The sequence below is a fragment of the Aequorivita sp. KMM 9714 genome, assembly GCF_011065475.1.
In the GTDB taxonomy this organism is placed as follows: Bacteria; Bacteroidota; Bacteroidia; order Flavobacteriales; family Flavobacteriaceae; genus Aequorivita; species Aequorivita sinensis.
The window spans coordinates 173,014-225,228 of record NZ_JAAGRO010000004.1; the positions used below are offsets into that span (position 1 = coordinate 173,014).

A 52,215-nucleotide genomic window follows, 5' to 3' on the forward strand; every position below is an offset into this window, starting at 1 on the left:
GCGAATTAGTAAACCAAGTTCAAACCAATAAAGTTGAACCTTTAAAGAGTCTTATAGATGAAGTTACCGGTAATTAGACATATTCAGCGAAACAATTCATCAGAACAGATAGAAAGCTGTATTGAAGTTTTAGAATCGTTTAGCGAATACAATAGAATTACAGATGAAGAATTGGACGTTATTGGAGAGCTTATCACTAACCTTTGTGGTGCAGTAGAAGTTCATAAAATGATTGAAGAAGGAATGCCTGAGCGCGATGCTGCTAATGCATTTGCACAAAAAGTAATAGGCTCTATAGACCGATAATTTTACATTTTATAATTACAATAAAGGCCGTCTAAAATTTAGACGGCCTTTTCTTTTGTCTAAAGTTTACTAAACACACGTATTTTAACAGTCGAGCAAAAAACTCTTTTCTTTAAGAACTTGTTGATAGATTAACAAAAAACGAATTCTTATCTTTATCCCTCATTTAAATGAAATACTATGGCACATATAAAATTAGGTGGAAAAGACATCGAAACAATTGGAAGTCTACCACAAGTTGGAGATTCAGCTCCAGATTTTGAATTAACTTCAGAAGATTTAGGCACTAAGAAGTTATCCGACTACAAAGGATCCCGAGTTGTAATGAACATCTTCCCGAGTATTGACACTAATGTTTGTGCTACTTCAGTAAGAAAGTTCAACGAAAAAGCTACTGGCTTAGACAACACAAAAGTGTTGTGCATTTCAAAAGACCTTCCTTTCGCTCATAAGCGTTTTGTAAGTGAAGAAGAATTGAGAAACGTAAATAACCTATCCGACTTTCGCACTGGAGAGTTTGGAAAAAAATATGGAGTTGAGATGACTACTGGTGCTTTAAAAGGTCTTCATTCAAGAGCAGTTGTTGTTTTAGATGAAGAAGGAAAAGTAATCCATAGTCAACTAGTTCCAGAGATTGGAGAAGAACCAGATTACCTTTCTGCACTAAAAACACTTTTATAATGTGGGAAACCTTTTTAGGTAAACGCCTTAAAGGGGCTGGCTATGCTATAAAAGGTGCTTATCTATTGCTTCGCACCGAGCCAAGCATTCAAGTTCAAGCTATAATAGGTGTATTAATGACTATTGCAGGTTTCTATTTTGAAATTTCCACTACGGAGTGGATGTTTCAGGTTTTTGCGATAGGGTTAGTTTTAGGTTTAGAGGGACTAAATTCGGCAATTGAAGGAATAGCAGATTTTATTCACCCTAATTTTCACACCAAAATTGGCTTTATAAAAGACATTGCTGCAGGTGCAGTATTCTTTGCTGCAATTACCGCTGTAATTATAGGATGCATTATTTATATCCCGAAATTTTAAAAATTCAGATTAATTTCCTTTATTTTAGAAGTTTATACTCGCAAAAAGTATAAACTTCTAACATTATAATATTTAAAAACGATTTAAAAATTTGAAGTTTACATTTTGAAAATTACAAGTTCTATATTTGTATTTTTGCAAAAAAGACAACTGTTCCATTAATGGCCAAGAAAAAGAAAAAAACCGCCAAGACACCGCGTAAAAAAATAAGTTTTAAGTTATCTAAACAACAGAAAATAATTTTAGGTAGCTTTTTATTTTTGTTAGGGGCTGCTCTTTTGATTTCATTTACCTCGTATTTTTTTACGTGGAAAATCGATCAAAGCGAAATTGGTATTTTTAACGAACGCGAACTTCAAACAGAAAACTTATTAAATAAGTTTGGAGCTAACATAGCTCACTTTTTTATATATGACGGTTTTGGAATAGCTGCCTATTTCCTAGCCATTCTCGTTGGTCTTACAGGAGTGTATTACTTCTTTGATTTTGCCAAAAAACAATTATTAAGATTCTGGTTCTGGGGATTATTATTAATGCTATGGTTCTCCATTTTCTTCGGTTTCTTCAATGAAAAAACAACACTCTTAAGCGGAATTATTGGTTACGAGGCCAATGATTATATGCAAGATTACTTAGGGTTAATCGGAACTATATTGGTGATGACATTTATCCTTATCATCTATCTAGTTGTTCGCCTTAAACTTACTCCTGAGACAGTAATCGGCGCGATTAAAAAATCTAAAAATGAAATAATTTCAGAATTCAAATCAACCGAAACTACGCCAAAAGCTAAGGTTTCTGAAGAAGGCATAAAGACAAACACTTCTAATACAGAACAAGTGTCAAAACCAACAGAAGAAGAAACTTTTGAGGTTGTGGAAAAGCCAACTCCTACTCCACCCTCACCTCCTAAAGAAAAACTTATTTTAAAATCTGAAACAGAAGGAGATGTTGAAATGGAGGTGGAACAAGCAGCTGAAGAAGAAGAAGTTGACACTTTAAGTGAAAAGCTTGTAAAAGACTATGGAGAATTCGACCCAAGATTGGAATTGAGTAAATACAGATTTCCAACGCTAGAGTTATTACGCGACCATACTATTGGCGGGGCAATTACCATTGACCAAGAAGAACTTGAAGAAAACAAGAATAGAATTGTAGAAACGCTAAACAATTATAAAATAGGTATTGCAAATATTAAAGCTACTGTTGGACCAACTGTAACGCTTTATGAAATTGTACCTGATGCAGGAGTTCGAATTTCTAAAATTAAAAACTTAGAGGACGATATTGCACTTTCACTTTCTGCCTTAGGAATTAGAATTATTGCTCCTATTCCAGGACGCGGTACCATAGGTATTGAAGTTCCTAATAAAAACCCTAAAATAGTTTCGATGCGTTCTGTAATAGGGTCGGCAAAATTTCAAAATGCTGAAATGGAACTGCCAATTGCTTTCGGAAAGACGATTAGCAACGAAACTTTTGTAGTTGATCTTGCAAAAATGCCTCACTTACTTATGGCAGGGGCTACAGGGCAAGGTAAATCGGTTGGACTTAACGCAATTCTTACTTCCCTCTTATACAAGAAGCATCCAGCTGAAGTAAAATTTGTTTTAGTAGACCCAAAAAAGGTTGAACTTACACTTTTCAACAAAATTGAACGTCACTTTTTAGCTAAGCTTCCAGATTCAGAAGAAGCTATTATTACCGATACAACTAAGGTTATCAATACATTAAACTCCCTTTGTATTGAAATGGATGCTCGTTACGATTTGCTAAAAGATGCAATGGTGCGTAACATTAAAGAGTACAATACCAAATTTAAAAACAGAAAGCTAAACCCTAATGATGGGCATAGATTTTTACCGTATATCGTATTAGTAATCGACGAGTTTGCAGACTTAATTATGACTGCAGGAAAAGAAGTTGAAACTCCTATCGCTCGACTTGCTCAATTAGCTCGTGCTATTGGAATTCACTTAATTGTAGCTACACAACGACCATCTGTAAATGTTATTACTGGTATTATTAAAGCAAACTTCCCTGCGAGAATTGCATTTAGAGTAACAAGTAAAATAGACTCCCGTACCATTCTAGATAATTCTGGAGCCGATCAGCTTATTGGTCGTGGGGATATGTTGTACACTCAAGGTAATGAGCTAACTCGTTTACAGTGTGCATTTGTTGATACACCAGAAGTTGATGATATTACAGATTTTATCGGTTCGCAAAAAGCATTTCCAGATGCTCACCTACTTCCTGAATACGTTGGAGAGGAAGGTGGCACAACTCTTGATAATGACATAGAGGAACGCGATAAACTGTTCCGTGAAGCAGCCGAAGTTCTTGTAATTGCACAGCAAGGTTCCGCCTCATTATTACAGCGAAAGCTAAAGTTGGGGTATAACAGAGCTGGTAGAATTATAGATCAATTAGAAGCGGCTGGAATTGTTGGCCCTTTTGAAGGCAGCAAAGCACGATCAGTTTTAGTTCCAACTATTGACGCATTAAATCAATTATTAGAAAACGAAACAAAAAATATCTAAAATGAAAAAATTAAGCATTATTTTAATAGCTCTTTTTATCACCACATTCACACAAGCACAAGATGCTAAATCTTTACTTAAAGAGGTTTCTGAAAAAGTGAAAAGCTATGATAACATAGCAATAGATTTCAAATACAACTTAAACAATTCAAAAGAGAACGTAAATCAAGATACTCGTGGTGACGTAACACTACAGGGAGACAAATACGTTTTGAATATGTTAGGGACAACCCGAATTTTCGACGGTAAAAAAATATATACTATCGTTCCTGAAGATGAAGAAGTAACTATTTCTTCTTACAACCCAAAAGACGACAAGGAAATTACTCCTTCAAAAATGTTGACTTTTTACGAAAACGGTTACAACTACAAAATGGACATTGTTCAAAATGTAAAAGGAAGAAAAATTCAATATGTAAAGTTGATGCCAATTGACTCTAACGCAGAAATTAAAAATATTCTGTTGGGGATTGATGTGCAGACAAAACACATCTACAAATTGATACAAACAGATAAGCAAGGAACAAAATACACTCTTACAGTAAATTCTTTTAAGACAAACCTACCTGTTTCAAAAACCTTATTTACTTTTGACGAGGCTAAGTACAAAAAAGACGGCTACTACATCAACAACCTATAAGCCCTTATAAGTGAAGATACTTGACAGGTACATACTAGTAACATTTTTGAAGACGTTTATAAGCGTCTTCATTATTTTAATGTTCATTTTTGTACTACAAACCATTTGGCTCTACATTTCCGAACTTGCAGGTAAAGACCTTGACTTTTGGATTGTAATGAAGTTCCTTTGGTTCGTATCTCCACGATTAATACCCTTAGTTCTTCCGCTAACTGTTTTGGTAACCTCTTTAATGGTTTTTGGAAGTTTTGCTGAAAAGTATGAGTTTGCTGCGATGAAATCTACTGGAATTTCTCTACAGCGAGCTATGGGAAGTGTGATAGGTTTTATAGGAATCCTTGCAATTACTGCATTTTTCTTCGCTAATAATGTTATTCCATATTCTGAATATAAATGGCAAAATCTAAGACGAAATATTTCTCAGTTTAAACCTTCTATGGTTATTGCTGAAGGACAATTTAGTCAGATTGGAGATTTATTTAACATAAAGGTGGAAAAGAAAACTGGTGACCGTGGCCAGTTTTTAGAAGATGTTGTAATTCATAAGAAAAATGAAGATAGACCTACGGGTAATTTTACTGTTATTATTGCAAATAAGGGTGAGTTAGCAAGTGAAGAAGGTAGTAACACACTTTCCTTAATACTGAAAGAAGGAAACTATTACGAAGAAATTCAATCAAAAAAACCTGCTACCAAAAAAAGAGAACCTTTTGCTAAAAGCTACTTTGAAGAATACTCAATAAATATTGACCTTACCGAGTTAAATGAAAAAGATATTGATAAGGACAATAATATCGACAACCAGAATATGTACAACAGTAGCGAATTAAGAGTTGAAATAGATTCGCTTTCTAAAAGTTATTCAAAAGATATTGAATCGTACACCAAAAATATGTACTACCGCAGTGGAATTGAAAAATTCAATGATATTAAGGTTGACGACTCTTCTGTACCTCCTGCCATTAATAGCATATTAGAAATTTACAATCCTACTCATCAACATCAAATTATAAAATTAGCATTAAACAATGCCAAAGGTACTGTTCAAGCTATAGATGCTAAGAAGGTTGAATTCAGAAACAAAACAAAGCGACTTAATAAAACTGAAATAGCCTTACACGAAAAATATGTGTTAGGATTCGCTTGCATCATTCTCTTTTTTGTAGGGGCTCCGCTTGGTGCTATTATCCGAAAAGGTGGAATGGGACTGCCGATGGTAGTAGCTATTCTACTGTTTTTAACCTATCATTTTATAGGTATTTTTGCTAAAAATAGTGCCGAAGATGGAACCATGCACCCATTTATTGCTACTTGGTTAAGTACCGCAATTATGTTCCCATTAAGCATTTGGCTAACCTATAGAGCCACTACCGATCAAGGGATATTCGACTTCGATTCATTCATCCAACGAATTGGACGTTTGTTCAATTTTATTAAGAAAAAGAAGTAGATTTTTTACAAATTCCATTAGGATTCACATCATTTTTAATCCTAATAAAGAATACCTCATTCTCATGTTTATTTATGGGCGTTTCCATTATCTTTGCACTCACAATTTTAAGCTATGATTTCTACAAATAAAGAAAATTCAATTCAACTCAACACTATAGAAGAAGCCATTGAGGATATCCGCAATGGTAAAATAATAATTGTTGTTGATGATGAGAACAGAGAAAATGAAGGTGATTTTATTGCCGCTGCCGAAATGGTATCGCCAGAAATGATAAATTTTATGGCCACTCACGGTAGAGGGCTTATTTGCGCATCTTTAACTGAAGAAAGATGTAACGAACTTGAATTGAATATGATGGTTGAAAACAACACTGTTTTACATCATACTCAATTTACAGTATCTGTAGATTTAATTGGCCACGGTTGTACTACAGGAATTTCTGTTCACGACAGAGCAAAAACTATCAAAGCTTTAGTAGATGAAAATACTAAGAGTCACGATTTGGGTAGACCAGGGCATATTTTCCCATTGCGCGCTAAAGAAGGTGGTGTATTAAGAAGAACAGGACACACTGAAGCTGCTATAGATTTGGCTAGACTTGCTGGCTTAAAACCTGCAGGGATTTTAGTTGAAATTTTAAATGAAGACGGTACAATGGCAAGACTTCCACAACTTATGGAAGTTGCTAAAAAGTTTGATTTAAAACTTATTTCTATTGAAGATTTAGTGAAGTACCGAATGGAGCACGATTCTTTAATTGAGAAAAAAGAAGATTTTAAAATCAACACTAGGTTTGGAGAATTTAGACTTAGAGCCTACAAACAAACAACAAACGATCAAATACATATTGCACTTACCAAAGGTAACTGGAAAGAAAACGAACCTGTTTTGGTTAGAGTAAATGCTACTTTAGTAAACAGTGATATTCTAGGAACATTAACCAACAATGCAGAGCAAAAATTGGATGACATGTTCAACGTGATTAATAAGGAAGGGAAAGGTGCTATTGTATTTATCAATCAGCAAAGCCAATCTTTAAACCTTTTAAGCCGTTTGAAAGATTTAAAAGAAAAGCAAAAACCAAATGAAGTTGCTAAAGCTCCAAGAATTGAAATGGACAATAAAGATTTCGGAATTGGCGCACAGATTCTTCATGATTTGGGCATTCATAAAATTCGTTTGATTTCAAATAGCGAACAAACTAAACGTGTAGGAATGATTGGTTACGGTTTAGAAATCAAAGAATACGTTTCATACTAAACCTTTCATTTACAAAAAACCAACAAATAGAGCTGTCAACCTATTTTAAAGTTCGATTTCATTAAATTAAATCACTTCAAAATAAAGTTTTCAGAGTAATCAAAACATTTTAAAGGCATTTTGTATTTTAGCCAAAACACCAATTAAAAAATGGATTTAGACTTCAATAAAAACGAAGACCACAATAAATTACTGGTTTCAGATTTAAAAAATAAACTTGCCAAAGTAAAGCTTGGTGGTGGTAAAAAAAGAATAGAAAAACAACACGCCCAAGGCAAGTTGACCGCCCGCGAACGTATTGACTACCTATTAGACCCAAACAGCCCAAGTATTGAAATTGGTGCATTCGTCGGTGATGAAATGTATGAAGAATACGGCGGTGCTCCAAGTGCAGGTGTGGTTGTAAAAATTGGTTATGTAAAGAAAAAACAATGTATAGTTGTTGCCAATGATGCTACTGTAAAGGCTGGAGCTTGGTTCCCTATTACAGCTAAGAAAAACTTACGCGCACAAGAAATTGCAATAGAAAACAGACTTCCTATAATTTATTTAGTGGATAGCGCAGGAGTATTCTTACCAATGCAAGATGAAATTTTCCCAGACAAAGAGCATTTCGGCCGTATATTTAGAAACAATGCAGTAATGAGCAGTATGGGTATTACTCAAATTTCTGCTGTTATGGGAAGTTGCGTTGCTGGTGGTGCTTATCTTCCAATTATGAGCGATGAAGCTTTAATCGTGGATAAAACAGGAAGTATCTTCTTAGCTGGAAGTTATCTTGTAAAGGCTGCAATAGGCGAAAGCATCGATAATGAAACTCTGGGAGGTGCTACTACTCACTGTGAGGTTAGTGGAGTTACAGACTACAAAATGAAGGATGACAAAGAAGCTTTAGACACTATTAAAAATATTATGTCTAAAATTGGTTCTTTTGAAAAAGCTGGTTTTAATCGTGAAAAAGCTGTAAAACCAAAAGAAAATCCTCAAGATATATACGGTATTTTACCTAAGTCTAGAAGTGAGCAATACGATATGCGTGAAATCATTAAACGTCTTGTAGACGATAGTGATTTTCAAGAATACAAAGAAGGCTACGGACAAACTATCTTAACCGGATACGCAAGAATTGACGGCTGGGCAGTAGGTATAGTTGCTAACCAACGAACCTTGGTAAAAACTACAAAAGCTAAAACTAAACCTAGCGAAATGCAGTTTGGTGGAGTTATATATAGTGATAGTGCAGATAAAGCAACTCGTTTTATCGCTAACTGCAACCAAAAGAAAATTCCATTAGTTTTCCTACAGGACGTAACAGGATTTATGGTTGGTAGTAAAAGTGAGCACGGCGGAATTATTAAAGATGGTGCCAAAATGGTTAATGCTGTAAGTAACAGTGTTGTTCCTAAGTTTACCATAGTAATAGGAAATAGTTACGGTGCAGGAAACTACGCTATGTGTGGAAAAGCTTACGACCCTCGATTAATTGTTGCTTGGCCAAGTGCTGAATTAGCAGTAATGAGTGGTAATAGTGCCGCAAAAGTACTTTTACAAATTGAAACCGCTTCACTAAAAAAACAAGGAAAAGAAATTACTGAAGAAGTAGAAAAAGAGCTTTACGATAAAATTAAAGCGCGTTACGACAAGCAAATTTCTCCTTATTACGCAGCTGCGAGATTGTGGACAGATGCTGTAATCGATCCATTAGATACTAGAAAATGGATTTCTATGGGAATTGAAGCAGCAGACCACTCACCTATTACAAAACCATTTAATCTTGGAGTACTTCAAGTGTAAGAATCTGGTTTAACTATAGCAATAAACATTATAAACATACTGGCTCCGATTCGTATAAAATTGAATCGGAGTCTTCTATTTAAATTAATAACAACAAAGTGAGCTTTTATCCTTTGATTTAAAGAATCTTAATAGATAAACTCACACCCAAAACATCCTTGCATTTTGTATATTTGCAACTTAAATTTTTTGAACCTATGAATATCAAGGCACTACAAGCTATTTCACCTATAGACGGTAGATATACCAATCAAACATCTAGTCTTATTCCTTATTTCTCTGAAGAGGCGCTAATTCGTTATCGCGTTCTTATTGAAATTGAATATTTTATCGCGTTAGTAGAATTAGATCTACCGCAACTTAAAGATTTTGATAAATCTCTATTTAATGAACTCCGTGCGCTTTATAAAGATTTTTCGGTTGAAGATGCCCTAAAAATTAAGGAGACAGAGAAGGTAACAAACCACGATGTAAAAGCTGTTGAATATTTTATAAAAGAAAAATTTGATAATCTAAACCTTCAAAAATATAAGGAGTTTATTCACTTTGGACTAACCTCTCAAGATATAAATAACACTGCTATTCCGCTTTCTATTAAAGATGCGATTGTAGAGGCCTATACTCCACTTTTAAATGAAGTGTTAGACAAACTCAAAGAACTTGCTAAAGAATGGGCAGATGTGCCTATGCTTGCCCGTACTCACGGACAACCAGCTTCGCCTACTCGCTTAGGAAAAGAACTAGATGTTTTTGTTGTTCGAATTGAAGAGCAGTTTGAAATACTAAAGAATATTAAAAACGCCGCTAAATTTGGTGGTGCTACAGGAAACTACAATGCTCATAAAGTAGCATACCCAAATACAGATTGGCTTTCTTTTGGAAAAAAATTAGTTCAAGATACTCTTGGCCTACACCATTCTTTCCCAACCACTCAAATTGAGCACTACGACCATATGGCTGGGCTATTTGATTGTTTAAAACGAATTAATACGATACTTATCGATTTGGATAGAGATATTTGGACATATGTATCTATGGATTACTTCAAACAAAAAATTAAAAAAGGTGAAGTAGGAAGTAGCGCAATGCCTCATAAAGTAAACCCAATCGATTTTGAAAATAGCGAAGGAAACTTAGGAATTGCAAACGCAATTTTTGAACACCTTTCAGCAAAATTACCTGTTAGTAGACTTCAGCGTGACTTAACCGATAGCACTGTGTTGCGCAATGTTGGTGTTCCTTTAGGACATACTTTTATCGCTTTTAAATCTACACTTAAGGGTCTGAATAAATTATTACTAAACGAACCTAAGTTTAAACAAGACTTAGAAAACAATTGGGCTGTAGTAGCTGAAGCGATTCAAACAATTTTAAGACGTGAAGGGTACCCAAATCCTTATGAAGCATTAAAAGGATTGACACGTACCAACGAACAAATAAATAAAGATTCTATGGCTAACTTTATAGAAACTTTAGATATTCCTGAAAGCGTTAAAGAAGAGATGAGACAAATTACTCCGAGTAACTATACTGGAATTTAATGTTATACTTATAAATGTAAAAAGGCTTCATCACTGTTGCGATGAAGCCTTTTTGTTTTATTAATCTATTGAAAATTAGTCTTTAAATATTTCACTTAAACCACTAAACTTCGAAAAGTCTAAATCATTTTTATCAGCCCCTTTTACAAGTTTAAAAATCTCATCTGGACGCATATCATCCCCTAGAATTCTCAAAACCGCAAATCCACGATTGTCATCGCTTGCAAAAACTATTAATTCATTAATAGCATCTTCTTCTCCCGTAAATTTTATAGTTGCATCCCACTGATCGTTATTAAATCTTGCAAGCTCTTTATATTGGTCTTGGCGAAGAATTTGTTTAACCTCAATACGCTCACTTTCATAATTTATAGAATCTCCACTAGATAAGGGATAAGCTACGATATTTACTTTCTTAATTGTACTTAAAGTCTTTTTCTCTTCATCGGTAAAAGTGTTCTCCTTCCCTTGTAATAAACTTGCTGCAAGATCCATTTTTACAAAATGCTCATCGTCTTGCTTTTCTACAAGGTATTTCTGAAGTGATTTTTCCGAACACGAAACGAGAGTTAAAGCAACTAAAACTATTGATAATGAATATTTAAGATATTTCATATTATTGTTTTTTAGCTTTATCAAGGTCTTTCAACAATTCACTTCCAGGAACTTTTAAATCCTGCGTAAGTTTTGAAATTCTTTTTAAATCGATATTTCCAGTTATACTCATTATTACAGTAGTAGGTTTTCCATCTACGATTCCGTCAAGATTCATAAGAAGTTCGCTAACATAGTTTTCATTTTTTCCTTCTTTGCTATAGAATTTCACATTTGTTCCTTCATCTTTTACACGCATAAGCTCACCTAAGTTTTTTGAGCTGCTTATGTACTTCGCAACAGTTTCATTCATCTTTTTTGCCGTTGCTGGATTTTCGGTAGTATAGATTTTAATATAATCTAAATCGTTAACCATTTTTAAATACGCCTGAGCTTCAGGATCGCTTGAGTCTAAATCCATTTTACTCAATAATTTGAACATATTTTTGGTTACAATTACGGATGTAACATTTTTCTCATCCTCTAAAAAGTCGAATGCGTTTTGAGCTCCCGAAATAAAAGGCGCTATAACTAGTGCTATTAATATTGCTATTTTTTTCATTGTTTATTTATTTAAGATTGTTGTTTCAAATTGTTTATCGTTTATTCAAATACTTTATCTTTTGCATTGCTAAATTGATTTACTAAAGTAAGTCGCTCTGCACCTTTATTAAGATTTTGTGACAGCAGTAACATTGCTTTTTTACTCTCTTCAAAAGCAGCTAAAGCTTCTTTTTCTTCAGGTGTTAACTTATTGGATTGAGAAAAATAAACTCCTCCAACCAAAAAGGATAAAACCAATATTGCTACAGCTATATATTTCCAGTTTGTAAATGCAGCTGTTTCAGGTTTTGGCAAATCAATCTCTTTCTGAAGGCGCTCCTTACGAGCTGCCTCTAAGCCTACAAAAATCGGTTTATATTGAAGCAAATGCGTTGGCACATTTTCATTGAGAAAATAATCTCTAAGAATTTTCTCATCTTCTAAATTTGTTTCACCTTCAAAATAGGCATCAAGTAGCTGTTCTATTTTAGCTAATTCCATAATTATATTTTTTAATCATCAAATTTCTAACCGTTTTTCGAGCTCGGGATAACGCTACCCTAATTGCTGTTTCGTTGCTGTCCAATATCTTCGCTATTTCTGAAAATTCAAGTTCCTCTACATCTCGTAACTGAATAACAATTCGCTGTTGTTCTGGTAGATCTTCAAGAATTTTCAAAACCATTTCTACACCTTCATTTGCTTCTAAATTACGCTCTATATTTCCACTTGTAGGAAAATTGGTGTGCACTAATTTCAAATTTGAAGCTTGTTTCGACTTCAACCTATCTAAACAAAAATTCTTTGTCATCGTCATTGCGAAAGCTTCAACATTGCCATAATTTTTAATGTTTGCCTTTGCTTTCCACAATTTTAAATACACTTCTTGTACAGCATCTTCAGCTTCATCATTAGAAATCAAGATTCTTTTAGCTAAGCGATAGAGCTTATCCTTAAAAGGGGAAACGATTTCTAAAAATTCTACCTGATTCATAATCTAAGCTTAATATTTTGGCGCTCTATTTAAAAGACGAGCCAATTGAATAATTGTTACTTTATTTTAATAATGTATTTTTAAAACACTATATATGCTTAATAAACATCAGTCTTAAATGTTTATTTTTATCGTTACAATATAATTCTTAATTTATTAGTTTTTATAGCACTACGCCTTTAAACCATTTTTATGAAAATAAAACATTTTGCAGCAGTCCTAATGAGTTCGTTTCTTTTAGCTTCCTGCTTTAAAGATATGGATGATACTTTACAAACGGCGACTACGCTAGATATTCAAAATTTTGTGTATCGTGGACTTAATTACTACTATCTCTACAAAGAGGATACACCAGAATTAGAGAATAACGCCTTTGCAAATGATGCTGAGAGAAATAATTTTTTAAAAACATACGACTCTCCTGAATCTTTATTTGCCTATTTAAAATCGTCACAAGATCGTTTCAGTAATCTTTTTGAAGACTACAATGTTATCGAAAATGCATTAAACGGAATTTCCTTAAGTAATGGAATGGAATACGGCTTAGTTTATTATCCCGATGGCAGCAACAATGTATTTGGATATGTACGTTATGTTCTTCCTAATACTGATGCCGAAGACAAGGAGTTAAAAAGAGGAGATATTTTCACAACAATTGATGGGCAACAATTAAACGATAACAACTACCAAGAATTATTATCAAGTGAAAGTTATGCCATTGGCTTAGCAACTTATAATGGAACCGAATTTTTACCAACCGGAGAAACTGTTCAATTAACAAAAAATCAATATACCGAAAACCCAGTATACAAAGCAACAACCTTAGATGTAAATGGTCGCAAAATTGGTTATTTAATGTATAATTCGTTTACAAGGAGTTATGATGTAGAACTTAATAATGCTTTTGGTGAATTTCAAGCAGAAGGAGTTACCGATTTAGTTTTAGACTTACGTTATAACGGCGGTGGTTCTGTAGAAACTGCAACAGATCTGGCTAGTATGATTACAGGTCAATTTAATGGTGAATTGTTTTATCAGGAGTTTTGGAATGAGGACAGACAAGAAGAAAATGCTGAAAATGGCTTATTCGACAACCAAATCAGTAATGGCTCTAGTACTAATAGTTTAAATCTAAATAAGGTGTATATCCTTACAACGAAACGTTCGGCTTCAGCAAGTGAATTGGTTTTAAACGGACTTGATCCATATATTAATACTGTACAAATAGGCGATACGACTACTGGGAAATTCCAAGCTTCGTTTTTACTTTACGACGCTCCGGCGCCAAGCTTTAGTAAACAACTTTCAGACCCTAGTCATACTTATTGCATGCTTCCACTAGTGTTTAAAACTGCAAATAAAAACGGTCATACAGACTTTATTGATGGATTGGCTCCAGATATTTATTTAAAAGAAAATTATTTCAATCTAGGGCAACTTGGTGATATGAACGAACCTTTATTAGCCCAAGCATTGCAAGATATAGCAGGAAGACCTGCGCCACTTAAAAAAAATGAGATTGAATTAAATGAATTTACCGATGGGAAAGTTAGCTCTCCTACTTATGGTAAGATGATTGGAAATTAAAACGATAGAAGTAGTAAAACAAAAAATCCCTCTAAAATATAGAGGGATTTATTTTTTATGTATTTAAATACATTAAACATTTATCTAGTTGGGGGTTCTGCTTGATAAGCGAATCAATCCACAATTTTAATTCCTCAATTTCATAAGGAAGTAAACGGGTTAACGCTTTTTTCAATTCTTTGCAGAACAAATTGACATCAAAACTGACTTTTGCAAGTACAGCTTTGGTATAATCAAACATTGCTCTTGCCATAGCTAATTAAAATTTTATAAATTAGATTAGGTAGAAGTTTAATCAATACGCGAAGGGTTTATTTTTAAATTCAACATAAATATAAGAATTATAAGTCATCTTTAAATATTTCATAGGAGATTAACACTGTTAAAGATTTGTTAAACGAAAATTCACAACGCTAACTCTTTAATGTTGGGGAGTTTAAATCATTTTACTTTTAGCGTCCACTCAAATTCAAATATAGAAACCGTATCTCCTTTCGAGTCTTTTCCTTCAGATTTCATCCAAATAGTTTGACCTTCACCTGTAGCAATCGTTTTTTTGATTGCGTCGTCTATTTTATCACCATCATTACAATGAAACATAATTCTACCCTTTGCTTTCTTGGTGAAAGTAGCTTTATTATTTAGCACTAACATAGAAATCCCTTTATTGCTTTTTTTAATTTTATCCATCACCATTGCACCAGTACTCAACTCGGCAGCTATACCTTGCACAGCCCAAAACATTGAATTAAAAGGATTTTGATTTATCCATCTGTGTTTTACAGAGGTAACACAAGTAGTATCTGTAATCGATTTTACTCGTACACCTGTGAAGTAAGCAGAAGGAAGCTTGAATAATAAAAATGAATTGATTTTACTTGGACTTAGTTTCATCAGAAGAATATTTTACACGAATATATTCATAATTATAGTTTTAAAGTTCAGTAATATTAAAAACAAGTGGTTGGCTTATTAAAAATATCAGGTAGATCTATTTATCGCTATTCATGAATTTAAACTCCTTACTTCAATTATTCTTTTTACGTTACTTCATCTCATCAATATTTGATGAACACCTATAAACACTAACTTCAAGTTAACTAGAGTACCCTCAACCCTCTATTATTCAATAGTCTAACAAGCCTATTTAAACATTTAAAAATCATATTTACCAATGTTAAAGAAATGTTAATTATAGTACTATGCGTAACATACTACTGTCTTTTAAACATATATTTGCATAAGACAATATCAAGCTATGGAAACTACAATAACAGAAAATCAAAAAAATACGAGTGTTTTTATACACTTATCAACATTCTTAAAATACTTTTTCCCTTTTGCGAACTTTATAGCTCCTTTATTAATATGGACTTTTAATAAGGAAAAAGCGTTTATAGATGATCATGGAAAGCAAGCCATCAATTTTCAGTTAAGCACCTTATTATATACTATACTAATTGGATTGTTATGTTTGCCTCTTATTATAATTTTTGCTTCAGATATTATTTCGTTAGCAGAAAGTATCAATCTTAATGACGGAATGTTTTCGATGAACAACATTCAAAATTTATCGGGCTACCTACTATTAATTAGTCTTGTATTAATATTATTTCTGGCATTGTTTGTTTTTGAAATTTACGCAGTAATCAATGCTTCTATTCACGCATCGCGCGGTCAATTATATAAATACCCACTTAATATTCCATTTATAAAAACTAACAGCCAAAAAATAAGTCAAGATGAGCACAATTGTTAATTTTCTTTTGGCTGCTACGATTCAATTTTTGGGAATAAGTACGCCAATACATAAGGAGTATGATAGTGCATTGACTAATCAACAATGCCAAGAACAAACTAGCGCACTCCCCTATTCAATAATCATCAATAACGAACATGAGTTACACAAAACAAATAATTAAGAAATGAAAATCGAAAACACAAAAGCGCAGATGCGAAAAGGGGTTTTGGAGTTTTGTATCCTATCCATCCTAAAGGACGGTGAGGCTTATACTTCAGATATTCTTGAAACCTTAAAAGACGCAAAAATGCTTGTCGTGGAAGGCACAATATATCCGCTGCTCACAAGGCTTAAAAATGCTGGATTACTTGCTTATCGCTGGGAAGAATCTACCGGCGGACCACCACGTAAGTATTATAGCCTTACCGAAAAAGGTAAATTATTTTTAACCGAATTGAACAACACCTGGAGCGAACTGCAACAGGCCGTAACCATAGTAACCAGCGAAAAAAACAAAAAATGAACAAGACAGTAAACATAAATTTGGCAGGCACTTCTTTTTATATAGATGAAGATGCCTTTGAGAAGCTTTCACGCTACCTAGACGCCATTAGAAAGTCGCTAAAAGGTGCTGATGGAAGAGAAGAAATAATGCAGGATATTGAGGCACGTATCGGAGAACTTTTCTTTGAAAAAATTAAAAGTCCAACTCAGGTTATAACTCAGCAAACGCTAGATGAAGTAATTGCCATTATGGGACAGCCAGAAGATTATGAGGTTGACGATGAGATTTTTGAAGATGCAAATTCCGATGCTTCCTATAGCAATACACGCAAACAACTATTCCGTGATATAGACAATAAGTATATATCGGGGGTTTCATCAGGAATAGGTCATTATATAGGAATAGACCCTATATGGATTAGACTGCTTTGGGTTCTCTTGGTGGGTATAGGATTAGGATCTCCAGTATTAGTATATATTTTATTGTGGATATTAGTTCCTGCTGCTGTTACAACTTCTGATAAACTGAAGATGAAAGGCGAGCCGGTAAACATTTCGAACATTGAAAGAAAGTTTAAAGAGGGTTTCGATAATGTTGCAGATCGCGTAAAAAACGTAGATTACGACAAATATGGAAATAAAATAAAAACGGGTACCACAGGTTTTTTCGATTCCTTGGGAAACGTATTCGTCGGTCTTTTTAAAGTATTCGTAAAGTTTATCGGAATTATGATAATCATAGTTTCATTATTCACACTTATCAGCTTAATAATTGGGTTTTTCACCTTCGGGTCTATCGATTATTGGGGGAATAATGAAATAGCCGAATACATTACAATGGTCGACACTACAAATGGATTAATGTGGCTGGTAGCACTATTATCACTACTAGCTATTGGGATACCGTTTTTTGCACTCTTTGTTTTGGGATTAAAGTTGTTGATAAGCAACTTAAAATCTATGAATTCAACAGTTAAAATATTACTTATTGTAGTTTGGGCATTGTCGATAATTGGATTGGCCGTAATCGGCATCAAGCAGGCAACCGAAAAAGCGTATGATGGTAATTTTATTCAAGAGCAAGCCATATTAATTAAAACAAACGATACCTTACAGATATCAATGCGAGCTAATAAAGCTTTCAGTTATGAAGTTAGGCAGGATAGCGATTGGGAATTAAAGTACGACGAGAATGAGAAGCAGATTATCTATTCGACTGATATTTCTTTAAACATTAAAACTTCAAAAGATACAATTGGTAAAATAGTAATCGAAAAGGCTGCAGAAGGCAGTAACCACCTGAATGCAAAAAAGCGAGCTGAAGCCATTTCATATAATTATACTATTGAAAACAACACTTTAATTCTTGATGGTTATTTTACTACAGATACGGCAAATAAATTTCGAGATCAAGAAATTGATATAACTATTTATCTACCTGAAGGAACTGTAATAAATCCAGATGAAACAATTCATTCGTACATAAAATACAATACAGAGTTAAACGAAATAAAAAAATGGAGTAATGATGAACATTATTTCAGAGTATTAAAAGATTCATTTCAATGCTTGGACTGTCATTTAGTTGAAGAATCTAAGAATGCCACCGACTCAACTAAAATCATAAATATTGAAAAAGATTCTGTTTCAGCACCTAAAAAAAGTTGGGAGGAAAAAGTAGAAGAAGATTTTAAAAACTTTTAATTGTTTGATTCAACTTCTATTTCAATTGTAAAAAAACTAAACTAATCAATTATGAAAATATTAAAAATAATTTACCTTTTTGGAATCGCACTGCTTTTAAGCGCTTGTAATTTTAATATTGACATAGGTGAAAAAGGAAATGGAAATATTGTAACAAAAGAACGCAGTGTTTCAGAAAATTTTGAAGAAGTTCGCGGCAGCGCTGGATTAGATGTATATCTTACTCAAGGAAGTGAAAACAAAGTTGTAGTAGAAGCCGATGAAAATCTTCATCAATATATTGAAACCGATATTAAAAATGGAAAACTCCACGTTACCACTTCAGAAAACATCAGAAGTTCTAAAGCTAAAAAAGTATACGTTACTTTTAAAGAATTAAATACTATTGAAGCTAGCAGCGGTGCAGATGTAGTTGGAAATTCTATTATAAAAAGTCAAAACCTCACCTTAAAAAGCAGTAGTGGCGCCGATTTAAAAGTAGAAGTATTTGCACAGGAGGTAAATGCTAAAACTAGTAGCGGATCGGATATGGAAATTTCAGGAAAAGCTTCATTCCTAAACGCCGATGCTTCTAGCGGCAGTGAATTAAACGCAAAAAAACTAGTAGTTATTAACTGTAAAGCTGAAGCATCAAGTGGCGCTGAAGTAATTATTAATGTTCGAGAAAATTTAAAAACGAATGTAAGTAGCGGAGGTGAAATTAACTACCACGGCGACCCAATTTCTATAGAAAGTAATAAAAGTCATTCAGGTAGTGTGAAAAAGATATAAGAATTGAAAAACAGCATATTATAATTAAAAACCTAACATTTTCATAAGAATTTGTTAGGTTTTTAAAATTTAATACAATTTTAAGCGTTCTTTATTCATAAAAACCGAAATTTGTAAAAAATCAATTATGAAAAAGCTCCTTTTAATATTAGCAGTAGTAACGTTATTTTCTTGCAATTCTGATGATGATGCAGGTAACGTAAAAACAGATGAATTTGAAAACATTAGAACCACGCTTCCGCAAGGTAAATGGAAAATAACCAAAATGGTTGATGGCACATCAGATCACACGTCCGATTTTCAAAGTTTTTCATTTACATTTAATGAAGATGGTACAGTAACCGCTAAAAACGATATTTTAACTGAGCCAGGAACTTGGGCTTATCAAAACTCATCTAACAGCGGCGAAGAACTAGTACTTCAATTCAGTGAAATGGAACCTTTTGACGAATTGAATGACGATTGGAATATAGTTTCGGTGAGTAATGTAAAAATAGAACTTTCAGACGTAAGTGGTGGGGATGGTGATACTGAACTCTTAACTTTTACTAAAATTTAAATAGTTCCCAACTTATTATAAATAAAAAATGCCGCAACAATTGCGGCATTTTTATGTTTATATAGTTTGTGAGTTACTCTGCAGTAACTTCAGATTCTGTTTCGATTGTTGCAAGGTAACGTTCTGCATCTAATGCAGCCATACAACCAGTTCCAGCAGCTGTTACTGCTTGGCGATAGTCTTTATCTTGTACATCTCCACTCGCAAAAACTCCAGGGATATTTGTCTTAGTAGTTTTTCCTTTAGTGATGATGTAACCTGTCTCATCCATATCAATTTGTCCTTTAAATATTTCAGTGTTAGGTTTATGTCCTATAGCAATAAACAAACCTGTAATTTCTATATCAGATTTCTCTCCTGTTTGATTATTTACTACTCTTAAGCCCTCAACCACAGAATCTCCTAGTACTTCGTCTACTTCAGTATTATAAAGAACTTCAAGGTTTTTAGTGTTGTTTACTCTGTGTTGCATCGCTTTTGAAGCACGCATATAGTCCTTACGAACAAGCATTGTAACTTTATTACAGATATTAGATAAGTAAGTAGCTTCTTCAGCAGCAGTATCACCAGCTCCTACAATAGCAACGTTTTGCCCCTTGTAGAAAAATCCATCACAAACCGCACAAGCAGATACTCCACCCCCTCGTAATTTTTGTTCACTTGGAAGACCTAAGTATTTAGCTGTAGCCCCAGTTGAAATAATAACTGTTTCTGCTTCTAATTGAATGCTATCATCTACAGTAATTTTATGAATTCCTCCAACTTTATCACTAAACTCTACGTTAGTAACCATTCCTATTCTAACTTCAGTTCCAAAACGCTCAGCTTGTTGTTGTAGCTGCACCATCATAGTAGGTCCATCAATACCTTCAGGATATCCTGGGAAGTTATCAACTTCTGTAGTTGTAGTTAGCTGTCCACCTGGTTCCATCCCAGTGTAAACGACAGGTTTCAAGTCTGCACGTGCAGCATAAATCGCTGCTGTATAACCTGCTGGCCCAGACCCAATGATAAGGCATTTAATTCTTTCAATAGTTTCGCTCATGATATTCTCTTCAATAATTTTCGAACGGTAAAAATAGCAACTTTTAAAGGAAAAGACGTTTAATTTTTATTAAGATTTGTTATCTGAGTATTTGAAACTATTATTGTGCTTATTATAAACTGATATTAAAACTCCTTTACAATTTAAAAAGTTTGAATAAGGTTGAGTGTTCTATGGAATTTAAACCTCACCTCTTGTAAAGATTTGGATTTTGGGTATTTTTGTGCTCTAATTATCGAGATGTAGCGCAGTCTGGTAGCGTACACGTCTGGGGGGCGTGGGGTCGCAGGTTCAAATCCTGTCATCTCGACAAGAAAAAACACCAAACAACACTAAAACCCTGTAAATCAAATGGTTTACAGGGTTTTTGCGTTTTCGAATTCATAGCAAAAAACCATTAAATTTGGTTCGAAATCATATAAAATGTACCCTAATCGGACACCCTTTTTAAAAAGGGATTATTTCGCGAAACCTCTGATTTGACCTTCGTTTTCAAAGATTTATTAATTAGAAAACGTAAAATATTATGAGGAAATCGGACACCTTTTCTGTAATGCTCCTACCAAGATTTGAAAAAGAATCTAAGGGAAAAACACCTCTATATGCAAGAATAACAGTCAATGGCAAGTTTAAGAGGTTTAGTATTCAAATAAAAGTTACTACAGATTTGTGGGAACCTTCTGTTTCTAGGCTCAAGGGAAACAGCGCGGAGGCCCGTCAAATCAACAATCACATAAATCAGGTTCTAATCGAAATCAATGAGGCATACAGAGAGCTTAAAAAAGAACGAAAATTAATTACCCCCCAAACCGTAATAGCAAGATATCGAGGAGAAGATCAAATTAGGAAAACACTCATCCAACTATCAGAATATCACAAATTTAATATGAAGTCTGTATTAAAGCCTGGAACCTTAAAAAACTATTACACAACAGAAACCTACATTAAGAGATTTCTAGAGATTCAAAGAAAAACCGATGACATATATTTAGAGCACCTCGATTATGCATTTATAATCGACTTCGAAAATTTTCTACGTCGAAATGTTGCACAAATACAAAAATCAAGACCCCTAACAAACAATGGCGTAATGAAACACCTGGAGCGATTAAAGAAGTTACTCAATCTAGCAGTAAAGTTAGAATGGGTGGAACGCGATCCATTCGCAAAATTCTCACTGAAATTTGTCAAAAACGAAAGACATTACCTTTCCCAAAAAGAACTAGACTTGTTAATCAACACCGAACTCATTCATACTTATCAAAACAGAACTAAAGATATTTTCATTTTCAGTTGTTATACCGGTCTGTCATACATAGACGTGAAAAACCTTATGAAAAACGACATCGTGAAAGGTATAGACGGTAAAGATTGGATCTTCACAAAAAGACAGAAAACAGACCATCCCATTAAAATCCCTCTACTAGATGTTGCTGAAAATATCATCCATAAATATAAAGATGAAATGAAAAATAGCGATAAGCTCTTGCCAGTCTACTCAAATCAAAAACTCAATAAATATTTAAAAGAAGTAGCTAAAGAACTAAAAATAAACAAGTATCTAACTTTTCATAGTGCAAGACACACCTTTGCTACAACTGTAACCTTAAGCAACGGAGTACCAATAGAAACCGTATCAAAACTACTCGGCCACACAAAGCTATCCACCACTCAAATCTATGCTAAGGTGTTAGAAAGTAGAATTAGTTCAGACATAAATAATTTAAGAATCGTATTGAACCATCAAAAAGAATTAATAAAAAATGCCAATTAAATAAAACCAAATTCACGTGCTCTCAGTAGAAGGTCACGGTTATCGCCCTGATCAACTCCAAACTGTAACTTGATTCGTTTCTTTCGCTTCTCAATTGTAGAAAGTGAAAAAGGCAAATACATGGTAAGCTCTTTTGTTTTAATGTTTTGTGAAAGTGCATATAGTAATAGACGGTCCCATTTATCAAGCGTAAAGTCACAATTTCTATATGAATTCAACCACTTTGATACACTTCTACTATAATAGATAGAATTATTTAATACCTCAATTATCGAAAATTTAAACACCGCCACATTAAGGTCGGATTCAACTAAAATACCCTCAGGATTAATACTCTTCATTACAGAATTGATTCTATAGTTATTCGGAAATCCTGTAGTAATTATAATTTTTCCTTTCGGGTGATTTTTACGAAATAGCTCCCCTATGTCCTCTCCAAATAATATCCCTTTAACAGCTAAACCGGGAATCATCAAGTCCAAAATCATCAAATCCACTCGTTTTCTTTCAGATTTAATTCGATTCAATAAATCAATTGCCTCAACATAGTTGTTTGCCACTTCAATCCTAAAGTGAAACCTTTTATAGGATTCACTTATTTCTATAAATAGCTCTCGATAATATTCAATAACTAATGGAAAGCTCTTAACGATAACGACGGTCAATTCTTCAAATCTCATTGCAAACAAACCTTTTACGAGTTAAAAACCCTTAATCCAACAATAAGAAAGTCAAAATATATTTAAATCTTAAAATAAAAAGTATGGTAAAACCATAATAAAATTACGGAATAACTTTAAAAATAATTTTTTAAACTTTAATAACTTGGTTAGTTCGTAATTCTCCTCAACATTTTCCAAAATCTCAACAATTGATCTACCATGAAAAGTTGCAGGAAAATTGTTGCCGACCTAGAGCAGAAAATTGTCACTTTAAATTCTGGGTCAATTTCGGTATTCGAGGAAGTCGAAACGGGAATGTATTTTTGTAGAAAAACCATCAACAAGTTAAGAAAAAGGTTCCTTTCTTTCGAACTATTATCTCCAGATCAAGAAAGTTGTTTCTTTAAAACTATCAAACCAATCCCCGCAGGATATATGATATATTTTATATCTCTGGCAGATTTTGAATTAAACAGACCACAAACTAGCAATAGAAAAGTAAAAAAGTATATTCTAGAAAAAATAGCTTCCTATCAAGAATACTTTGTCGAACATAGAACATTTTATAAATATCTAGAACGTCGAAGAACAGATCGCGATTCAGAATATTTCCTGCGCAGCAATGGCAGAGTAAAATTTCATCTCGATGCGGTACACTATTGTATAGACCAAAATTTCTCCACCTCCCACGATTATATTACTGCAAAAATATTTGCACACAAACTGCTTATCAGCCGATTGCGAAAGGAATTATTTAAATTAAAAAATACATCGCAACTAAACACATTTCTAACCACAACTTCTCATTTACAGTGGACCTCAAACAAGGTGGATTTAATTGAACTGATATACGCATTACACGCTGTAAAGTCAATCAACAATGGCCAGGTAGAAATAAAAGATATAGCTTCAATAGTTCAAGAAGTATTCAATATAGAGCTTGGCGACTACTATCGCACGTTCATCGAAATCCGTTCAAGAAAAATAAACCCAACAAAATTCCTAGATAATTTAAAGCAAAGTCTAACAAACAGAATACTCCAAGCCGACGAATAGACTCCATACTCAGCCTACGCCCTACAAAGCCTCCACAAAAGAGGAATAAAAATAAAGCAAAATCAATCAACCACTTTCTCCAGCAGAACTCCGTTTATTCACCCAAACATCTAGTCTCAGATCTCAAAAAAAACACCCACCTTGGGTACACCTTGTGAAATTTAATTCTTCATTCTTCAAACCTTTGTAGTACGAAGGTCAAATCGTGCTAAAAACTACCAATCTAAAAAACCTTAACTCTTTGGTAGTTTTTATAATCCCCGCCTCCCCACGGGGATTATTTTAACAATCTAAATTCTTTAATTATGGCAGTAGAAATTCTTACCACCGACGACCTCTACGAGTTTAAACTAGAACTTCTAGAGGAAATGAAAAAAGTAATCCAAAGTCTAAAACCGCAAGAACCAAAGAAGTATCTCAAATCTTCTGAAGTTATGGAATTGCTATCCATCAGTCCAGGAACACTACAAAATCTACGACTTAACGGAACCCTCCCCTATTCCAAGATAGGCGGAATCATCCTGTATGAAGAAAAAGAAATCGAACGCGTGCTTGAGGAAAATAAATACTCATTATGATAAAATCGCGCATAAGCTCCTATATTAATCTCATACTATGTCCAATGTCAATTATATAGCACATCTAAACGCATTTTTTATGACCATAGCAAAAGATACTAGGCTGAACCCAACCCATGTAAGCTTATACATGGCGCTGTTCAATTATTGGAATATTAACCGATTTCCAAAAGACTTCATTATCATTCGTGATGAGGTAATGAAACTCTCCAAAATTGGCTCCAAATCAACCTATCATCGTTGTCTAAAACAACTCGATAATTGGAAGTACATCCAATATATCCCATCCCACAATTCATTTAAAGGAAGTAGAATTAGGTTGTTCATTTTTGGGACAACCTCTGGACAACCGTTGGACTCAACTATCCCAAATTCAGGACAACCGTTGATATCATATATAAACTATAATAAACATTTAGAAAACATATATAAACGAGAACTCCCGAAAACCGAAAATGAAGTAATTTCTTTTTTTTCTGAAAATAAATGGCCAAAAATCGAAGCTCAAAAATTCTTCGCACACTATTCAGCCATCGGTTGGAAAGTTGGTGGAAAAATAAAAATGAACGATTGGCAAGCATCAGCTAAAAGCTGGATGCTTAAAGCCAGTGAACTCAAATTAAAACGGTCAGCACCACTGTCCCAAAACAAGGAAAACCTTAAGACTACCAAAGTTAAAAATTACAAAGAACCTCTATAACCACCATATAAATAGTGAAGAATATAAAGGCTCCTGAGTGTTTTCTTAAGCTAGAAGAGCTGAAGAAAACGTACCGAAGGACGAAAACGCTCAACAATGATAACGCTACCAAAATACCATCCTGCAAACCCGCACATCCTCATCGAAGGAGGTGTAGAATTCACGCTAGGAAAGATAAAAGGAAACGCCATTCAGTACGATTTCCCTAAAATGCTCAACTATCTATCAGCAAAAGGAAAAATACTATTCGGCAAACAATTTAAAATTCACGAAGAAGATCATCCAATCATCTACCAGCTCTGCCTTTACTTTATCAAAGACAAAGTAAGCTGTGAAAAGTACAATATCGACATAAACAAAGGGATCTTACTTAGCGGCCCCGTAGGTTGCGGAAAAACTACATTAATGAAATTAATGCGCCACTTAGTTCCTCACCATCGCCCCTATAAAATAATTCCCACAAGAAATATTGTTTTCGCATTCAATAATATCGGTTATTCCATTATCGAACAATATGGTGATAACCACTACTTCTGTTTTGATGATTTAGGCGTAGAACCGGAAGGCAAACACTTCGGAAACGACTGCAACGTAATGGGCGAAATCCTACTCTCCAGATACGAAAGATACACACAATGTCACCCTGAGCAGCCTGTCCTGAGCTTGTCGAAGGGCAGTCGAAGGGTCTATCCCTGGGCCCCGAACGGAGTGGAAGAGCCCCGAAAGACTTTTCTCCCTGAGCGCAGCGGAAGGATAACCCATATCACCACCAACCTCAACGCCGAAGAAATCGAAGACCACTACGGCAACCGCGTCCGCAGTCGCCTACGCGAAATGGTAAACGTTATAGGCTTTGATAAAAATACTCTGGACAAAAGAAAGTAAACTTTTGCTGAGCGGAGTCGAAGCATCATCCATCATCCCGCAAATAAAGCAACTAACAACCTTTAATATAATTAAGACGGATCCACCTCTCCCCCAAACCCCACTAAAAAACTCGACTAAATGCGCACTTTGGACAATTATCCAATCCGCAACTAAAATTGCTAAAGGGGCTAAAATTTACTCGTTTACAAGGTGTGGAACAAAAAAATATTAAGTCATTTTGTAATAGGATATCAACTTATACGGCAATAAGAAATTTTATAACAATTCTCCAAAGTACTTCCATTCCAGAAAAGAATATAATGAGCGTCTCAGGACATAAGGATATTAAAACATTTAGTGCTCATCATCAGGTAAGCGCCTCGGCCGTCATAAGTGTAAAGAATAGAGTTTTCAATGGAATCTAATTTTTATATGTAAAAGCTTACAATATGTTTTTTTTCATAGCATTGTATGTTATTACATTTAATGTAGAAGTATGCAAAAATTGTAGAGACCAAGTGAGATGTGTAATCTCACTCAAGAATTGTTTGCCGATTTTCTATTCGATTATTATTTGCTAAATTAGGTGCTTTATTGTTCTACTTTTCCAATTAAAAAATCTATGGCGTTAATCAATTGTAAAGAATGTTATCGAGAAATCAGTAGCCAGGCAAGTAATTGTCCTAATTGCGGTTATCCTAATAAGAAAAAAGGGAAATTTACAGGTTGTTTAATGATATTATTAGGTCTTATAACAGCTGCAATTGTTTTTATATTTATTTTCGATAATGGAAAGGAGGGTGGAAACGTAATTACGGACGAAAGGACTTATTCCAAGAGTTGGAGGTTACCACAAGGCACAGAATATAGAGAAATAGGTAAAATAATTGTGCAGAATGGAATTAAGGTTTGTGGAGAGTATCATTTAAAAGAAATTGCGCCATACGAATATGTGCTTGCATGTAGTGCAGATGGTATAAATTGGCATTATTTCGTTGTATATAAAAGTCGTGGAAAAATTTATCGAGCGAATGATGAAATGGAATCTAAGTTAATCCCACCTCGATAATATCGAAAATAAATAAGAAAACTTAATAATACTTAAAGAAAAAATCATCTGAAACTTTATATTTATTATTTTAATTATTGGATTCTCTAAATCATTACTTGGTCAAAAGTTAGTTAAAAATGAAACTGATGAGTTTAGTGGAAAAACAGTTAAACAAACTTCCTAGTAGCCTTTATATAGAAAATCTAAATTATATTAAATGGCTGGCTTGGAAAAAATAGATAGCAAAATATTAATTGAATTTAAAATGATTATTGGGACTACAAGTAGAGTATTTTCGGTAGAGGAAGGATAAATGTTAATTTTAAAATTTACGGATGATGAAATTCTTGAAATTTCAAATTCAGAATATCGAATTACATCATTTGGCCAGGGGCAGTGAGATTTTCAGGGATTATATCACCAGGTGCACATTTAGTTTGCATAATAGATGAAGAGATACTTGTAAAGCTGAAGGAAAAGATGATCGCTAAAATTCGAATTTACATATCAATCTCTTATACTTAGGCAGATATGAAAATCAAGCATGCAGAAAATTTCAAAGTCTTAGTTAGCCTATTAAACTAAGTATCTCAATGTAAGCATTTCCCGATCCTGCACAAGCCCCCCTTACCATATAATTTAAATTATTTTTAATCAACCTCATATATAGAAATTACCCCGAGATGAGTTCCCTGAGCAGAGTCGAAGCTTCATCCATCATCCCCCACATAAAGCAACTAACAACCTTTAATATAATTAAGATGAATCCATCTCTTCCCTAAACCCCACTAAAAAACTCCGCCAAATTCTCACTCTGAGCAATAACCCTATCCGCTTCTATTCGAGCCAAATCAGGAGGGTAGCCATAACGCATTAAAATCTTTCTAACCGTTAACCTCAACTTTGCACGAACATCATCACGTTTACTCCAATCAACGGTAGCATTGTTTCTAACGACATCGACAATGGTGTGAATTAACTCTTTCATTTTTTCATCATCCAACATCTTAGTCGAATCATTCTGAGAAAGAACACTGTAAAAAGCATACTCCTCTGGACTCAACCCCAACTCTTCACTCTTGTGATCTTCCAAGCGCATCTCTTTGGCAATTTCTGATAGCTCGTGAAGAACTTGAGCCGAATCTATCTGATTATTGTGATAACGCTTCACTACTGATTCCAATAACTCCGAAAAACGCTTCCCTTGGGCTATATTTCGGGTCTTACGAATCCGAACCTCATCACTTAATAATTTCTTCAATAACTCGAATGCAACATTCTTTTGTTGCATATTTTTTACCTCAAGTAAAAACTCATCCGAGAGAATACTAACCTTCGGACTCTCAATACCAGCAGCTTCAAATACATCAACAATTCCGTCACTAGCTAGTTTATCATCAATAATTTGCTTGATAGCTGTTTCTACTTCATAATCCGACTTCCCACTACTACCTGTAAATTTATTAATCCTACTTTTTATAGCTTGAAAAAAGGCAACAACATCCTTAATAGCATTTGCTTCAGGACTTGGAATAGACATCGCATAAAGTTTTGAAAGCAGCGTTACCTCTTTTAAAAATCTATCTTTTAGTTTCTCACTGGATAGAATAAAGTTCTGACCCGCCAAAATAATTTGCAGCCTTCTGCTTGTTTCAGCCTCGAAGTATTCTTTATAGTCGAAACCATGGAACATCTGCTCTACAATTTCGAACTTCTCTAACATACCAGCAATAGCTTCTCGAATATCTACAACAGGAGCGCCTTCACCTCCACTTTGCATATAAACCGCCATAGCATTCCTAAGATCTTGACCTATTCCAATATAATCTACGATGAGCCCGCCAGGCTTATCTTTATAAACTCTATTTACCCGAGCAATGGCCTGCATTAAGTTGGCCCCTTGCATTTTCTTGTCCACGTAAAGGGTGTGTAAACTTGGTGCATCAAATCCTGTAAGCCACATATCACGTACAATCACCAATTTTAATTCGTCGGTGGTGTCCTTCATTCTAATGGCAAGATCTTTCCGCTGACTTTTAGTGGTGTGATGAGGTTGTAAAATAGCTTCATCGTCTGAAGAACTGGTCATTATTACTTTAATAACCCCTTTGTCCATATCGTCATGGTGCCATTCGGGGCGTAATCTGACGATTTCATTATAAAGCAAAACACATATCCTTCGTGTCATACCCACAATCATCGCCTTTCCTTCAAATACTTCCTGCCTTGCATCAAAATGCGAAACGATATCGGCAGCTATATCTCTAACGCGCTCTGGGTGACCAATTATAGCATCTATATTGGCCGTTCTTTTTTTAGCATATTCTAATTGCTCCTCAGATACTCCTGCTATTTCTTCTATTTCAGAATCGATAGATTCAGTTGTCTTTTCATCCAATTTAATTTTAACCAATCGAGACTCATAGCTAATAGGAACAGTAGCACCATCATCAACAGCTCGTTTTATATCATATACATCAATATAGTTTCCAAATACTGCCGGAGTACTTTTGTCTTCTTTTTCTATTGGCGTTCCTGTGAATCCAAGATAAGAAGCATTAGGCAACGCATCACGCAAATACTTGGCATTTCCATAACGGATTTCTGAACCATCGTCTGTTTCTACCTCACGGGCTTTAAAACCGTATTGACTTCGGTGTGCTTCGTCTGCTACTACCACAATATTGGTGCGTTCTGATAGTGTATCGAAAACATTACCCTCCGCAGGTGCAAATTTTTGAATAGTTGTAAAAATCACTCCACCACCCGACACCTTAAGAAGTTCTTTAATATGATCTCGGCTTGTGGCTTGTATGGGTGTTTGACGCAGTAAATCTTTACAATTTCCAAAGGTGCTAAACAACTGATCGTCTAAATCATTTCTATCGGTTAGAATTACCAGGGTTGGATTTTCCATCTCTGGTTGCACAATAATTTGCCCGCTATAAAAAACCATAGACAATGACTTTCCGCTTCCTTGCGTATGCCAAACTACGCCAACCTTACGGTCGCCATCCTCGCTATGGGTTGCGCGAATCGTTTGTTCTACAGCTTTCTGTACTGCGTAATACTGATGATATGCAGCAACCTTCTTAACTTTGATTTGAAAAATTAAACCTGTCTTTTCATCTTTCTTCTCCTCATTTTCAAAAACAGTACAGTACCTGATTAGCCTTACAAGCACCGTTTTATCTAACATATGTTCCGTAAGAATCTGCAATTCTGTACGTGGATCATTTTCTATAAGCTCAGGCGCACGCCAGCTTAGAAAACGAGAAAAGGGAGCAGATAAACTAGAGGTCTTTGCTTCTATACCATCGCTAATAATGCAAAGTGAATTGTAATAGAAAATAGAAGGAGTTGCGTTTTTATAATTGTTAATTTGTGTAAAGGCTCTACGAAGGGTTGCTTTATCGTCTAGAGCGCTTTTAAGTTCTATGAACACTAATGGCAAGCCGTTTATATAAATAACTACATCGAAACGTTTTTCACTATTGCTTTCTTTAACCACCAACTGATTGACCACCCAAAACGAATTATTAGTTGGATTTTCAACATCCATCAACCTTGCATTTACCCCAACCGTTCGCCCCTCTTTATTAAATTCAACCGTAACACCGTTAGTTAGATAAGAATGAAAACGCTCGTTGTTTTCCATAATATCTTCTGTCCCTAGGTTGATGACTTTTTGGTAAGCTTCCGCTAGTGCTGATGCTGGAATATTAGGGTTTAGTCGTTCAAGCGAATCTTTAAAATGATTTTCTAATAAAACAGAAGCAAAATTTTCTCTTTGTGGATTATCACCAAAAGGCGCTATATCTGGACCGTAATGATAGGTATAACCTTGAGCAATCAATTGCGCAATTAAGGATTGTTCTATGGTATTTTCTGATAATTTAGTCATGCTAAGTAATACATTGAAAGATTAGTTTGAAACCTAGACAAAAACGCCTCTTTTTGAATCCTTAATTCTTCTATGGATTCCGTTAGTTTTATTCCATCTACCTTAAACCAAGATTCACTAGATGAATCTCCAAATAAGGTCTTTGAAAAATTTCTTTCTAATTGGGGTTGGTCAAAGTTTTCTAGTAATGGGTAAATAAGCCCTAAGCCCAAAACCTTTTTATTTTGCGATTGCATAAAAGCGCCATAAGTATGGATTTGAAAAAAATCTTCCCTATCGTAATCCCTGTAGTTAGTTGTCATTCTCTTGTATTTGGCATCTAATACAACCACCTTATTATCCTTTTCTAAAATAATATCTGGAATTAAACCTCTACTAAAATCCTTATTCCTGTAAATATTGAATTTAGAGGAATACACCCTCCACCCTCCAATACTGTATTTCTTCCTAAGTATGGTCATTAAATAACTTTCCCATATCTCTGCCATATCTAAAAACAGAGCATCATTTGTATCTTTAGATTGTTCTTGGGAAATATTGTTATTCTTGCGCTGAATAATCTGCCAAGAAAAATCTACAATAGCCTTATAATTTGCGTACATGGACCCGTACTTAATGCTTTGGTATTGGTTTTTGGTGATGGTTTTATTTTTATAACCCGCTGCTGAATTAATGACTTCTTTGACGCCATCTGTAAGCATATTTTGAGACAAAAAATAGTCTTTAGCTAAAATTTTATGTGCTTTGTGAAGTATCGAAATTATTATTGGATCTATCTGTTTCTCAATTGAATTAGAAACTAATAGGTTCTCGTTATAGAGTGGCAATACCGATTTCCGAATATTAATTCGGCCCTTTACCGTTTGCCCTTTATGCTTTCTTTTTACTATGTTTTTAGGTAAACCGTGTACATTAGCCTTGCTTAATTGTTTAACCCAAATAATGCTGATCAGCTTTTTAATAAGCTCGTTGTGGACCTTATTTTCTAAGTTGCTTTTAGACTTGCTATGTGCTAATTTAATATTGAATATTTCCTCTAGTAATTGCATTACTGCGGCATTTCCAAAACGAGGTATGACCTCGAAACAATATTCTTGATTATTATAATTAAAAAACAGCTTCCCAATATATCTTCCCGTCAGCCATTTCTTAGATTTAAAATCATAGGTTAAAAGTGGTAGTTCTTCTTCTTTTAAACTATCACTTATTCTAAATACGTTTTTATTGGTGAAAGCATTATTTATATGCACAGCCATATTTGCATCTATGTCTATATAGGAGCAATCTTTAACCGGTGGTATATAAACAATGTTATTTACCATTGGAATATATATCTTTTGCTCTTTCCATATATTCTTTTACACTTTCTTTATCTGTATTACCTAAAAAAGCTTCTAACATTGGCGCTATGGATATAGACCACAAAATATCTTTAGCTTCTTTAAATACCCGCTTTCTAGAACGCCCTCTACCTGTTAAATTATGGTGTTCCTGATGTACTCTTGAAAGTTCCGCAAAAAATGTATGTCCAATTTGATAAGCCTCGCCTAACTCTTCTACATCATTACTGATGTACCTATTTAATGCACTACAAGCTTCTACATATGCATCTCTTAGGGTTTCAAATCGGTCGTCGTTAAAGTAGTCGCTCAACATTTCAGTTAACACAGCGTCATTGTAGCCTTTAAACTTCCACACAAAACGACGACGTAAGGCAAAGTCCATACGTTCTACCGAAAAATCTATTTCGTTCATTGTGCCTATAATATACAAGTTATCTGGCACTGTTAATTCTATTCCTTTTATTGCGGTTTTAATAGGTTTGTTTCTGTATTCCATAGCAGAAAACAGTTCACCAAAAACACGTGATAAATCCACTCTATTAATTTCATCTAATATGAGAACGTGAGGCAATTTTACTTTTCCTTGTGAATCTGTAGTTTCTTCTTCATTATTGGCTTGATCAATTATATCGAATAATAGCCCTTTTATCGCTACGGTTTCTGAGCCAGTTGGAGTGGATCTCAATTGATAACCAGCAATAAAATCTTCATAAGACGTGTTGGGGTTAAATTGCAGTTCATGTATTCTACCTCCTATATTTTTTAAACCCTGTTCAAAATACAATTTCAGGTTTTCTTTTTTGTGTAAAAAATGATTGGTGATAAATGATTCCGCCAACTCCTTAGCCGTATGGGTTTTACCTGTACCTGGTGGACCGTAATACACCAAAGCTTTTTTAAACTGCAATAGCATTACTTCTTCAGACACATTATGCAAGCCTTTATTCCATACATGCCATAATTGAGGTGCATAAAAACTCTTAGAGATGCCTAAGTTTTCTAGCTCTTTTTTAATTAGATGAATTTCATCATCTATAGTTAGCCCTTCTTTCTTTGCCTCCTCTAAGTCTTCGATTAGCGAATAGAAATTAGACTTTATAGCTTCCTTATCTTGTTTAGATGCAATAGCCTCAAAATAGTCTGGTTTTGCCAAGTGAAGCATTAAACTCTCCATAGCAAAAGATCTTGTTTTTAGTAGCTTATACACGCGCTCTGGAACATTAAATGTGTTTTCTTTAAATACTTTATTAGCATTATCTATAATGAAAGTATTAATATCTTCCGCTGTTTTTAAGAAGCCATTGTTTACTTCTTGCTTAATTAAAATACAGAGTATTAATAAAAAATTAATCTCCATTGGTTTGTTGGTTTTATGGTACTGCCCTGCAGAACCAATACCTTCCTTTGGAAAATAATGCTCTTTTTTATTACTTTCAAAACGGGCTTTAAACTCTTCATCATCTAAAATCCATAAGGGGGTTTGTTCTTTGGTATCTGGTTTTATATCATTGGCTGGCAGATACCATAACCAATTTAAGTGCGCAAAACACAAACGCACTTCGTAATTAGCTTCTTGAAATTGCAGTTTTATTTTATCCCAATAGCTTGGTCCACTACCTTCTATGGCGGCATCTAAAAAATATTCTTTTACTTTAAATAAATTAGTAATAGAAAAAATATCATCTTCATTGGTTAAAACAGATTTATCTGTTAATAAGCAATTTTCTATGAAGCTATTATATAATTGGTAGACCTCTTGTTTTGTATCTGCACTCATTTTTATAAGTTACTTTTAAACCCCTCAACCCGCAACTGCCCACTCATGAGTTTAGGCAATAAAGTGTCTCTAGTTTTGGTTAGAGATTGGATTTGTTTGGAATTATTTAAAATTTTATCGAAAACAGGTTTTATTAATTTATCAAAATCTTTTAAAGCTTGATTAGATGGTATAATTGTTTCGTAGTACCTTAATATATCGGTTTTTAAATTCACAAATACGCTCCCGCTACCTTGTTGAACTAATTTTGGTCTAATGTGTAAAAAGAGTAAATACAAATACTCATTTGATACGATCGAGCTAGGGAAATGCATCCAACCATCATGAACACAAGTGTCAACAGCTAAAAACTTTGGCATACCTGGTGTAGCACTATTGGATAAAACTAAATCACCCGCTTTCTTTAAGGTTGTTTTACTTAATCCTTCAACTTTAATATGTTCTTTTATTTCAAAAATATACGGAGAGTCAGTTGCGGTTGCATCTGAAATCTTTAACCATCTATAACCAGAATCTGAAATATAATCTTTAATCGGTCTGGGGGAGCCACCTCTCTTAATTACTGTCAAATCACCAATTTCACCAACTCGCCAACCCTCTGGCAATTCATCATCCACTTGGTATTTCCCAAACCACTCTTTAAAAATGGTTTGTGCTAGGGTTTCTAGGGTTTGGTTTTGGGCTTGTAGATTTTCTATTTTATCATCAAAGGCGGTTAATACTTGGGCTATAGCTTTTTGTTCTTGGAGATCATCGGGTAAAATTAAATCTATGTTTCTAACTATATCGGTTTTTAAATTTTTAAAAACACTCCCACTTGCAGAATGATTTAATGTTTTTCTAAAAAAAAGAAAAAAATAATATAAATATAATTTATCTATGTTTTTATAATCATCAAAAACTAACCAGCCATCATGGACGCATGCATTAATAGCCATAATTTTTGGAATTCCAGGAGTGGCACTATTAGAAACAATTAAATCTCCAGGTTTGACTGATGTACTTCTTCCTTCTTCAATTATAAACTGTTTTGTACTTTCAATATATTTATTCATTGAAGAAGTAGCATCTGCTATTTTGACCCATGGTATGCCATTCTCTGAAAGATAATTATGTATTGGACGAGGAGATGATCCTCTACCAACTTTAACTAAGCTTCCCATTTTAACTTCACTCCATCCAATTGGAATCTTTCCATCTATAAACTTCATAACGAAAACCCAATTTTAGCAAGTTGTGCTTTAATCTCTTGGTTTAGGGCTTCCTCTTCCTGCATTTGTTGTTTTAGGGTTGTGGTAAGGTCTTCCATTTTATCTTCAAAAGGAATCCCGTCGTCCTCTTCAGGGAGAATTCCAACGTAACGACCAGGTGTTAATACATAATCGTGTTTTTGTATGTTTTCTAACGATGCACTTTTACAAAAGCCTTTTTCATCCTCGTAGCCATCATCTTTTTTCCAGTTATGATAGGTATCACAAATCTTAGCAATGTCTTCTTCAGAGAAGTCTCTATGCACACGAGATTTCATGAAACCCATTTCTGAAGCATCAATAAATAAAGTTTTGTCGCTGGTTTTATTACGGCGCATAAACCAAATACAGGCAGGAATACCTGTGTTATAGAATAATTGCTTTGGTAAAGCTACGATGCACTCTACTAAATTTTCATCCACAAAGTTTTTACGGATATCGCCCTCGCCCGAAGTATTAGAGCTTAAAGAACCATTTGCCAATACCGTTGCCATAACACCCGTAGGCGCTAAGTGATAAAGCATATGCTGTAACCAACCGTAATTAGCATTCCCTTTGGGCGGGATTCCGTATTTCCAACGTGCATCCTCTTGCAAAATATCCACACCCCAATCGCTTTGATTAAACGGTGGATTGGCAATAACAAAATCGGCTTTTAAGTCAGGGTGTGCGTCTTTTAAAAAAGAGCCTTCGGTATTCCAAGACACGAATTTGGAGTTGATATTGCGAATAGCCAAGTTCATCTTAGAAAGCTTCCAAGTCGTTTGGTTACTCTCTTGCCCATAAACCGTAATATCTTTTATGTTTCCTTGGTGTTCCGTAACAAATTTTTCACTCATCACAAACATTCCCCCAGATCCACTTGCTGGGTCATATACTCTACCTTTGTATGGCTCAATCATTTCAACCATTAATCTCACAATAGCCTTAGGAGTATAGAACTGTCCGCCTTTTTTACCTTCGGCATTGGCAAATTCGCCTAAGAAATACTCATACACTCGACCAAAGAGGTCTTTAGAGTTTTCATTTTCGGCTTGTAAGTCGGTGTTGGAGATTAAATCGATAAGTTCTCCTAAAGCAGTCTTATCTAAGTTAGCCTTTCCGTACACTTGAGGCAGTACATTTTTAAGTTCCTTGTTTTCCTTTTCTATGGCATCCATAGCTTCATCCAAGGTTTGACCAATAGAAGGAAGCTTGGCTTGTGCATGAATATGACTCCAACGCGCCATTTTAGGAACAAAGAAGACATTCTCGGCCAAATATTCATCGCGGTCTTCAGGATCAGACCATTCATCCGCTTCCAGTTTATGATACAATTCTGCAAAGGATTCAGAAATGTATTTTAAGAATACAAGTCCTAAAACTACGTGTTTATACTCTGCAGCGTCTATGTTTTTACGCAATTTATCTGCTGCTTTGAACAGGTCCTGCTCAAAATTATTTTTTGTTTTTGCCATTTATAAGATGATACTCTTTTTGTGATTAATTATTTAATAAAATTTTTCTCTTAAATTAAGAGAGTACATACCATTCCCTTTTTGGAAAATGTTACTATCAATAAATTTCAAGGGGAGATAATTTCAAATATAGTATTTATATTAGGAATTTATTAAGAAGTTTTTTAACAGTTTATAAGCATTTGTAAAAGTGCTATTGTTGTAATGAAATAAAAACAAACTAAAGTTTAGATTTTTGAACGAAAAATGATATTAAACAAATAATGACGTTTTAGAAATTATTGCTGGCAAATAACTTGAAAAAGCGATTAGACTATATCTTTTAAAATCAACCTTTGAAAAATTCTTTGAAAAAATAGTCAAAACATCTGCGTGAGATTTAGTTTCTTTATATGTTTAAGTTTAAAAATCGTTGAATCTATAAATAATTGAGGATATGAATTATGTAGAAATATTGGAAAAATTATGTTTGTCAGATAAAATTCCCGAGAATAAAGATTTTCTAATGCAAACTTTCAATTACCATCCAAACTACGAAGTATTAAATTTAGCAATAATTGAAAAAGCTAAGAATGAAGAAACACATATCAGCTTTGATTTTATTGACACTGACATGAAAGGATTTAAAGAAAAATCTATTTCCGAGGTGGAATATAATTATCGACGAATTTATCCTTTCAGCGGTGGTAGTGCTTTAATGAATACATTTAATTATCCAAAATATTTAGCTGCAAGAGGATTCAAGGTTGAAATCAGAGCGGCACAAAAAAATCACGGTTACCAGTCAAAATCCTATTATATAAGTTGGGTATAAAATAAAACTATCCTCAAGGAGGGTGTTTTAAGGAATCGATAATTAATTTTATATTACCTTGTTGGATCGCCGTAAATTTTTCTAATTACAAAAGCCGAAATCCAACCCACTATTACAAACCACAAGTTCAATTTTAATATTGTTAATACTCCGCCTAACAAGTAAGATAGTCCTCCTAACGTTAAACCCAAATTCCTGAATTGGTACTTAGAAGAAGTAACTAAAATAAAAAAACCTAGTACACTGGATAATCCTCCAACTATATAAAGTAGTATTTGCATTTTCTTTTTACTTTTAGTTAAAATAAATTATTAATAAATATGGTATAATAATTAAACTGAAAAATAACAGAACTTCAATTATTGATAATTTATCTGGATCAGGTGCTTTTCCTGTCACTGCAAATTTCACCAAATCCTTAGTTTTAATTTTTTGATTTTCTACCTCTTTAATGATAAATTCTCTATTTCTTATTAAGGCAATAATTCCAAATACCTGACCTACACTAAAAAATGCACTAGCCCAAAAAAGCCCAACCCACCAATTAGATACAAAATAGGCTACGATACTTCCAATCCCACATATAATTAAAAATGAAGTCAAGTTTTTCGGTTGTCCCTTTATAATTATTAGCATGAAGATTATCATTCCGATACCTCCAATGTGATATAAATTTAGGTTATTGGTGAAAAATCCAAAAAGGAATAAAATCAGATATCCAATTCCAATAAAATTCTCGATTAAAATTAAATAGTAGTTTTTCATAAAAATTTGGTTAAGTTTTTAGTTGGTTTAGTCATGTAAATTCCAAAAATGAATACAATAACCTACACAGAAATAATAGATTGAGCATATCCGGATTAAAGCTTGGAATCTTCTATGAGAGGCCTATGTCCCAAATCGTTTTTTTATTCTCCCAAGTAGAAATCAGAAAACAAATGTGTGGCCAAATTATTGTATCCAGTCTCACTGCAATATTTTTAATTTGTTGTAACCTATCAATCTGAAAACCGTATATCATTTTTGGCCTCTGATTTCTCTAGTAGATAATGCAAAACTAAAAGGACCAATGGAGCAATTCCCCCTAATACAAATAAGTAATTGAATTCATCTCCAAGACTATACATATAAAAAGCTGCCAATAAGTTAACACCTAACATTATTGATGCAAACAAGATTCTGTGAGAAGGAGCAACTAGGCCCGCTATTCCTACAGCAATCCATCCGCTTATAAATTTGAGAAAATAAAGGTCAAGAAAATCAGTAATGGTCCTAAATGGAATGAAGAAATTTAAAATTTTCGAAAATATGCTTGGCAGTATTGTAGAGGCAATTAGTCCGGCTGGGATTGCTATTATATACAACAAGATTTTTTTCCACATGATTTTTATTTTTGATTTTTTGTTACAGGATTGTATTTAAAAGATTCATTTTATAAAGTGTAAGCTTCATACGTGGTAATTATATTTTTAAATTAAGTCAGATAATTTTTCGATTATCGAGTTAATTGGGTGTTCTATCCATCATTCTTGGTCTTCATCTTTTAAATACTCCCAAAAATAATATACTAGAATTGAAGATACATTATCCGCACAGGGCTCTTCTATATCAAAATCTAAGGCAAGATCAAAGTTACCCCGATAAAGACCGAAATAGTTCCGTATCCAATGGGACAATCCTCCAATTTGATTAAACCTTTTGTCGAACTGTTCCCATGTCATATCCTGCATTTCCGAACATTCTTCTGGAGTATAAAGTGATTTAAGAATTATTAAAGCCTCTTTTATATTCCTCGGCCATAAATCTTGATCATTTGTCTTATCATTAATGAGATAAATTTTATAATTATCAAAGGTTTCCGCAGTGAACTTTTCTATATCTCTTTCATTGCGGCTAACAGGCACTCCAGCAACAGCCATTTTTTCTGCCAAAAAATAACTAGGTGTAGTTTCTTTAACTCTGTAATGGTGAATTTGATCCTGCTCGGTACAAAAAAGGAAAATTGTGTTGTTTATTTTAAGTTCACCACCAAAAAACAAGGGTTCGTTTTTGGCCTTTATTTCATATTTCATTTTCTATTCTTATTTTGGATTTTTATTTTATCGGTTCCCAAGTATTAGAGGGCAAACCAGACAGGTCACATTTTCCCTATAAATATGATTACAATATTTAGTTATTTCACTATGTCTATATGTACTGCATATCCATTGCCTGACATATCTGCGATTATCAGAGTTTCTACATCCCCCGATATTTTCACAATAAAAATAGCATCTTTCCCAGGCCTAATTACTCTAAAAGCTGTTTTATCGTCAAATAGCCTTGGTAAGTTTCCGATAAGTAATCTACTTCATTTTTTTTAATTTACCTTTTAAAAGACCACCTGCTTTGGGAATGATTTTCAAATATGTTTCACTTATGTCCACTTCTTGTCCACTTCTGCATCATTAAATGATTTAATCCACTCAAATTTTTGTTGGTTTTTAAAATGCTCCCTGGATTGGCGCTATACAATTTTAATTTCATCATGGTAATAACTATAATTGATTTAGTAATTCTATCGCTTGGCTGTCTCCCAATTTGGCTGCTTTTAATAAATACCGTTTTGCTTCTACCCTGTAACCACCATCGAGTTCTATTCCTCGTTTATAAATTGAACCCGCCAAAACAAGGTAATCCACGTTTTCAGACTGAATCTCTAGAGCTTTTAAAATATTTTCCTCTGCATTTTGCAAACAGTCGAATAATTGACCTATATATGCTGGAGACATTTTCATCAAATTGAAAGTCTTCAAATAATAACAGTGCGCAGTTAAATAAGCAGCATTCGATTTGTATAGAGTGTTATTTACGTTTTCAATATTGTATTTACAAATTGTAATACAATCGTTATAAGAGTCTATTTCGAAATATATATTCGCTAGATTATTAGAACTTAATTCTTTCGTCCAATGTGAGAATTCATCATTTGTAGAAATACTATTTCGGTAAAATTCAATAGCTCTATCCGTTTTATTTAATTCTTGATAGGCTCTTCCCAAATAAAAATTTAATTGCGAATCATCAAAACCACTCTCCCTAAGCGTAGTTGACAACTCAATTACCAGTTCGTAATCAGATGTATTGTATTGTGAATAATAATGAATTTTTGATATTACTGTTTGGTAATCTTCTTTTCGCATTTTAGTTTTAATTAATTTGTTTTTTAGTTAATCTTATTTTTTCATGTTTGCACATTTGGGCTATGAACTTCGGGCCAAAAAACATGTGTTTTTCAATAATCTAAACTACCAACTACAGGCCGCTAATTACAAATTTCCCCAATTAGTATTACCATTAAAAGCCACAAATTAAAACAATAAATTCATTTAAGTCAATATCAAAAATTCCCCGCTAATACCCCTTAACATCACGCCCCCTTCGCAATTCCCAATTCATCCATAATATTGAAAATTCGCAAAAATCATCCATCTGTCAATCACCCCACTACCCAACTATCAAAACTTTCGGAAGCAACGTGTGCAATCCTAATTTTTTAATTCCAATAGCTTGTTTCATTATTAATTTACAGAATATATTTAGCGTTAAGGTTTTACCCTTCTTTTTTAAATAATCCATTTATAAATACATAATCATTCTGTATCTCACATTAACCATTACATATAGTTCAATACCACACAGGTTAACCAAAATTAGTCTAAAAAAAACAGTTAAAAATTTGGGTATTTTTATTTAATTTGTTGGCAATAATTCGAAATAAAAATAGACAAGCATGAAATTAACAAACTTGAAATCAATCCTTATTATTGGTTTTTTTGTACTAATATCGAATCTAACTTATGGACAAGTGTACAAGCTGAAAACCACTTCTGTGTCCTTTAAAAATAAAATAAATGATTACAAATGGAGTGATTGGTCAGATTGGGAAGAGACCTCTATTTTGGTTGTGTTGGACAACGAAAAGTCAAGATTTACAATCTATTCTAAAGAAGTTCAAGTTTATGATGTCGCTGAAAATGAAGGAAAATCCACAGACTCTGACGGAGATGATACTTGGTCATTTTTTTGTGTGAACGAAGATGGATTAAGGTGTAGAGTTAGACTTGTAAAGCTAAATAGTCAAAATGGACAGAATCAATTGTACGTTGGATTTGATGATGCACAATGGGTCTATAATTTATATAGTTTGGATTAAAACTACAGCCAATAGATTATATAACTTATATCAAGAAAAGTAATAAAATTAGAATTCGTGTTCTTAATCGATTTCGTTCCAAGTCCACAAGGTAAGTGCTTTAAAGCAAGCATAGGTCATATATACAAACCCTTAGTAAACATATAAAACAATAGTTATGAGATTAATAATAACATTTTTGCTCACGATAATTCTATTTAATCATACTTACACGCAAAATAATTGGGTAACTGCAATAATTCCTGACAAAGAATATCAACCAATTGGTAAAGACAATCGAGCTAGCTTTTTAAATTTTTATTATGACTTATCTTATGTTAATGGAAAAAGTAATAGGAATAAAGATAAGACGTATTATTATAAAATTTATAATGAAACAAGAAGCGATTTTGCGAATGTTTCATTAAAACAACAAGATTCTTATCTTCTTATATCAGCGGATTTTAAATGGAATGAGAAATATCCAAAATTAAACTATGCTATTAAACTATCGGATTTTGAGTATTTAGGAACTAATAGTATAGGAAATCGTGCATATATTTATAGTAACTCCAAATACCTAGCTGTCTTTTATGAGCCAAGTTCTGAAATATTTCAATTAATATATTTTCCAGTTAAGTTACTTACAGGTAAAACAGGTCTTTTATATTTTGATATAGCCCACGATCTAGATAATTTCAAGCTTAATGGCTATATTAGAAGTTTAGAATAAAAAATCTGCCACCGCGAGTATAAACGCAATGACTGAATTTCAAATAAATGATCCAAGTTTAGAGTCTCAATGGAGAGCGTTAATTTTGTTTGGCAAAAATTCAGCGACCTACAAATTCGCATTCGCAAAAAGTCTTTTAGAATTAATAGAAAAGGAAACCACTTCTATTTCATTAAAAGAATTAGCTAGACCATTTGCAAAAAACATAACAGAACATCTCAAACAAAGTGACAAACAAGGAAATTCAAGCTCAAGTAAGTTTCTAAACTTTTGTAGAGATTTTAACAATGGGAGAATTGATGAAGCTCAACTATTACATCAGACTGAAAGATTAGGTTTCGTTAATGTAGTTGACGCTTTTCAAAATGTAAATGGCGGTCAAATTCCAAATCTATTCTACGAGAAAGACTATTCAAAAAGAAATAAGAGAATTGTTATCACAGACAACTTACTCAAACTTAAAGAAAGTTTCCACTTTCAAAACTTTGAAAATGAAACCGAAGCGAGATGGAACTTGGTTGAAACGGCATGGAACCTACAAATCAATCCAAACCTTCTTGAAGTAAAATATGACGAAGCCGCTTCCCTTTTCTTTCTCGAAAACGACTTTATGCGAAGGGTTGATATTACATCTGTTAGAGACTCTCTCAACGGATATCAAAAAGGTAAGTGTTTCTACAGTTTTATGGACATTTCAATTATTAAAGGCAGTTCAGAAATCTGCCATGTAGACCACTTTTTACCACACGTGAATAAACAAATTCATGCTAATAATAATGCAAACATAAATGGAGTTTGGAATTTGGTTTTGGCCCATTCTTCGATAAATAGTACAAACGAAAAGGGCGCTAAAGTACCAAATCGAAAGTATTTACAAAGACTATTCAATCGCAATGAGTTTTACATTAGTAGTAAACACCCATTAGCTGAAACCATTATAAATCAAACAGGAAAAACAAAAGAGCTAAGACGTGCTTTTTTAGAAAAACAATATAATCTCGCACTAGAAAATTCTATTATCACCTGGACACCTAGTGAAGAACTTGAAGGAACTTTTTAATGAGTGTATTTTCAAAAATATCAAATGACAAAAAGATTTACTCAGGAGAGCATTTCTTTTTAATCTATGACGGATACCCTGTATCTCCAGGTCATATTCTAATTATTTCTAATGAAGAAAAGTTGGACTATTTTTCATTGAGTAAAGAGGAACAAAACGAATTGAATTTACTTATTGAGGTAGCAAAAGAAATAATAGAAAAAGATCAAAAACCAGATGGCTATAATATAGGAATGAATTGTGGTAAAGCAGCTGGACAAACCGTAATGCATTTTCATTGTCATGTAATTCCTAGGTATTTCGGAGACATGGAAAATCCCAGAGGAGGTATCAGACATTGCATAAAAGGAAAAGGTTATTATTAATATATATTGCAATAACATATGCATAATCGTAAGCAATAAAAAGAACGAGTTGATTAGGCAACTTTTACAATTGAAAAACCAAGGAAGACTGCAAGCTGATTTTGAATTTAAAAAAAGACAGTTTTAACTTGAAAGTCAATATAAATCGTTCGGAAAAACATAGTGGATGGGTAAGATTTTGTTATAGTACAATAATGAATTAAATAGTTGAAAATGGTGGACGTTTAGCTGAACGATGAATCTAAAAGTAATAGGATGTCTGGTAAGAAATAATAATTGATGGCGTTGGATTTGTTAAATATTACAACTGACTTGACTATAATAAATAATACCCCGAAAAGCTGTGATCAAAGCATCAGTATTATTCCAAACCGTCTACTTCAAGTTCCCAATAAACACGTTTATCGTAATCGTATGCATCAATAGCCCGTGGATCATCAATAATTTTTTTGTCCAAGGTTAATGTAATATATCCCCCATTACTGAAGTAAATTGTAGCTTCGTCACCATCAAATTCTACAGTGACAAAATACCAATTACCCGTGTCATATGAATATGCAGTACAATCAAACTCAATTCCGTCAATGTTTTTACCATTATATTCAGCTGAATATGCAGTGGATAAGATTAAAAACATTAAAATAAATGTTGTAACTCTAATTCTCATAATTTTCTTTCAAATGAAACTACTCCTAATTTTTGATAATTAAAAATGCGCATTTCAAATGAAGAGTTATTCTCTAATTGTATTGAATATATTTTCATTCCATTTTCCAATTTCTTTACTAAATATTGTTCAAAATTATCTTCCAATTCTTGAGTGTCAATATTTACGTTTTTCCATATGAAGCTAATACTATATTTATCTTTTTCGATGAAAAAGTCACAATTATCCAATTCGGACATTTTCCACCAATAGTTTTTATCTAAAATAAATTCATATCCGTATTTATCCATTAGTTCATTGAAAACGGAATGCGGCATAGTAATAGTGTTAAAAATATTATTCCAACTCGGAATTAAGAAAGCTGTACCACTCCGTAGTTCAAAGTCAAATCCATACTCATCTTTATGTTGAGAATAACTAGTTACAAACTGCAAAGCGAAAAATAGAATAATCAGTTTTTGTTTCATAAATTAGTTTTTAATTGAATATATATATTAGTTATAATAAGTGCTGGACAAAATTGTAATCACATTAGTGTTCTATTTAAGCCTAAACATTTGTTCTTTAATTTTTATTATACAATAATCAATAGATTTTGGAGTCTTCATAAATAAAGCATTGCCTTTCTGTCCAACATCAATCCTACTTTGCACACTTTCTTCTCAGAAGAATTATTTTAGTTAATGATCCCACTTAAATCATGTTAAAACCTCATTGAATACTTCACTCAATTCTCTTTTTATTAAATAAATCTCATCAGAGGTTAATTTCCTTCGGGCTGTTTCACCATTATTCTTTTCAAAAGCATTTTTTCTATTCCTATTTTTTCTTTTTAAATATAGGTCCAAATTACTTATTAATTCATGAGCACTTTTTCTTATTTTTCCTTTTTCCCTATTTGTAACTAATTCATGGTTCTTTATGTTTACTCTAAGTTTATTTAAAGTGTATTTTATATTACTAAATTTATAATCCTCAACTGTTTTAATTTGAGTATTAGTAAGGCTTAAAATGTATGTTAATTCTTCTTTTAATTCTTGAACTGTAGGTTCTAATATAAATGAATCACTTTCCATTAATTCATCAAATCTTATATTTTGTAAAATTTTGTTTTTTCCTGAATATAAATTAGTTTCAGTTTGAGGTTTCTGTTTATTTCCATCATTCATCTCAAGACCTTTAAGAGACCAATTAAAGTCTTTTCTTATGGATCCGTGTTCATATATTAAATTTGCACAATCTATTATTAAACCATAATTATTTGGCTTATATCTTAATACCCTTCCTATCTGTTGGATATAAAGACTAAGGGATTTTGTTGGTCTCGCAAGTATTACTGTTTCAATATCCGGACAGTCAAATCCCTCTGTGAAAATATTTATATTGAATAACACTTTAATTTCATTGTTTTTAAACCTTTCAATAATTAATTCTCGATCCTCTTTTTTGGTTTTGCTATCAATAAAGTCACATTTAATTAAGTTTGATTTAAACCTTTCTAATAATATTTTCATGTGCTGAGTATCTACACAGAAGATAATTGTTTTTCTGTCCTTCGAATATAAATTAAAAGCTTGAAAAACATCAGCAATCTTATTTTCAGAAGACATGTATTCAGATAATTTATTTTGTTGATAGTCATTTAATCTTTTATCCACTACAATATCTTCAATTACCACATCTCTTAGGGATAAATGTTTGTACTGCGATAGAAATTTATTTTTTATAAACCATTCAATACTTTTTGACTTTATTAGAGAATCAAAAATTTTCTCAAAACTTTCACCGTTTAATCTGATAGGTGTAGCAGTAACCCCTAATAATTTACTTTCTTGATAAGTATTGATGAGTTTTTTGTAAGATCTTGACAAAATATGATGTGCTTCATCTACTACAATTAAAGAAACATTTTGTGGTTTTTCTTTTTTTCTGATTAACGTTTGAAGAGATGCAATTTGAACTTGTCTATTAGGCTCATATGTCCTTCCTGACATTATTATTCCTGAAAATATTCCAAACAACCTTAACCTAAGGTATATTTGCTCAACTAATTCCTTTCTATGAACAATAATTAAAACTCTTTTATTTGGTTGAATTTCTTTTATTTGTCGTCTTACAATTGCAGAGAAAACGGTTGTTTTACCAGTGCCTGTAGGCATTTGAATTAAAACAGAATTAGTTTTATTAAATACTTCAATTGTGTTTTCAATAATTTCGGTTTGGTAGTTCCTCAATGTAACACTCATTCCTTAAAAAATTAATGGATTAAGTTATCTGACTTTTTTAATACTTTTCCATTGTTATACATTGTTATCCATTGTTATCAATTGATTGAAAACTTAGTTACAACCCCCACTGATGCACGATTGCATCTGAAATGGACAATAATTCTTAGCAAAAGATGAAATATTATATTAGGCAAAGTTTAACGGTTTCATTGCAGTCACCTAACTCTATTTTGGTTATTTAGAAAATATGAAGATATCGAATCCAAAAGGCTCTCAACCTTTAAATAGCAATTGCTGGTGAAAGGTTAGAAGAGTTTTTATTTTACGATAATGAAAAATCGAATCATTTTATAATATTTATATTCTTAGGATCACGCAACACTATCTGTCCCTTCTCATCATATTCTTTAACAGTACCGGTCACAGCTATATGTTTCCCTTCATATTCACTTAAATCTAATTGAAATTTAGACTGATCCCTTTCCCAAACTACTACTGTAAATGAATGGTTAGGAAATTGACCTCCAAAATTTAGATATACAGGTTTTCCTTGTGTACTTTTTGCGGCATACACCTGAGTAACTACACCACAAACGGTAGCTTTCTTGTCTTTATACTCTAGTGACTGATAAGCATTTATAGTGCAATCTTGAGAAAAAACGACTGTTCCACACAAAAGGAATAACGAAATTAGAAAAGGCTTCATATAATTGGATATTTATTTTCAAAGAAACAGATTTTTAGTTAAAAGAACAACCGAATCAAAACGAATTTTCGTTATTATAATTGCTTTGTTATTATTTTTCACAATTTTTTACAGATCCGAAACACCTACAAAATCCACTCCCCAACTGGCGCACGATTGTATCCCTTCCCAATTCCTGTTATTCATCAAAAACTCGTTCCAAAAAATGATTCAGCATCCTTCAAACATAAGACAATCAGCAACCCAACTAATTTGCAAATTCTTTCAATTAAAAACATAAAGCTTCCATTACACCTATAAGAAAAACTTAGGCACTAATCTCGAAGCCTCAGGAGGCTTAAATAAAGTTGATTTTGGTAAAATTAGAGGGTTTTGCAACGGATACCGGTGTTGTAGCCTGTGCTTATTCTCCTAACAACCCTTTCCAATGCAATTCGTCATTATTTTTAATATAAGTTAAAAGTTCTTCGACAGCTCCTTCAATTTGAAGTAATTTATCATCGTGACGCTGAACTTTTTCTACTTGATTTTGATGAGAAAACCAATGAAGCAGTTTGGTGTTATGATATGGTCTGTCAGTTGGATTAAAAACCTCTTTAACTCTTCGGTCAACTTCTTTTTCACTTGGATATTTCATTAATGTATAAAGCTCCAAAAACCTTCTTACGGCATTTGGTAATATTAAAAAATTTGGAAATTCTTCTTTGTCTTCTAATTCTGAAAAAGCTTTTATTATTTCAAATAAACCTACATATTCAGACTTATGGCTACTAAATGCTTTTGGTAATTTTTTTATAGTTGCTTTACTTTCTTTTAGCCGTTGAATATAGTATAATGGTCTTTTATTTTCACTAGCTTCTTTGTTAGTTGGGCCAAACAATCTAGTATCTAATAATACTGATAGAAATTCAAAACTATGGGTTGAAATAAAGAGTTGTTTAAAATTGTTTTTTGAAAAAAAGTTATGAATCAAAGACCTAACTTGAAAAATGTGGTTGCTGTCTAAACTTGATATTGGGTCGTCAATAAAAACTATAGTTTTCTCGAGCTTTGATTCTTCATTTAATGATTTAAGCTCTGTTAGGAAGTAAGAAAAAGCAATCGCTGATTTTTCACCCTCGCTAAGATTTGTAGCAGGAAATGTATCTCGCTTTAAAATAAACTTGTCATCTGAAATATCAATTTTTATATCGTCTCGATTTAGCAATAACTCCAAACTTGTGTTTAGTTCCTCCTTGCCCTTAACTTTATCGCTTAACTGAGAATTCAAACTCAAGATTTCTTTATCATTATCAGCTATTCTTTTTTCAATCGTGTCAATTATAGATTTTGCTGAGTTACTTTCCTTTTCTTTGGATAAATAGTCTTCAGATTTTAAGTATTCTGCAACGTAGTGATTTAATATTTTATTTACCGCTTTTTGTTTTCTTTCATCAAATTCAGACAGCCAAATGTTATGCTTTTTGAGAATAACCTCAATATTTGAAACGTCTCTAGCTAAAGAAACTTCATCTATATTCGATGCTGAAATAGAATTGAAAATGTGTTTGCCTTTTGAGTAAAGGTCTTTTTCCAAAGTTTTGAGTTGATTCTTGTAAGCTTTTAGATTGTCTTTGTAAGAAGCAATATTCTCTTGATATTCCTTTCTATATGCCTCACCTAATTTTAATTCATTCTCAAATGTTAAAGAAACTAACTCTGTTTCCTCCTCAATTCTCTTTCTAATTCTAGATATCTCATCTTGAATCTCTTGTAGTTTTTCAGAATAATAAGAGTTTAAATTTTCGATTCGATTGTTAGGTAAACTGTTATTGCAAAATTTACAGTTTTCTCCTTTTTCGTGTAAAGTAAGACCTTTTTGAACCCAATCAAAAAGTTCCTTGTCCTCGTCTAATTCCGGGAATGGTATTGCTTTAGGAGCAGAATCTTCAAGTACTTTTTTAACATCAGAACTTAAAGAAAGTAGATTTTCGCTAAACTTGAAATCGTCATCTAGTTCCAAGAAAGTATTTTGTGATAATGCCTGTTCTTTGGTTTCATTTTTCTTTGTTGAATCCAAAATGTGTTTTTCTAAATCGGATTTAACAATATTTGCTCTGATTTGGAAATGAGACTTATTAAACTCGTGAGTTTGAAATAATCTTGGCAAATATTCGTCACGAATCTCCTTTGCTTGGTCAGAAAATTTTCCATTTGGCTTATTATATTCAGAGAATCGATTTGCAATTATCTTGTAACGTTCTTCCTTTATTTTGAAAAGTCTTTCATTTTCTTTTTCCAGTTTATCAAGTTTTGACTTAATATCTCCAGCTGGATCTCCTAAATAAAATGAAATGGGTTCAATATCTGAGCCTGGTAAATCCCAGGTAAAAACCCTTTTCATGTATTCTGAATTGAAAACTTTAATTATGAATGGGCAATCGGTAACGTTTTCTTGATTTACTGAAATTGAATTCTCATCGTGTTCTATTTCAAAGTCAAATTCAGAACCTTTAAAATGCCTTTCGGCATTCTTAAATTCTAGAAGTTCGAATAGTTTTGATAATGTAGTTTTACCTGAATAATTCCAACCATATATGAGGTTTTTCTTTTTAAAATCATCCAATTGATTCCAAGAAAAATCCTTATAAATTCCAAAGTTTTTTATTCTTGAAACTTTTTTAATCATTGTTTGGTTTGCATTGGCTACAACGGTTTGCATATGGCTTGGGGCGGTTTCGAAGCACTTTCCTGTCCACCGAAACCAAAGCTGGCTGCGGAGCGAAAGCCTTGCTAGTAGCCATTCACCCGCAATAAGCTATATGCGGTGTTGTACGTTCATTATTTATCTTTTATTTTATCCCACAAAAGAGCAATTCCACCAATTATTATTATCGCTCCAATACCTATTACCCAAATCGAAGCTACGATTGTTTGAAGCCAGGCTAATCCTGGTATTGCACAAACTATCCCGAGCCCTATCAAACAACCGCCAAGAGTTGAACCTCCCTCTCCATTTGGTTTTTCATTGGCTTTAGAAACAATCCAACCTAAAGCGAATAATATAACAGCTGCTATTAAAGCTTTACCTGTAAATCCTAAAGGTGGAAGTCCAATGTTTTCATCACCGGGATAATATCTACCTCTTGGCTCTCTATATTGAGCAAAAACAATATTCGTAGCTAATAAAAAAACTACAACAGGTATTTTGGTAATAATTCTTTTCATCTTTTCACTTTAATGACGTACAACATAAGTATACCCGAAGTATCATATTAATTCATGGCGTATATATCGCATATACCCGCAATTATAATACTATCACATTCAAACATAGCACAAATAATTAAAATTTTATTACGGGAAGTAATATCTTGTCAAATAATTGTCAACAATTACACCTAAACAATATGAATCTAACACCAATAACCTTAAAAAACATTACAAACAAATAATTATAATAAGAAAAGAAATTATGGACATTATGATGACAAGTCGGCAATATATTGAAGTTCGGGAGGCAGGTAAATAGGTGTTCGTCAGTCGTTCCGCTTTGTTCCGCAAAACATCCCGATAAGGGTATACAAAGCAACTATTCTTGCATATATTAAAAATGTATAGCTGCCCTTGTCGGGACCATAACTAGCACCACTGCGGCGACACGTCCTCGTTGGCGCTAGTTATTTGTTTTGCTTCACACGCTACTCTCCTTCCTCACCCGTGGCTACTTCATCCCCCCAACCCCCGTTAAGGTGCCTGCCCGATAGCAGGCGGGTTCGCAAGCTCACCACTTAATAATTGGGGGTCTGCCGCCACTTGATAATTGGGCGAGCCTGCGTGTCGCTGCGGGCTGATCGGGCTGTCACGATTTTTGCAATCCCAATGCCTACAGTCGCAAAGTTTCCCTCATTCCTGCCTCATTCACTCAACTTAGCCACTTCCAGCAACCCGCACAAGAGTAGCTCCTTCCCTCCACTACACGTGCCTACGTACCTTTATTTCGCAATTCCTCAACAATAAATTAAAAAACAGAAACTCAATACTTAAAAACAACTGTATAAATATTATCAGGCATTGCTCCATTCCGGCTCCGACTCGTTCCGTTACTATCAGTCGCTACCCTTGTCTTTCCCAACACCGAAGCAAAAAATCGCGCCAGCCCTGCCGTAAACGGTAGCTGTCTGCCGCCCTCGACGCTCGTTCTTTTGCATCCAGCACCCTTGCTCCGCTCGCAGGCGGCTCGCCTTAGTTTACCTGCCGAATAAAAAATAGTGAAGCAATCAAATCTCTATAAATAAACATCCGAATTGAATAAAAGCCGAGCAAGAAAAAAGTAAAAACTCAAACATAAGGCAAAGTTACAGGCGTGCGGATGCGAGAGCTGCAAGGGTTCACTACGCCTGTATGAAAAAATCTCCACCTTATCAGGTAGTATTTTTCCATCCATCCCT

Annotated in this window: 50 protein-coding genes and 1 tRNA gene (1 of these 51 only partly in view); 28 read left to right on the forward strand and 23 right to left on the reverse strand. The window is 33.5% G+C overall.

The features are described from left to right. The 10 genes from G3A46_RS11000 to purB all read left to right on the forward strand — a co-directional run. Positions 1 to 77: the 3' portion of a thioredoxin family protein gene (locus G3A46_RS11000; protein ID WP_165149760.1), read on the forward strand. The gene continues 238 nt to the left of window position 1, outside the view; only the last 77 of its 315 coding nucleotides appear in the window; its start codon lies off the left edge, out of view; it ends in the stop codon at positions 75 to 77. Further along, positions 58 to 306: a hypothetical protein gene (locus G3A46_RS11005; RefSeq protein WP_165149762.1), complete on the forward strand. Its 249-nt coding sequence runs from the start codon at positions 58 to 60 to the stop codon at positions 304 to 306. Before G3A46_RS11000 ends, G3A46_RS11005 begins: the two co-directional genes overlap by 20 nt. A 180-nt stretch (positions 307 to 486) precedes the next feature. After that, positions 487 to 987, forward strand: a complete 501-nt coding sequence (gene tpx / locus G3A46_RS11010; protein ID WP_165149764.1) for a thiol peroxidase — start codon at positions 487 to 489, stop codon at positions 985 to 987. Further along, positions 987 to 1,346, forward strand: coding sequence for a diacylglycerol kinase family protein (locus tag G3A46_RS11015; RefSeq protein WP_165149766.1), 360 nt, complete (start codon positions 987 to 989; stop codon positions 1,344 to 1,346). The genes tpx and G3A46_RS11015 overlap by 1 nt, the downstream gene beginning before the upstream one ends. A 161-nt stretch (positions 1,347 to 1,507) precedes the next feature. After that, a complete protein-coding gene (locus tag G3A46_RS11020) occupies positions 1,508 to 3,889 on the forward strand; it encodes a DNA translocase FtsK (protein WP_165149768.1) in 2,382 nt (793 codons plus the stop codon). Between the two features lies 1 nt (position 3,890). Continuing rightward, complete coding sequence (locus G3A46_RS11025; protein WP_165149770.1) at positions 3,891 to 4,529, forward strand: outer membrane lipoprotein carrier protein LolA; 639 nt, start codon at positions 3,891 to 3,893, stop codon at positions 4,527 to 4,529. Positions 4,530 to 4,539: 10 nt separating this feature from the next. Beyond that, positions 4,540 to 5,979, forward strand: coding sequence for an LptF/LptG family permease (locus G3A46_RS11030; RefSeq protein ID WP_139855713.1), 1,440 nt, complete (start codon positions 4,540 to 4,542; stop codon positions 5,977 to 5,979). A gap of 114 nt (positions 5,980 to 6,093) precedes the next feature. Further along, positions 6,094 to 7,242 carry a 3,4-dihydroxy-2-butanone-4-phosphate synthase gene (gene ribB, locus G3A46_RS11035; RefSeq protein WP_165149772.1) on the forward strand — a complete coding sequence of 383 codons (1,149 nt, stop codon included), beginning with the start codon at positions 6,094 to 6,096 and terminating at the stop codon, positions 7,240 to 7,242. Positions 7,243 to 7,392: 150 nt separating this feature from the next. After that, on the forward strand, positions 7,393 to 9,036 hold the full coding sequence (locus G3A46_RS11040; protein ID WP_139855715.1) for a carboxyl transferase domain-containing protein: 1,644 nt from the start codon (positions 7,393 to 7,395) through the stop codon (positions 9,034 to 9,036). Between the two features lie 197 nt (positions 9,037 to 9,233). After that, entirely contained in the window at positions 9,234 to 10,577 is a 1,344-nt protein-coding gene (gene purB, locus G3A46_RS11045) for an adenylosuccinate lyase (RefSeq protein ID WP_165149774.1), read from the forward strand. 75 nt (positions 10,578 to 10,652) lie between these two features. Here purB and G3A46_RS11050 read toward each other — a convergent pair whose 3' ends face one another. From G3A46_RS11050 to G3A46_RS11065, 4 genes are read right to left on the reverse strand one after another with little or no spacing between them, the layout of a single operon-like run. Then, a complete protein-coding gene (locus tag G3A46_RS11050; protein WP_165149776.1) occupies positions 10,653 to 11,192 on the reverse strand; it encodes a DUF4252 domain-containing protein in 540 nt (179 codons plus the stop codon). A gap of 1 nt (position 11,193) precedes the next feature. After that, entirely contained in the window at positions 11,194 to 11,733 is a 540-nt protein-coding gene (locus G3A46_RS11055; RefSeq protein ID WP_165149778.1) for a DUF4252 domain-containing protein, read from the reverse strand. 41 nt (positions 11,734 to 11,774) lie between these two features. Then, on the reverse strand, positions 11,775 to 12,215 hold the full coding sequence (locus tag G3A46_RS11060; protein ID WP_165149780.1) for a hypothetical protein: 441 nt from the start codon (positions 12,213 to 12,215) through the stop codon (positions 11,775 to 11,777). Then, positions 12,202 to 12,708 (reverse strand): sigma-70 family RNA polymerase sigma factor, encoded by a 507-nt coding sequence (locus G3A46_RS11065; RefSeq protein ID WP_165149782.1) that lies wholly within the window; start codon positions 12,706 to 12,708, stop codon positions 12,202 to 12,204. Before G3A46_RS11065 ends, G3A46_RS11060 begins: the two co-directional genes overlap by 14 nt. Positions 12,709 to 12,900: 192 nt before the next feature. Between G3A46_RS11065 and G3A46_RS11070 the strand changes: the two genes are divergently transcribed. Next, a complete protein-coding gene (locus G3A46_RS11070) occupies positions 12,901 to 14,295 on the forward strand; it encodes a S41 family peptidase (RefSeq protein ID WP_165149784.1) in 1,395 nt (464 codons plus the stop codon). Between the two features lie 55 nt (positions 14,296 to 14,350). Here the strand turns inward: G3A46_RS11070 and G3A46_RS11075 are convergent, their stop codons facing one another. Both G3A46_RS11075 and G3A46_RS11080 read right to left on the reverse strand, forming a co-directional pair. Beyond that, the gene (locus G3A46_RS11075; RefSeq protein ID WP_165149786.1) at positions 14,351 to 14,548 is read right to left on the reverse strand and encodes a hypothetical protein; all 198 of its coding nucleotides are present in this window, start codon (positions 14,546 to 14,548) and stop codon (positions 14,351 to 14,353) included. A gap of 188 nt (positions 14,549 to 14,736) precedes the next feature. Next, positions 14,737 to 15,189, reverse strand: a complete 453-nt coding sequence (locus G3A46_RS11080) for a DUF4442 domain-containing protein (protein WP_165149788.1) — start codon at positions 15,187 to 15,189, stop codon at positions 14,737 to 14,739. A gap of 364 nt (positions 15,190 to 15,553) precedes the next feature. Here G3A46_RS11080 and G3A46_RS11085 point away from each other — a divergent pair, with 364 nt between their 5' ends. The 5 genes from G3A46_RS11085 to G3A46_RS11105 all read left to right on the forward strand — a co-directional run bounded on the left by G3A46_RS11085 (position 15,554) and on the right by G3A46_RS11105 (position 19,574). Next, positions 15,554 to 16,054 (forward strand): DUF4870 domain-containing protein, encoded by a 501-nt coding sequence (locus G3A46_RS11085; protein WP_165149790.1) that lies wholly within the window; start codon positions 15,554 to 15,556, stop codon positions 16,052 to 16,054. A gap of 166 nt (positions 16,055 to 16,220) precedes the next feature. Beyond that, positions 16,221 to 16,559 (forward strand): PadR family transcriptional regulator, encoded by a 339-nt coding sequence (locus G3A46_RS11090; RefSeq protein WP_139855725.1) that lies wholly within the window; start codon positions 16,221 to 16,223, stop codon positions 16,557 to 16,559. Continuing rightward, positions 16,556 to 18,244 (forward strand): PspC domain-containing protein, encoded by a 1,689-nt coding sequence (locus G3A46_RS11095; RefSeq protein ID WP_165149792.1) that lies wholly within the window; start codon positions 16,556 to 16,558, stop codon positions 18,242 to 18,244. Before G3A46_RS11090 ends, G3A46_RS11095 begins: the two co-directional genes overlap by 4 nt. Before the next feature lie 51 nt (positions 18,245 to 18,295). Beyond that, positions 18,296 to 19,015, forward strand: a complete 720-nt coding sequence (locus tag G3A46_RS11100) for a head GIN domain-containing protein (protein ID WP_165149794.1) — start codon at positions 18,296 to 18,298, stop codon at positions 19,013 to 19,015. A 127-nt stretch (positions 19,016 to 19,142) separates the two neighbouring features. Next, a complete protein-coding gene (locus tag G3A46_RS11105) occupies positions 19,143 to 19,574 on the forward strand; it encodes a hypothetical protein (RefSeq protein ID WP_165149796.1) in 432 nt (143 codons plus the stop codon). Between the two features lie 73 nt (positions 19,575 to 19,647). On the opposite strand, the gene trxB is transcribed toward G3A46_RS11105, so the two are convergent. Beyond that, a complete protein-coding gene (gene trxB / locus G3A46_RS11110) occupies positions 19,648 to 20,619 on the reverse strand; it encodes a thioredoxin-disulfide reductase (RefSeq protein ID WP_165149798.1) in 972 nt (323 codons plus the stop codon). A 236-nt stretch (positions 20,620 to 20,855) separates the two neighbouring features. On the opposite strand from trxB, the gene G3A46_RS11115 reads away from it, so the two are divergent. Together G3A46_RS11115 and G3A46_RS11120 are read left to right on the forward strand one after the other, a co-directional pair. Next, a tRNA-Pro gene (locus G3A46_RS11115) sits at positions 20,856 to 20,929 on the forward strand. Positions 20,930 to 21,145: 216 nt separating this feature from the next. Next, entirely contained in the window at positions 21,146 to 22,393 is a 1,248-nt protein-coding gene (locus G3A46_RS11120; RefSeq protein ID WP_165149800.1) for a site-specific integrase, read from the forward strand. On the opposite strand, the gene G3A46_RS11125 is transcribed toward G3A46_RS11120, so the two are convergent. Further along, complete coding sequence (locus G3A46_RS11125) at positions 22,390 to 23,073, reverse strand: response regulator transcription factor (protein ID WP_165149802.1); 684 nt, start codon at positions 23,071 to 23,073, stop codon at positions 22,390 to 22,392. The genes G3A46_RS11120 and G3A46_RS11125 overlap by 4 nt on opposite strands. A gap of 201 nt (positions 23,074 to 23,274) precedes the next feature. Here G3A46_RS11125 and G3A46_RS11130 point away from each other — a divergent pair, with 201 nt between their 5' ends. From G3A46_RS11130 to G3A46_RS11150, 5 genes are all read left to right on the forward strand, one after another. Continuing rightward, the gene (locus G3A46_RS11130) at positions 23,275 to 24,111 is read left to right on the forward strand and encodes an RteC domain-containing protein (RefSeq protein ID WP_165149804.1); all 837 of its coding nucleotides are present in this window, start codon (positions 23,275 to 23,277) and stop codon (positions 24,109 to 24,111) included. Between the two features lie 305 nt (positions 24,112 to 24,416). Continuing rightward, complete coding sequence (locus G3A46_RS11135; RefSeq protein WP_165149806.1) at positions 24,417 to 24,689, forward strand: helix-turn-helix domain-containing protein; 273 nt, start codon at positions 24,417 to 24,419, stop codon at positions 24,687 to 24,689. Positions 24,690 to 24,768: 79 nt separating this feature from the next. Next, positions 24,769 to 25,389 (forward strand): hypothetical protein, encoded by a 621-nt coding sequence (locus G3A46_RS11140; protein WP_241836888.1) that lies wholly within the window; start codon positions 24,769 to 24,771, stop codon positions 25,387 to 25,389. A 96-nt stretch (positions 25,390 to 25,485) separates the two neighbouring features. Next, positions 25,486 to 26,274, forward strand: a complete 789-nt coding sequence (locus G3A46_RS11145; RefSeq protein WP_165149810.1) for an ATP-binding protein — start codon at positions 25,486 to 25,488, stop codon at positions 26,272 to 26,274. Positions 26,275 to 26,878: 604 nt separating this feature from the next. After that, positions 26,879 to 27,325 carry a hypothetical protein gene (locus G3A46_RS11150; RefSeq protein ID WP_165149812.1) on the forward strand — a complete coding sequence of 149 codons (447 nt, stop codon included), beginning with the start codon at positions 26,879 to 26,881 and terminating at the stop codon, positions 27,323 to 27,325. Positions 27,326 to 28,085: 760 nt separating this feature from the next. On the opposite strand, the gene G3A46_RS11155 is transcribed toward G3A46_RS11150, so the two are convergent. Genes G3A46_RS11155 through G3A46_RS11175 form a run of 5 tightly spaced genes read right to left on the reverse strand, consistent with a single transcriptional unit; the run spans position 28,086 to position 37,038 of the window. After that, positions 28,086 to 31,211: a type I restriction endonuclease subunit R gene (locus tag G3A46_RS11155; protein WP_165149814.1), complete on the reverse strand. Its 3,126-nt coding sequence runs from the start codon at positions 31,209 to 31,211 to the stop codon at positions 28,086 to 28,088. Then, positions 31,208 to 32,533 (reverse strand): hypothetical protein, encoded by a 1,326-nt coding sequence (locus tag G3A46_RS11160; protein ID WP_165149816.1) that lies wholly within the window; start codon positions 32,531 to 32,533, stop codon positions 31,208 to 31,210. Before G3A46_RS11160 ends, G3A46_RS11155 begins: the two co-directional genes overlap by 4 nt. Continuing rightward, entirely contained in the window at positions 32,523 to 34,331 is a 1,809-nt protein-coding gene (locus tag G3A46_RS11165; protein WP_165149818.1) for an AAA family ATPase, read from the reverse strand. Before G3A46_RS11165 ends, G3A46_RS11160 begins: the two co-directional genes overlap by 11 nt. 2 nt (positions 34,332 to 34,333) lie before the next feature. After that, positions 34,334 to 35,542, reverse strand: coding sequence for a restriction endonuclease subunit S (locus G3A46_RS11170; RefSeq protein WP_165149820.1), 1,209 nt, complete (start codon positions 35,540 to 35,542; stop codon positions 34,334 to 34,336). Next, positions 35,539 to 37,038, reverse strand: coding sequence for a class I SAM-dependent DNA methyltransferase (locus G3A46_RS11175; RefSeq protein WP_165149822.1), 1,500 nt, complete (start codon positions 37,036 to 37,038; stop codon positions 35,539 to 35,541). The genes G3A46_RS11170 and G3A46_RS11175 overlap by 4 nt, the downstream gene beginning before the upstream one ends. Before the next feature lie 436 nt (positions 37,039 to 37,474). Here G3A46_RS11175 and G3A46_RS11180 point away from each other — a divergent pair, with 436 nt between their 5' ends. Continuing rightward, on the forward strand, positions 37,475 to 37,852 hold the full coding sequence (locus G3A46_RS11180; protein ID WP_165149824.1) for a hypothetical protein: 378 nt from the start codon (positions 37,475 to 37,477) through the stop codon (positions 37,850 to 37,852). 294 nt (positions 37,853 to 38,146) lie between these two features. Here the strand turns inward: G3A46_RS11180 and G3A46_RS11185 are convergent, their stop codons facing one another. From G3A46_RS11185 to G3A46_RS11200, 4 genes are all read right to left on the reverse strand, one after another. Then, on the reverse strand, positions 38,147 to 38,617 hold the full coding sequence (locus G3A46_RS11185) for a hypothetical protein (protein WP_165149826.1): 471 nt from the start codon (positions 38,615 to 38,617) through the stop codon (positions 38,147 to 38,149). A gap of 233 nt (positions 38,618 to 38,850) precedes the next feature. Next, on the reverse strand, positions 38,851 to 39,234 hold the full coding sequence (locus G3A46_RS11190) for a hypothetical protein (RefSeq protein WP_165149828.1): 384 nt from the start codon (positions 39,232 to 39,234) through the stop codon (positions 38,851 to 38,853). Positions 39,235 to 39,375: 141 nt separating this feature from the next. Continuing rightward, entirely contained in the window at positions 39,376 to 39,924 is a 549-nt protein-coding gene (locus G3A46_RS11195) for a DUF6794 domain-containing protein (protein WP_165149830.1), read from the reverse strand. A gap of 465 nt (positions 39,925 to 40,389) precedes the next feature. Further along, a complete protein-coding gene (locus tag G3A46_RS11200) occupies positions 40,390 to 41,034 on the reverse strand; it encodes a hypothetical protein (RefSeq protein WP_165149832.1) in 645 nt (214 codons plus the stop codon). Positions 41,035 to 41,639: 605 nt separating this feature from the next. On the opposite strand from G3A46_RS11200, the gene G3A46_RS11205 reads away from it, so the two are divergent. The 4 genes from G3A46_RS11205 to G3A46_RS11220 all read left to right on the forward strand — a co-directional run bounded on the left by G3A46_RS11205 (position 41,640) and on the right by G3A46_RS11220 (position 44,184). Next, positions 41,640 to 42,047: a hypothetical protein gene (locus G3A46_RS11205; protein WP_165149834.1), complete on the forward strand. Its 408-nt coding sequence runs from the start codon at positions 41,640 to 41,642 to the stop codon at positions 42,045 to 42,047. A gap of 157 nt (positions 42,048 to 42,204) precedes the next feature. Then, positions 42,205 to 42,759: a hypothetical protein gene (locus tag G3A46_RS11210; RefSeq protein ID WP_165149836.1), complete on the forward strand. Its 555-nt coding sequence runs from the start codon at positions 42,205 to 42,207 to the stop codon at positions 42,757 to 42,759. A gap of 28 nt (positions 42,760 to 42,787) precedes the next feature. Then, on the forward strand, positions 42,788 to 43,819 hold the full coding sequence (locus tag G3A46_RS11215) for an HNH endonuclease domain-containing protein (RefSeq protein WP_165149838.1): 1,032 nt from the start codon (positions 42,788 to 42,790) through the stop codon (positions 43,817 to 43,819). Next, entirely contained in the window at positions 43,819 to 44,184 is a 366-nt protein-coding gene (locus G3A46_RS11220; protein ID WP_165149840.1) for an HIT family protein, read from the forward strand. Before G3A46_RS11215 ends, G3A46_RS11220 begins: the two co-directional genes overlap by 1 nt. A gap of 361 nt (positions 44,185 to 44,545) precedes the next feature. Here the strand turns inward: G3A46_RS11220 and G3A46_RS11225 are convergent, their stop codons facing one another. The 6 genes from G3A46_RS11225 to G3A46_RS11250 all read right to left on the reverse strand — a co-directional run bounded on the left by G3A46_RS11225 (position 44,546) and on the right by G3A46_RS11250 (position 50,992). Next, the gene (locus G3A46_RS11225; RefSeq protein ID WP_165149842.1) at positions 44,546 to 44,821 is read right to left on the reverse strand and encodes a hypothetical protein; all 276 of its coding nucleotides are present in this window, start codon (positions 44,819 to 44,821) and stop codon (positions 44,546 to 44,548) included. A gap of 26 nt (positions 44,822 to 44,847) precedes the next feature. Continuing rightward, entirely contained in the window at positions 44,848 to 45,318 is a 471-nt protein-coding gene (locus G3A46_RS11230) for a hypothetical protein (RefSeq protein ID WP_165149844.1), read from the reverse strand. A gap of 231 nt (positions 45,319 to 45,549) precedes the next feature. Further along, complete coding sequence (locus G3A46_RS11235; RefSeq protein ID WP_165149846.1) at positions 45,550 to 47,097, reverse strand: DEAD/DEAH box helicase; 1,548 nt, start codon at positions 47,095 to 47,097, stop codon at positions 45,550 to 45,552. A 325-nt stretch (positions 47,098 to 47,422) separates the two neighbouring features. Beyond that, positions 47,423 to 47,785, reverse strand: a complete 363-nt coding sequence (locus tag G3A46_RS11240) for a hypothetical protein (RefSeq protein ID WP_165149848.1) — start codon at positions 47,783 to 47,785, stop codon at positions 47,423 to 47,425. Positions 47,786 to 48,188: 403 nt separating this feature from the next. After that, positions 48,189 to 50,486 carry an AAA family ATPase gene (locus G3A46_RS11245; protein WP_165149850.1) on the reverse strand — a complete coding sequence of 766 codons (2,298 nt, stop codon included), beginning with the start codon at positions 50,484 to 50,486 and terminating at the stop codon, positions 48,189 to 48,191. A 119-nt stretch (positions 50,487 to 50,605) separates the two neighbouring features. Continuing rightward, entirely contained in the window at positions 50,606 to 50,992 is a 387-nt protein-coding gene (locus tag G3A46_RS11250) for a hypothetical protein (protein ID WP_165149852.1), read from the reverse strand. Positions 50,993 to 52,215 lie beyond the last annotated feature (1,223 nt).

Bases quoted from the DNA above. Each gene is read 5' to 3' on its own strand.
- G3A46_RS11005 (WP_165149762.1), top strand. From the start codon at position 58: ATGAAGTTACCGGTAATTAGACATATTCAGCGAAACAATTCATCAGAA.
- tpx (WP_165149764.1), top strand. From the start codon at position 487: ATGGCACATATAAAATTAGGTGGAAAAGACATCGAAACAATTGGAAGT.
- G3A46_RS11015 (WP_165149766.1), top strand. From the start codon at position 987: ATGTGGGAAACCTTTTTAGGTAAACGCCTTAAAGGGGCTGGCTATGCT.
- G3A46_RS11020 (WP_165149768.1), top strand. From the start codon at position 1,508: ATGGCCAAGAAAAAGAAAAAAACCGCCAAGACACCGCGTAAAAAAATA.
- G3A46_RS11025 (WP_165149770.1), top strand. From the start codon at position 3,891: ATGAAAAAATTAAGCATTATTTTAATAGCTCTTTTTATCACCACATTC.
- ribB (WP_165149772.1), top strand. From the start codon at position 6,094: ATGATTTCTACAAATAAAGAAAATTCAATTCAACTCAACACTATAGAA.
- G3A46_RS11040 (WP_139855715.1), top strand. From the start codon at position 7,393: ATGGATTTAGACTTCAATAAAAACGAAGACCACAATAAATTACTGGTT.
- purB (WP_165149774.1), top strand. From the start codon at position 9,234: ATGAATATCAAGGCACTACAAGCTATTTCACCTATAGACGGTAGATAT.
- G3A46_RS11050 (WP_165149776.1), bottom strand. From the start codon at position 11,192: ATGAAATATCTTAAATATTCATTATCAATAGTTTTAGTTGCTTTAACT.
- G3A46_RS11055 (WP_165149778.1), bottom strand. From the start codon at position 11,733: ATGAAAAAAATAGCAATATTAATAGCACTAGTTATAGCGCCTTTTATT.
- G3A46_RS11060 (WP_165149780.1), bottom strand. From the start codon at position 12,215: ATGGAATTAGCTAAAATAGAACAGCTACTTGATGCCTATTTTGAAGGT.
- G3A46_RS11065 (WP_165149782.1), bottom strand. From the start codon at position 12,708: ATGAATCAGGTAGAATTTTTAGAAATCGTTTCCCCTTTTAAGGATAAG.
- G3A46_RS11070 (WP_165149784.1), top strand. From the start codon at position 12,901: ATGAAAATAAAACATTTTGCAGCAGTCCTAATGAGTTCGTTTCTTTTA.
- G3A46_RS11075 (WP_165149786.1), bottom strand. From the start codon at position 14,548: ATGGCAAGAGCAATGTTTGATTATACCAAAGCTGTACTTGCAAAAGTC.
- G3A46_RS11080 (WP_165149788.1), bottom strand. From the start codon at position 15,189: ATGAAACTAAGTCCAAGTAAAATCAATTCATTTTTATTATTCAAGCTT.
- G3A46_RS11085 (WP_165149790.1), top strand. From the start codon at position 15,554: ATGGAAACTACAATAACAGAAAATCAAAAAAATACGAGTGTTTTTATA.
- G3A46_RS11090 (WP_139855725.1), top strand. From the start codon at position 16,221: ATGAAAATCGAAAACACAAAAGCGCAGATGCGAAAAGGGGTTTTGGAG.
- G3A46_RS11095 (WP_165149792.1), top strand. From the start codon at position 16,556: ATGAACAAGACAGTAAACATAAATTTGGCAGGCACTTCTTTTTATATA.
- G3A46_RS11100 (WP_165149794.1), top strand. From the start codon at position 18,296: ATGAAAATATTAAAAATAATTTACCTTTTTGGAATCGCACTGCTTTTA.
- G3A46_RS11105 (WP_165149796.1), top strand. From the start codon at position 19,143: ATGAAAAAGCTCCTTTTAATATTAGCAGTAGTAACGTTATTTTCTTGC.
- trxB (WP_165149798.1), bottom strand. From the start codon at position 20,619: ATGAGCGAAACTATTGAAAGAATTAAATGCCTTATCATTGGGTCTGGG.
- G3A46_RS11120 (WP_165149800.1), top strand. From the start codon at position 21,146: ATGAGGAAATCGGACACCTTTTCTGTAATGCTCCTACCAAGATTTGAA.
- G3A46_RS11125 (WP_165149802.1), bottom strand. From the start codon at position 23,073: ATGAGATTTGAAGAATTGACCGTCGTTATCGTTAAGAGCTTTCCATTA.
- G3A46_RS11130 (WP_165149804.1), top strand. From the start codon at position 23,275: ATGAAAAGTTGCAGGAAAATTGTTGCCGACCTAGAGCAGAAAATTGTC.
- G3A46_RS11135 (WP_165149806.1), top strand. From the start codon at position 24,417: ATGGCAGTAGAAATTCTTACCACCGACGACCTCTACGAGTTTAAACTA.
- G3A46_RS11140 (WP_241836888.1), top strand. From the start codon at position 24,769: ATGACCATAGCAAAAGATACTAGGCTGAACCCAACCCATGTAAGCTTA.
- G3A46_RS11145 (WP_165149810.1), top strand. From the start codon at position 25,486: ATGATAACGCTACCAAAATACCATCCTGCAAACCCGCACATCCTCATC.
- G3A46_RS11150 (WP_165149812.1), top strand. From the start codon at position 26,879: ATGGCGTTAATCAATTGTAAAGAATGTTATCGAGAAATCAGTAGCCAG.
- G3A46_RS11155 (WP_165149814.1), bottom strand. From the start codon at position 31,211: ATGACTAAATTATCAGAAAATACCATAGAACAATCCTTAATTGCGCAA.
- G3A46_RS11160 (WP_165149816.1), bottom strand. From the start codon at position 32,533: ATGGTAAATAACATTGTTTATATACCACCGGTTAAAGATTGCTCCTAT.
- G3A46_RS11165 (WP_165149818.1), bottom strand. From the start codon at position 34,331: ATGAGTGCAGATACAAAACAAGAGGTCTACCAATTATATAATAGCTTC.
- G3A46_RS11170 (WP_165149820.1), bottom strand. From the start codon at position 35,542: ATGAAGTTTATAGATGGAAAGATTCCAATTGGATGGAGTGAAGTTAAA.
- G3A46_RS11175 (WP_165149822.1), bottom strand. From the start codon at position 37,038: ATGGCAAAAACAAAAAATAATTTTGAGCAGGACCTGTTCAAAGCAGCA.
- G3A46_RS11180 (WP_165149824.1), top strand. From the start codon at position 37,475: ATGAATTATGTAGAAATATTGGAAAAATTATGTTTGTCAGATAAAATT.
- G3A46_RS11185 (WP_165149826.1), bottom strand. From the start codon at position 38,617: ATGAAAAACTACTATTTAATTTTAATCGAGAATTTTATTGGAATTGGA.
- G3A46_RS11190 (WP_165149828.1), bottom strand. From the start codon at position 39,234: ATGTGGAAAAAAATCTTGTTGTATATAATAGCAATCCCAGCCGGACTA.
- G3A46_RS11195 (WP_165149830.1), bottom strand. From the start codon at position 39,924: ATGAAATATGAAATAAAGGCCAAAAACGAACCCTTGTTTTTTGGTGGT.
- G3A46_RS11200 (WP_165149832.1), bottom strand. From the start codon at position 41,034: ATGCGAAAAGAAGATTACCAAACAGTAATATCAAAAATTCATTATTAT.
- G3A46_RS11210 (WP_165149836.1), top strand. From the start codon at position 42,205: ATGAGATTAATAATAACATTTTTGCTCACGATAATTCTATTTAATCAT.
- G3A46_RS11215 (WP_165149838.1), top strand. From the start codon at position 42,788: ATGACTGAATTTCAAATAAATGATCCAAGTTTAGAGTCTCAATGGAGA.
- G3A46_RS11220 (WP_165149840.1), top strand. From the start codon at position 43,819: ATGAGTGTATTTTCAAAAATATCAAATGACAAAAAGATTTACTCAGGA.
- G3A46_RS11225 (WP_165149842.1), bottom strand. From the start codon at position 44,821: ATGTTTTTAATCTTATCCACTGCATATTCAGCTGAATATAATGGTAAA.
- G3A46_RS11230 (WP_165149844.1), bottom strand. From the start codon at position 45,318: ATGAAACAAAAACTGATTATTCTATTTTTCGCTTTGCAGTTTGTAACT.
- G3A46_RS11235 (WP_165149846.1), bottom strand. From the start codon at position 47,097: ATGAGTGTTACATTGAGGAACTACCAAACCGAAATTATTGAAAACACA.
- G3A46_RS11240 (WP_165149848.1), bottom strand. From the start codon at position 47,785: ATGAAGCCTTTTCTAATTTCGTTATTCCTTTTGTGTGGAACAGTCGTT.
- G3A46_RS11245 (WP_165149850.1), bottom strand. From the start codon at position 50,486: ATGCAAACCGTTGTAGCCAATGCAAACCAAACAATGATTAAAAAAGTT.
- G3A46_RS11250 (WP_165149852.1), bottom strand. From the start codon at position 50,992: ATGAAAAGAATTATTACCAAAATACCTGTTGTAGTTTTTTTATTAGCT.